The organism is Pantoea sp. EKM103V (assembly GCF_011800365.1).
In the GTDB taxonomy this organism is placed as follows: domain Bacteria; phylum Pseudomonadota; class Gammaproteobacteria; order Enterobacterales; family Enterobacteriaceae; genus Pantoea; species Pantoea anthophila.
Genome location: NZ_JAALFQ010000005.1, coordinates 1 through 57,671, shown reverse-complemented (window position 1 = coordinate 57,671; position 57,671 = coordinate 1). Strand labels below are relative to the sequence as shown.

Genomic DNA, 57,671 nt, shown 5'->3' with positions numbered 1-57,671 from the left:
GCTTCAGCAGTTCCAGTGAACTCTCTGAGAGCGCTGCCGCCACCCCGCTGAGGTGCAGATGGCGAGCCGAGCCAAAGTAGTCCGCGTCAAAATCGTCAACCGACAGATGGCTGGCCGCCGAGCCTTTACGGAAATACTCGACCAGCGGGTCAGAGCCATCATCGACTTTGGATTTCAGCTGGAAACCGGTGGGATAACGGTTATCGACCGTGACCCGGGCGTGGTCAATACCCTCTTTTTTCAGCTGCTGGCAGATAAAGCGACCAAAAGCGTCATCGCCAACCCGGCTGACCCAGCCCACTTTCAGGCCAAGACGCGCCAGGCCGGTCGCGACATTGAGTTCTGCGCCTGCTGCGCGTTTAACAAAGGTCTCTGCGGCGGCGAGATCGCCGGTTTCACGGGCGACAAACATCGCCATCGCTTCGCCGATGGTGACCACATCAAGCGGACCGTTGTGATATTGGGTGTGATGACTCATTTTTACTCCTTACACATTGCGCAGCAGCGACACATAGTGGCGCGTCACCGCAATCAGATCGTCGCCTTCCAGCGGAAATTCAATACCGCGCGGCACCGAGCCGGGCAGCTGTTGCAGCAGGTCACGCCAGCCAGCGTCCGCCTCATCCAGCGCAATTGCCCGGAAACTCTCCTGATGCGGAACGGCGGCTTTGACGTGCACATAGCCGACCTGCGCGGCCAGCTGCTGCGCGGCCTGGAAGGCGTTTTCGCCGGTCCAGCACCAGTTCCCCATGTCGAAGGTCATCGTGATCGGTAGCCCGGCTTCCCTGATCGCCGTGAAAAACGCGACGGAGGGTGCGAGTTTGCCCTGTTCGGTCTGATCGTTTTCCACCGTCAGTTCACACGGCAGTGCTGCCAGATGCGCCTGCAGCGTTTCACGGTGAAGTGCACCGGTGAAATGTCCCAGCGCGACTTTCAGCCGCTGCGCATTTAACTGGCGTGCTTCTTCAACGTAGTGGGTTATGCGCGGATTGATTTCGCCGCCGTCACAAAACAGCGTATCGGGCACCGAATAGCTGGCCTGAAGCTGATGCTGTGCCACCGCCTGCGCCAGTGCGGGCAGATCGGCCAGCGCCGCGTCATCAAGCAGTTCGCGGCGGATTTCGACGCCATCAGCACCAGCCTGCTGAATGATCGGCAGCAGCGAAGTCTGGCCGCCGAGTGCGGCGATCTGCGCATGGCCATAAGCGGCGGTCACCACAATGATGTCAGGTTTCATGTTCTGCTCCATGGCAGGTTTTTGCGCGTAGCGGATACAAAAACCCTAAATGGAACCGGTTCCAAAGCAAAGCAGCAAACTGTGAAACTATGATCGTGCTCACGAAGCGAGCACGAAGAGAGGTCTGAGGCTTACAAACGCAGGATTGTACGCTAAGTGCATTTCAGTCAGATCCGCTGAATGAAAAAAGTGAAGATTTTTATCATGTTAAGAGGGATCCGGATAGCTATGAAGTCATCGTCACTGAAAAGCGTTAGCGGGATTAATGCAAAAACGGATCGGAAAAAACAAAAACCGTCATTTTATGATGCTGTTAAATTTAATTCCTTTATTTCCATCCTATTATTGCTCAGCGTCATTTATAGTCGGTAATAAGATAGCAAACGGAGGTTTTGCAGATGAAATGGATTTTAATAACACTATTACTTGCTTCAGGATTAACAACGGTTTCAGCCCAACCCGATCAGGACATAGAAAAGGAACTCTCCACTGCCACTCTATTTTCGATGGGCTTCAATGGATTTATTGCGAAGGAAATGCCGCAACAACTGATATATGGAAAAGCTTTAAAAGATAACAACTCTGTAAAGATATTTGAAAGTGTGATGGAATCTGCAACCGCCACACCTGAAGGTAAAGCCTGGGCGGCATGCGGTCTTTGGCAGAAAAAAGAGATAGACAAAATAAAAGTAAGAAAAGAATATAATAATCTGCCCGTAACGCTATTAACGGGCGACATCCTCAGGCAGGAATCCTTAGAAAAGGTTATCGAAAATATACGACTACACGGATGCAAATTAAGGAGATCGGAATGAGAAACATAGATAAGTCAGAAGCCGAACGCGTTGCTGGCTCCGTGAATATGAGTGATTCAGGCGAGCCAGAAAAAAACTTTATTATCTTCGGGGAAGCCCGGATGAATGGTTTGATAATATAAAAGTTTTCTCGACGCCAGGCCCAGGCCCTCTCAGCGTGTGTGCTGTTAATTTAACTCTCTCCGGCCTGCCTTTGTAAGCCAGTAAGAAGCCTGTCCTGAGCAGGCTTCTTTCGTCCCTTTCGACAATACCTTAACGACACACTCTCTGATTTGCCCGCTCAGCCCGAAGTAAGAACAAACCTGAACCTCAGGGAAGCGGCTGGCTGGAGCCGCGAACGATCAGCTCGCCGGAGAACACCTGTTCGGCAACCGGCAGGTCACTGCCATCAATACGGGCAATCAGTCGCTCCAGCGCGCTGAAGCCAATCTGCCAGGTCGGCTGTTTCAGCGTGGTAATCCCGACACCGGCCAGCGCCGCCCACTCCAGCTCATCGAAACCGAGCAGGCCGATATCGCGGCCCCACTGCAGGTTGAGTCGCTGCAGCGATCGCGCCACCTGCAGCGTCAGCGCCCCGTTGGCGACCATCACCGCACAGCGTTTGCCCGCATGCTGCTGATGAAATGCCAGCAGCGCCGCGTCGAGCGCATCGGGCTGATGCAGCACCACTTCCACATTCTGATGCTCAACCTGCGGATGCGCCGCCAGCAGATGGCGGAACGCCTGCAGACGCTCGCGGCGCGTATTGACACTGCCCAGCGGTTCACTGAGAAACATCAATACCTCATAGCCATTGTCGACCAGATGGCGCGTAGCGGTTTCGGCGGCTTCGGCGTTGTTCAGGCCCACCACATCGCAGGGAAAATCGGGGATTTTGCGGTCAATCAGCACCATCGGCAGCAGGGACTGCTGCAGATGATTCAGCACCTCTTCGCGCATCCCGACCGCATTAACCACGATGCCTTCAACCTGATAACTGCTCAGCAGCTGGAGGTAGTGCTGCTCCAGATCCACTTCGTTGTTGGTATTACACATCAGCAGCGTAAAGCCCTGCTCACGACAGGCGGCTTCAATGCCACTCATGACATCGACGGAATAGGGGTTAGTGATATCGGCGATAATCAGCCCAATCAGGCGCGTACGCCCGCGTTTCAGACCGCGTGCCATCTGGCTCGGACGATAGCTGAGGTCCGCTATCGCCTGTTCAATCCGCGCTTTCAGATCGGCGGAGAGCAGATGTAGTTCACCGTTCAGATAACGTGAAACGCTGGTTTTACCGGTCCGAGCCGCGTGAGCAACATCGCTGATGGTGGCGCGAGGCGGCCTGGTTTTCATGAGATATCCTGCAAAATTATAAATTCGGCAGAGACTAGCACAAGCGCAGCCCGGAGCAAAAAGCGCTACGCCGGTAATTGCAGCCAGGGCTGCCACAGGGTTTGTAACGTCTCCGGCGGCGCCCCCTCGATCAGCCGGACAATCATCTCCGCCACCTGCTCTCCAGCCTGATGTGGCGTTGCCTGACGAATCGCGACAATGGGATGATCGAGAATCGCATCCCCCGGTAATCCCTCCCAGCCTGCCAGCAGGATGGCATCCTCACCCCCTGCGCGTCCGGCCTGATGCAGCGCCACAGCCGCGCCTTCCGCCAGCGCACCACAGTCGGTGATGATCACCTCCGGTATCGGCCCCTCTGCCAGCCACTGCCGGGTCTGCTGATAGCCGGCACGGCGCGTCGGTGCCACTGCCGCCATCGCATAAGGCGCGAGATCACCCAGCGCCATCAGATAGCCCTGACGCCGGTCGCGCGCGCGGCTGCTGTTCTCCTCACTGCCAAGCCAGGCGATCCGCCGCCGTCCCTGTGCCAGCGACCACTCCACCGCCAGCTGCGAACCGGCAAGGTGGTCAACATCAAACCAGGCATAGGTGGCGGGCAGATCGCTGCGACCCAGCGTCAGAAAGCGAAAATCGGTCTGCAGCAGCGCATGAAGCCGACAGTCATCTGGCCGGGTGTGGCCGATAATCAGGGCATCAACAGCCCCGCTGCGCAACAGGCGGGTGAGCGCCGGAGGGTTCTGCTGCTTATCTGTCAGCAGCAGCAGGTTAATATCATAACCGCCCAAGTGATGCTCGAGTGCCAGTAACATATCGCTGAAATCGCTGCCACTCAGAGGCGAAGCTCCCGGCGGACAGACCAGGCCCACCGCGTTAGCGCGACCGGTTTTCAGCCGTCTGGCCGCCGCATTAGGCCGGTAGCCGCGCCGTTGCGCCTCCGCTTCGATGCGTTTACGCGTCTCCTGAGCGACATCCTGGTAACCATTGAGGGCGCGGCTGACGGTGGTGACAGAGAGACCTAAAACCGCCGCGATGGCTTTAAGAGACATAGGGGAATTTCCACTGATCAATTTTTGATCAGGCTACCATAAAGCCTCTGCTGGCTCTATCCACAGAACGCTTTCTGGTGCTTTTAACGTGAGACTTTCCAGAAAAAAGGGCGCCCCCGAGAGGGGGCGACCACGGCTAGCCCAGCGGGGTGAGTGTGATCTCAACACGACGGTTTTGCGCTTTGCCGGCTTCGGTGCTGTTGGTGGCAACCGGGTTATCCGGGCCTGCACCCTGCGTACGCAGGCGATCGCTGGCCACGCCCTGCACGATCAGCGCGCTGGCGACACTTTCAGCACGCTGCTGAGAGAGACGCATATTCAGCGCACGGGTGCCGGTGCTGTCGGTGTAACCCACGACGTTTACCGCCGTTTTTGGATACTCTTTCAGCACCATTGCAACACCGGTCAGGGTGTTTGCGCCTGCGGGTTTCAGATTGCTGCTGCTGGAGTCGAAGGTGACATTGTTGGGCATGTTCAGGACGATGTTATCGCCATTACGGGTCACGCTGACGCCAGTGCCGCGCATCTTGTCACGCAGTTTCGCTTCCTGCACGTCCATGTAGTAGCCCACGCCACCGCCCAGTGCCGCGCCGCTTGCGGCACCAATCAGGGCACCTTTACGGCGATCTTTCTTCGACGATGAAAGCACGCCGACACCGGCACCCACTAATGCGCCCAGGCCCGCGCCTACGCCTGACTTACCCGCCTGTGATTCACCGGTGTAAGGATTGGTGGTGCAGCCAGGCAGGGCCAGGCTGCCGCTCAGTAACAGGGTGATCGCGATTAATTTCTTCTGCATTTTTGTTCCCTTACAGTCGAGACACTGGGGAAAACCTTCCCCATAAGTGGCACGATTATGCCGCCTGTGGAACAGGGATGTATGAGGAAAAATCCTGATTTATGGAGAATCAGCGGGTAATGGCATCAGGATGGCAGAAACAGTTGCTCTGATGATCGTTTATCAGCCCGCAGGCCTGCATAAAGGAATAGCAGATTGTCGGGCCGATGAATTTAAAACCACGCTGCTTTAACGCCTTTGAGAGCGCAATGGCCTGCTCTGACGTGGTGGGGGCCAGGCTGTAGTCGGGGTAATGGTGAACGATTTGCACGTTATCGACAAATTGCCAGACGAACTGGCTGAAATCCTCACCTTTCGCCTCCATTTCCAGGTAAGCGCGGGCATTCGCGATAATGGCGGCGATTTTGCCGGGATGGCGGATAATGCCGCTGTTCAGCAGCAACCGGTCGATCGCTGGCGCGTCCATCTGCGCAATCGCCTGCGGATCAAACTGGTGAAACGCCGCGCGATAATGTTCCCGCTTTTTCAGCACGGTGATCCAGGAGAGTCCCGCCTGCTGTCCTTCCAGACAGAGCATCTCAAACAGCGCACGCTTGTCTCTCTGCGCCACCCCCCATTCCCTGTCGTGATAAGCCAGATAGAGGGGATCCTGTGTTACCCAACCACATCGTTGCATCGCTTTGTTCCTTTTAACGAGAATATTTTAGCGGTCCGCTTGATCTTAAAATTAATCGGTTGATAGTTAAACGATCAGCGGTTAAATAACAGAGACAGCGCGAATTTTAATTACGACGCCGGATAATAACTTCAGCCCTGCCTGGAGAAGAGATGTCGCCGAAAAGCGGTTGGAAAGGTCTGAGAACCTGCTGTGCTGCATGGCTGTTAATCTTAATGGCACCGGCTTTTGCCCGGAGCGGCCTCTCTGCGCCGCCGCACGCCGACTTTCTGCCGGACTACGACACGATACTGGCAGAGAAGATCGCGCTGACGCCCCTCACCTTCAGTGACGAAAACCGCGCCCTGTTTGAAGCCGCCATTAACTCTCCCACCGCCTCACCCATCGCGCTGCACAGTGAAACCGGCAGCGCAGGCACCACCCCGCTGGGAAAACGCTACCGGGCTGGCGTGGAGATGCCTGTTGCGCCGTCGCTCACCACCGGGCCGGTGGCGCAGTATGCCGTCGATCCGCAACCCATAAACTGTCTGCAATGTGACTACAGCGATCAGCAGAGTCGCGAGCAGAGTGCCAGCGTCGGCTGGCGCATCGATTCGCAGCAGGGATGGATATCGCCCTGGGCGCAGCTCAGCTATCGCTATCTGCTGGCGGAGACGCCCCAGACTCCCCGCCGCGAGGCGACGAACGGCCCGGATCAGAGTGAGGGCATCGATCTGAGTATCGGGGCGCAGCTGCCGCTGAACGACAATCTGGCGGCTTTCGCCTCATTTTCACAAAACGAAGCGCTGAATAATCAGGAACAGCAACTTTACAGCTTCGGCTTCAGCGCCAGCTTCTGAGCGGGGCATAAAAAGAGAAAGGCGGTCGGGCGTTTAAAATATAATGAGCCTGCTAATCATTATACTGGTAACACTATGCGCAACGATCTCACTCTTATTGGCCGCGAAATCGCGGTTTTTCTGCTGGCAGCGCTGTTTCTTGCCCTCACCATCGTTCCTGTCTACATCGACGTCGCCTGGATGAACGACGCACTGCATGAGACCTCATTCACCGAAACCACTCAGGAAGTGATGCTGGCGACCATCGCCGCACTCTTTTTTATCGCGGCCCGACGCCGTCCCGATCAGCGCGGCGCGCTGACTCTGGTCGCCGGTTTTTACGCCTGTATGCTGATCCGTGAACTCGACTTCGTGTTTGATGCCATTCAGCATGGCAGCTGGGTCTGGTTTGCGCTGGCCGTCACCGCGGGCTCACTGGCCGTCGCGCTGCGCACGCCGAAAAAAAGCGTGCATGCGCTGGCTGCCCTGGTGCAGCACCGCAGCTGGCCGGTCATGGCCTCCGGCTTTTTAGTGGTGCTGGTCTTCTCCCGACTGTTTGGTGTGCATGTGCTGTGGCAACACCTGATGCTGGGGGATTACAACCGGGTGGTGAAAAACATGGCCGAAGAGGGGACTGAGCTGCTGGGATACAGTCTGTGCTGGCTCGCCTCGGTTCGCTATGTATGGCAGACCCGCCCCGCCGCTGCCGCCCTTACCGTGCGCGCACCGGAATCTGTACCGGCCCGCCATGCCACGTCGCCGGTGACCTCACACTGACCCGCACTCCTGCTTTTTAAGCGATCCCCTCCGTTAAAAAAGGTACAATAACCCCTTCTGCGCCGGCGACAGGTTCCCGGCGCAAGGTGTTCGTTAACCTCAGGTCTTTTCATGTCAGCTAAAATCTTAACTTCAACGCTCATTGGCCTGGATGCCTTCCGACAGGATCCGCTGACTGCCCTGCAGCAGGCGGAAAAGGGCACGCTGGCGGTGTTAGATAACTATGCGCCGGTGATGTATGCCATCACCCCGGCGCGTCTGGCCGAGCTGCTGGCGCTGGAAGCTGCCGCCCGGCAACCGAATGATGTGGCGCTGGATGACAGCCTGTATGACGATGCGCCCGCCGCGATCCACACACCGGCCGGGAAGTTCGCCATGTATCCGGGCTGGCAGCCGGATGCCGACTTTACGCGCCAGGCCGCGATCTGGGGCGTGGCGCTGGCTGAAGCCGTCACGCCGGGCGAGCTGGCGGCCTTTGTCGCCTACTGGCAGGCGGAAGGCCGGATGTTCCATCATGTCCAGTGGCAGCAGAAACTGGCGCGCAGCATCCAGATGAACCGCGCCGCAAATGGCGGGCAACCGAAGCGTGATATCACCCAGTTGCCCGATCCTGACCGTACCATTCCCGATGGTTTCCGAGGTGAATGATGAAAACGCCAAACGATCTCTTTAGCCGTCTGAAAAAAATGATGCCTGAAGGCACCCGCCCCAAATTTGCCAATGGCCAGGAGCTGCTGGCGTGGAATCAGGAGCAGGGTCGCCTGCGCTCAGAGGCGATAGTACGCGAGAACCGCGCCATGAAAATGCAGCGCGTGATGGGCCGTTCCGGTATTCGCGAACTGCATATCAACTGCTCGTTTGATAATTACCGGGTTGAGAATGAGGGCCAGCGTAAGGCGCTGGAGCTGGCACGGCAGTATGCCGCAGAATTTGACGGCAGCATCGCCAGCTTTGTCTTTTCAGGACGTCCCGGCACCGGTAAGAACCATCTGGCTGCGGCGATCGGCAATGACCTGATCTTGCGCGGCAAAAGCGTGCTGATCGTGACGGTCGCCGACCTGATGTCAAGCATGAAGGGCACCTTCAGCGGCAGCAGCGGCATTACCGAAGAGCGGCTGATTCAGGATCTGAGCAGTGTTGACCTGCTGGTGATCGATGAGATCGGTATGCAGAGCGAATCGCGCTATGAAAAAGTGATTATCAACCAGATCGTCGATCGCCGCTCCTCCTCCAAACGCCCGACCGGCATGTTATCGAACCTCGACCATGCCGGTATGAATGCCCTGCTGGGCGAGCGCGTGATGGATCGTATGCGGCTTGGCAACAGCCTGTGGGTGCGGTTTGACTGGGAAAGTTACCGCAGCCGGGTGCGCGGCGACGAATATTAATTCCTCCGCGCGCTGGCGCCTCTGTCCGCTGGTGCGGCTCTCCCCATGGCCGCACCGCTGCCCTCTCGTTCCCTCCCTCTTATCCGAAACGCGCACCGTTTCGCTTACCCGCCCGCCTGCTGCCGATTGTTATCCCTGATAACGAGGTTGTGTGAAACAGCACACAAAAGTGTCAGATCAACGTTTCTCACGGGCTGATACACTGAAATCTGTCTCCTCTGTTGGGTGGATCCGTGATGAAAACAAACGGCAAAGGCCCTGCACTCCTGCGACTGAACAATCAGAAACGGGTAATGGCCCGGTTACGTAAACTGCGCGTCACGTCGCGTCAGGATCTGGCGGAGGCACTGGAACTCAGTAAGAACACCGTCTCACTCATCATTGATGACCTGCTGGATCAGGGGCTGATTGAGGAGCTGGGACCGGTCAGCGTGGCGGCCGCCGGACGGCCTAAAATCGGCATCGCCCTGCGGCCGGAAAAGCTCAAGAGCGCGGGCATTATGGTGGAACGCAACGTCATCCACTGGCGGGTCTGCGACTACTTTTCGCAGGTGCTGGCGGAACAGACGCTGCGCACCGATACCAGTAACCCGACCCGCCTGCTGGCGGAGCTGGCGATGCTCTGCCGGGAACTGACAGAGCGCTATCCCGATCTGCTTGGCTTCGGCCTTGGCTTTCCCGGCATCGTCGATCCCCGCCGGGGCTGGATGCATCTCTCCCTGCCGCTTGAATGGCAGGATGTTGACCTGCTGAGCACGCTGCGCAGACACGTTCGCCTGCCCATCCGCATCATGAACAATGTCAAAGCGGCGGCGCTGCTGGCCGTCGAGCAGCACGGACTCTCCGTGGAGAGCGGGCATTTTTATCTGCGGATTGCCGAGGGCATCGGCGGCGCACTGATCCAGCATGGCGACGTCTTTACCGGGCACAGCTGGACCGCGGGTGAAGCGGGACATCTGATCGTTCAGCCCGGCGGACCACGCTGCAGCTGTGGCCGGCGCGGCTGTCTGGAGGCGCTGGTCAGCAAACCTGCCGTGAATCAGCTGCTGGCGCAGCATCAGCCTGGCCTGAGCTGGCAGAACCGCGACAGCGCGCCACGCGTGGTGGATACGGTGATGACCCAGGCGGGGGGCTATCTCGGTGCGGCGCTGAGTCAGATCATGCTGCTGCTGAATCCCGCCACCATCATCATTGATTGCCCGTGGAGCGCCAGCGAGCTTTTCTGCAAAGCGGTGCGCGACACGGCGCAGGGCAACGCCTTCGCCTTTACCGCCACGCACACCCAGCTGCACTTCCCCGCGACCCGGATTGATCCGGCGAACGGGCTGGCGCTGGCGGTGCTGGAGCAGAGTGAGCAGCGGGTGTGAGGCCGCAGAGACTCTCCCCTACAACACATTCTCCCCGTGATGCTGTCGGTACTCCTTCGGGGTGGTGTCGTAGCTTTTGCGGAAGACCGAATAGAAATATTGCAACGAGGGATAGCCGCACATCTGTGAGATCTCATTGATGTTAAGCGAGGAAGACGCGAGCAGTTCGCGCGCTTTTTCCAGCTTTTCGCGGTGGATCATTGCATGAATGGTGTCGCCGGTTTCATCCCGGAAGCGTTTTTCCAGATTGGAGCGTGACAGCCCGACCGCATCCAGCACCTGCTCCACCTTGATCCCCTTGCAGGCATTAAAGCGGATGTAGTGCATCGCCTGAATTACCGCCGGGTCACGCAGCGAGCGGAAGTCGGTCGAGCGGCGGGCGATCACTTTTACCGGCGGCACCAGAATGCGCTGAAGCGGCAGGGGCTGCTTATCCAGCAGCCGGTGCAGCAGCTTGGCCGCCTGATAGCCCATCTGCCGCGAGCCCTGCGCCACGGAAGAGAGCGCCACGCGCGACAGATAGCGGGTCAGCTCCTCATTATCAATCCCGATCACCGTAAGCTTCTCCGGCACCGGAATTTTCAGGTGTTCGCACGCCTGCAGCAGGTGCCGCGCCCGTGAGTCGGTGACGGCGATAATCCCGGTTTGCGGCGGCAGCGTCTGCAGCCAGTCGGCGAGCCGGTTCTGGGCGTGCTGCCAGTTGGCAGGCGCGGTTTCCATTCCCTGATAGACCACGCCCTGATAGCGCTCGCGCCCCACCAGCTGGCGAAACGCCTGTTCCCGCTCCTGCGCCCAGCGCTTGCCGCTGGAGGCCGGTAATCCATAAAAGGCAAAGCGGTTGATCCCCTTCTCTTTCAGGTGCAGAAAGGCTTTCTCTACCAGCGCGGCGTTGTCAGTGGCGATGTAGTGCACCGGCGGATAATCTTGCGGCCGGTGGTAGGAGCCTCCGACGCCCACTATCGGCACGGAGACATTCGACAGCAGGGTTTCGATGGAGCGATCGTCGTAATCGGCGATCACCCCATCTCCCAGCCATTCGCGGATGTTGTCGATGCGGCAGCGGAAATCTTCTTCGATGAAGATATCCCAGTCAGTCTGCGATGCCTGCAGATACTCCCCGACCCCCTCCACAACCTGGCGGTCATATACTTTGTTGGCGTTAAACAGCAGGGTAATGCGATAGCGTTTGTCATGCATGGTGGCGCGTTCCCTTAAATGCTCAGCGCATTGCATAGCACGGCTGACAGGGGCAAAAAAATTGTTTGCGCCACAATGTGATCGTCCGCGCGATTACACCCGACGCCGCGTGGCCGTATCCATCCACACCGCCAGCAGCAGAATCGCCCCTTTGACGATGTACTGCCAGAAGGTCGGCACATCCATCATGCTCATGCCGTTATCCAGCGATGCCATGATAAAGGCACCCATCACCGCCCCCGCCACGGAACCGACACCCCCGGCCAGGCTGGTGCCGCCGATGACACAGGCGGCGATCGCGTCGAGTTCCGCGATGTTACCCGCCGACGGCGAGCCTGCGCCCAGCCGCGAACTGAGGATCAGCCCGGCAATCGCCACCATCACGCCGTTGATGGCAAACACCGCCAGCTTGGTGCGCGCCACGTTAATGCCCGAGAGGCGCGCAGCATCGATATTGCCGCCGATGGCGTAGATACGACGGCCAAAGGCGGTGCGGGTAGCCATAAACATGCCCGCCAGCAACAGCATGACCAGCAGCAATACCGGCGTCGGCACGCCGCGATAGTCATTGAGTAACCAGATGGCCCCCAGCACCAGAATCGCGGTGATCGCCTGACGGCCCACCGTGCCGCTGGCCGCGCCCTGCGGCAGCCCGAGCTGCTGACGGCGCAGCCGCAGACGCCACTGCCACAGCATAAACAGCGCCAGACCGACAAAGCCAAAGCCGAAACCGACGCCATCCGGCAGATAGCTCTGACCAATCTGCGACATTCCCGGCGTAATTGGTGCCACCGTGGTGCCGTCGGTAATCCCGACCAGGATGCCGCGGAACGCCAGCATCCCCGCCAGCGTGACGATAAACGACGGCACTTTGCGGTAGGCCACCCACCAGCCATTCCAGGTGCCGAGCAGCAGCCCCATCACCAGCGTCACCACGATAGTCAGCGGCAGCGGCCAGCCAAGCCAGACGTCGAATATCGCCGCGGCCCCGCCGAGCAGGCCCATCATCGAACCCACCGACAGGTCGATCTCCGCCGAGATAATCACGAACACCATGCCGACGGCCAGGATGCCGGTGATGGCGGTCTGACGCAGCAGGTTAGAGACGTTACGCGCACTGAGCCATGCGCCATCGGTGGTCCAGGTAAAGAACAGCGCAATCACGACAATCGCGCCCAGCATTACCAGCACCTGCAGGTCAGGCAGCGTGAACCTGCCCGGTGACGGTTTGCCCGGCGTGCCGGAGAGGCGGCTTTGGGTACTTTCACTTTTAAGCATAATGTTCACTCCGCAGGGCAGCTTCCATCACCTGCTCCTGAGTCAGGTTATCGTTAACTAAATCGGCTTTGATCTGCCCTTCATGCATCACCAGCACCCGATCGCTCAGGCCCAGCACTTCCGGCAGCTCAGACGAAATCACAATGACGGCGATCCCCTGCTGAACCAGCGCATTGATCAGCAGATAGATCTCCTGACGCGCGCCCACATCGATGCCGCGCGTCGGCTCATCCAGAATCAGGATTTTCGGGTTCAGCAGCAGGCATTTCGCCAGAATGGCTTTCTGCTGATTGCCGCCGCTTAACCGGCCAATCGGCAGTTCTGACGAGGAGGTTTTGACCCGCAGCCGGCCGATCGCGTCGTTGATGGCCTGCTGCTCCTGCGCTTCATCCAGGGTCGAGAGCCGGTGACTGAACTGATCCAGCGCCGCCAGGGTAATATTTTTGCCCACCGCCATCAGCGGCACGATGCCATCCTTTTTGCGATCTTCCGGCACCATCGCGATGCCGTGCGCAATCGCGGCGCGGCAGTCGGTGATGCTGACCTGCTGACCATTGATCCAGATGTCGCCCTGCCAGCGGCCCGGCCAGACACCAAACAGACACTGCACCGTTTCGGTTCGGCCCGCGCCCACCAGCCCGGCGATGCCGAGGATTTCACCGCGTCGCAGCGTAAAAGAGACGTTGTTGACGCGGCGGATATGGCGGTTGACGGGATGCCAGGCGGTGAGGTTTTCCACCTTCAGCACCGGGTCGCCGATCTCATGCGGTGCATGAGGATAGAGCGCGGTCAGCTCGCGGCCGACCATCATGGTGATGATGTCATCTTCGCTCATGCCCGCCGCCGGACGGGTGGCAATGTGCTGACCGTCGCGGATGACGCAGATGGTGTCGGAGATCGCCTTCACCTCATTCAGCTTGTGCGAAATGTAGATACAGGCGATGCCGTGTTCACGCAGATTGCGGATGATACCGAGCAGCACCTCCGTCTCCTGCTCGGTCAGGGAGGAGGTCGGCTCATCCAGAATCAGCAGCCGGACCTGTTTGTTAAGGGCGCGGGCAATCTCCACCAGCTGCTGCTGGCCCAGACCTAACTCTCCCACGCGGGTGGCAGGAGAGACGTTAAGCCCGACCCGCGCCAGCAGCTGCTGGCAGCGCAGGGTCATGGTTTCATCATCCACCATGCCGAACCGGCTCAGTTCGGCACCGAGGAAGATGTTCTCCATCACCGTCAGTTGCCGCACCAGCGCCAGCTCCTGATGAATGATCACGATGCCTTTACGCTCGGTATCGCGAATCGTCTGTGCCTGAATTTCGTCGCCAGAGAAGTGGATCTGCCCCTCGAAATCGCCGTGCGGATAGAGTCCGCACAGGATTTTCATCAGGGTCGATTTGCCTGAACCATTCTCACCGCACAGCGACATCACTTCGCCCGCCTCCAGGTGCAGGCTGACATCATTCAGCGCTTTCACGGCACCGAAACGCTTGGTGATGTTTTTCATTTCCAGCAGCATCGACTGTTCTCCCTCACGCTTTGCGCGGTCAGAGTTCGCTCTGTTTGTGGAAACCGTCTTTCACCACGGTGCTTTCGATATTGTCTTTGTTAACCGGAATCGGCTTCAGCAGCCGCGACGGCACATCTTTCAGGCCGTTGTTCAGCGTGCTGTTGCTGGCGGGTGTTTTGCCATCGCCCAGCTCGACCGCGATTTTCGCCGCTTCGGTCGCCAGCTCGGTGATCGGCTTGTAAACGGTCATGGTCTGGGTGCCCGCTTTGATGCGCTTAATCGCCGCCAGATCGGCATCCTGGCCGGAGATGGCCACTTTCCCTGCCAGTCCCTGCGCGCTCAGCGCCTGAATCGCTCCCCCGGCGGTGGCATCGTTGGAGGCGACCACCGCATCGATATGGTTACCATTGGCGGTCAGGGCATTTTCCATAATCTTCAGCGCATTTTCCGGCAGCCAGGCATCGACCCACTGATCGCCAACAATTTTGATGCTGCCGTTATCGATATAGGGTTTTAACACTTTCATCTGTCCGGCGCGGAACAGGCGGGCATTATTATCCACCGGCGATCCGCCCATTAAAAAATAGTTGCCCTTAGGCACCTGTTTCACAATGCTTTCGGCCTGCAGCTCACCCACTTTTTCATTATCAAAAGAGATATAAAAATCGATATCGGCATTATTTATCATGCGATCATAGGCCAGCACTTTAATGCCTTCCCGCTTCGCTTCTGCGACGACGTTACTCAGCACCTGACCGTTGTAAGGAATAATGACCAGCACATCAACACCGCGATTGATCATATTTTCAATCTGCGACATCTGGGTTTCTTCATTGCCGTTCGCAGACTGAACAAACACCTGAGCGCCCTGCGACTCGGCCTGTTTTACAAAGATATCGCGATCTTTCTGCCAGCGCTCCAGGCGCAAATCATCAATTGCCATGCCGATCTTCACTTCTTTCGCCAGGCTGGTCTGGCTGAACAGCGCCAGCGCCGCACAGGCAGCAAACAGTGCATGTTTCATCTTCATTGTGATCATCCTGTAGGTTGAGGCTATTTTCGTTTCAGGCCGATAAACCAGGCGGATGAATTGTTGCCCTTATTTCTGAATGACAGCAATTACTGATTTTTATCCGGCTATTACGTTTTTTGGTTTATTTGTTTTTTTATGAGCGCGATCGGATTTTCATCCTTTTCGGAGAAACCATGCCGCGCGCGACGCTCCGCGTGGAATAGCCTTATTTTGCGAGCCAGCGCACAAATAATAATTATCTGAAACCCGGAGTGAAATATCGTAATTGAGCTGAGTCAGTCACCCATATCAAATATGGCTTCAACGCAGACCATTCGGGTACTGATGCTAAGGAGCAAACCATGCACGCTTATTTCGATCAGATCGATCGGGTTCGTTATGAAGGTCCCCAGTCGACGCATCCTCTCGCTTTCCGCCATTACAATCCTGATGAGGTGATCCTCGGCAAGACCATGGCGGAACATCTGCGCTTTGCCGCCTGCTACTGGCACACCTTCTGCTGGAACGGCGCGGATATGTTTGGTGTCGGCGCCTTTGATCGTCCCTGGCAGAAAAGCGGCGATGCATTGCAGCTGGCAAAGCAGAAGGCGGATGTGGCCTTTGAGTTCTTCCACAAGCTGAATGTGCCCTGGTACTGCTTCCACGACGTGGACGTCTCACCGGAAGGGGATTCGCTGCAAAGCTACAAAGAAAACTTTGCTGCCATGACCGATAAGCTGCTGGAGAAACAGCAGGAGACCGGCGTGAAACTGTTGTGGGGCACCGCTAACTGCTTTACCCATCCGCGCTATGGCGCAGGTGCGGCGACCAACCCCGATCCGGCGGTCTTTGCCTGGGCAGCGACACAGGTCTGCAGCGCCATGCAGGCGACGAAAACGCTGGGCGGCGAAAACTATGTGCTGTGGGGGGGACGTGAAGGGTATGAAACGCTGCTAAATACCGATCTGCGGCAGGAGCGCGAGCAGATTGGCCGCTTTATGCAGATGGTCGTCGAGCATAAACATAAAATCGGCTTCCAGGGCACGCTGCTGATCGAACCGAAACCGCAGGAGCCGACCAAACATCAGTATGACTACGATGTCGCCACGGTTTATGGCTTCCTGAAACAGTTCGGGCTGGAGAAAGAGATCAAGGTGAATGTGGAGGCGAACCACGCCACGCTGGCCGGTCACTCCTTCCATCACGAAATTGCCACCGCCATTGCGCTGGGCATTTTCGGTTCGGTGGATGCGAACCGTGGCGATCCGCAGTGTGGCTGGGACACCGATCAGTTCCCGGTCAGCGTGGAAGAGAACGCGCTGGTGATGTACGAAATCCTTAAAGCGGGCGGCTTTACCACCGGCGGTTTAAACTTTGATGCCAAAGTGCGTCGTCAGAGCACCGACAAATATGACCTTTTCTACGGTCATATCGGGGCAATGGATACGATGGCGCTGGCGCTGAAGGTGGCGGCGCGCATGATCAGTGATGGCGAGCTGGATAAGCGTGTGGCGCAGCGCTACAGCGGCTGGAATGGTGAGTTCGGCCAGCAAATTCTGAAAGGCGAGTTTTCCCTCGACGCGCTGGCGGCGCATGCTCAGCAGCAGCAGCTCAATCCGCAGCATCAGAGCGGGCGTCAGGAGCAGCTGGAAAATCTGGTGAATCACTATCTGTTTGATTTCTGAATCTTCAGGAGCGGAGCATGTATATCGGGATCGATTTAGGCACCTCTGGCGTCAAAGTGGTGCTGATGGATGCACAGGGCAACGTGGTGGCGACAGAAACCTCGCCGCTGCAGGTTTCGCGTCCACACCCCCTGTGGAGCGAGCAGGATCCCGAAAGCTGGTGGCAGGCGCTGGATCAGGCGATGCAGGCGCTGAGCGCACAGCAGGATCTGGATGCCGTGCAGGCCATCGGGCTGAGCGGACAGATGCATGGAGCGACGCTGCTCGACAGCGCAAACCAGGTCTTACGCCCGGCCATGCTCTGGAATGATGGACGCAGTGAGGCGCAGTGCCGTGAGCTGGAGCAGAAGGTGCCGGATTCGCGGGCGATCACCGGAAATCTGATGATGCCCGGCTTCACGGCCCCCAAACTGCTGTGGGTGCAGCAGCATGAACCGGCCATCTTCCGTCAGATCGCGCACGTGCTGCTGCCCAAGGATTACCTGCGCTGGCGGATGAGTGGCGACTTCGCCACGGATATGTCAGATGCCGCAGGCACGATGTGGCTGGATGTGGCGCAGCGTGACTGGAGCGATGTGATGCTGCACGCCTGCGATCTCAGTCGCGACCAGATGCCGCAACTCTATGAGGGCAATGCCCTGACCGGCACCTTACATGCTGACCTGGCGACACGCTGGAAGATGAACGCGGTGCCGCTGGCCGCTGGCGGGGGCGACAATGCCGCCGGCGCCACAGGCGTCGGCATGACCGAACCCGGCCAGGGGATGCTGTCGCTGGGCACTTCCGGCGTCTATTTTGTGGTAAGCGACGGCTATCTCAGCAATCCGCAGCAGGCCGTTCACAGCTTCTGTCACGCGCTGCCGCAGCGCTGGCATCTGATGTCGGTGATGCTGAGTGCGGCCTCCTGTCTGGACTGGGCCGCGGCGCTGACCGGCTGCCGGGATGTGCCTGAGCTGCTGGATGAAGCCGCGCGGGCGCGTGATGAGGTGCCGCCACTCTGGTTTCTGCCCTATCTTTCCGGTGAACGCACGCCGCACAACAATCCCAACGCCCTCGGCGCCTTCTTTGGTTTTACCCACCAGCATGGTCGTCCCGAGCTGGCGCGGTCGGTGCTGGAGGGGGTCGGCTTTGCGCTGGCGCAGGGCATGGATGTGCTGCATGAGTGTGGTGTTCAGCCAGAGAGCATTATGCTGATCGGCGGCGGAGCGCGCAGTGCGCTGTGGCGTCAGATGCTGGCGGATATCAGCGGCCAGACGCTGGATTACTGTCATGGCGGCGAGGTTGGCCCGGCACTGGGCGCGGCCAGGCTGGCACAGCAGGCGCTGGATGCCAGCGTCACCGTCCCGACACCGGTGCGGGTGCAGCGGCATCAGCCGGATCCCGGCAGAATGGCGGAGTACCGCTCACGCCGGGAAACCTTTGCAACCCTCTATCGGCAGCTCCTGCCGCTGATGAACTGATCGTGCCAGCCCGGCGCACGCTGAGCAGTATCAGAAAGCCCTGATGGCCGGGAGAGCGATCCCCCGGTCACCGTCTGTCAGCCAATCGCGCCCAGCGTATCTTCCTGACCCTGCTTCTTCGGCAGCAGGAACAGCGTCGCCACAATATCCAGCAGATAAATCAGCGCCAGCAGGGTAATCGCCGCCGTGAACGAAAACTGACTGGCCAGCAGCCCTATCACCACCGGCCCAAAGCCGCCCACGCCACGACCCAGGTTGAACAGGACATTCTGCGCGGTGGCCCGCACCTGCGGCGGGAAGGTATCGGAAATCAGTGCACCGTAGCCGCCAATCATGCCGTTAACGAACATTCCCATGATCGCGCCGGTCACCAGCATAATGGTGGGATCGCGCAGCTGGGCGTAGACCACCACCATCACCACGGCACCAAACTGGTAGAGCAGGAAAATTTTCCAGCGCGCAAAGCGGTCGGCCAGCACGCCAAACAGCCAGATGCCAAAGGTCATCCCGACGACGGTGACCGCCGTCCAGAGACCCGATTTGGTCAGGCTGAAGTCAAAGCTGGAGGAGAGGTAGCTTGGCATCCAGATCATCAGCCCGTAGTAGCCAAAGTTCTGCACGGAACAGAGAATAAAAATGCCGAGGCTGGCTTTGGCGGTGGTGCGATCGCGCACCAGCAGCTTCAGGCGCGCCGGGAAAGAGAGCGACGGCACCTGCTTGACCTGACGCTGATACGCTTCCGGCTCGCCCATGCCGCGGCGGATAGCAAACGAGACCAGCGCCGGCAGCAGCCCGACCAGGAACATGCCGCGCCAGCCGATAAGCGTCAGCAGCGGCGGCGTGATAAAGGCCGCCATCAGCACGCCGAGCTGCCAGCCAATGCCGACCCACGCTGACGCGCGATTGCGCTTCTCCACCGGCCAGGCTTCGGCAATCAGCGCCATGCCGATACCAAACTCGCCGCCCAGTCCGACGCCCGCCAGCGTGCGCCAGGCGAGCAGATCCCAGTAGCCCTGCGCCACCGCGCACAGACCGGTGAAGACAGAAAAGACCAGAATCGTGACGGTGAGCATACGGATGCGGCCAAAACGGTCGCTGAGATGACCAAACACGATGCCACCGATTACCGCGCCAATCAGCGTCCAGGTCACCAGCGATCCCGCCTGTGAGGGGTTGAGCGCCAGCGAAACGGAGATAGCCGGCAGCATAAAGCCGAGTATCAGCAGGTCGAATCCATCCATGGCATAACCACTGACCGCAGCCAGCATCGCTTTGCCGGGCGTGACGCCTGGCTTAGATTGGGGAGAAGGGGACATCTTTGCGCACCTCAGAGAGAAAAGTGCCGCAATTATAAAGAGTGTTCAGGGTGTGACCAATTGAAAAGGCTTATCCCTGCGCCGGGCAGGCGCAGGGCAAGCGGGATCAGGAAGGGCGGTTGCTGCCGTCATCACCCGACAGCAGTTCGTCGAGACGGTCACCGCCAACGTGGCGGAAATCCTGACCTTTAACGAAATAGAAGATGATTTCGCAGATGTTCTGGCAGCGATCGCCGATGCGCTCAATCGCACGGGCGCAGAACAGCGCCGTCAGCACGCTGGGAATGGTGCGGGGATCTTCCATCATGTAGGTCATCAGCTGACGCACAATGCCCTCATACTCTTTATCCACCTTTTTATCTTCACGGTAGATAGTGATCGCCTCATTGAGATCCATGCGGGCAAAGGCGTCCAGCACATCATGCAGCATCTGTACGGTATGGCGGCCCAGCGACTCCAGGCTGACCAGCAGCGGCAGATGCTGCTGACCAAACTTCTCCAGCGCCGTGCGGCTGATCTTCTCTGCCACGTCGCCAATGCGCTCCAGCTCAGAGATGGTTTTGATGATCGCCATCACCAGCCGCAGATCGATTGCGGTTGGCTGACGTTTGGCGATGATGCGCACGCAGGCTTCATCAATCTCCACCTCCATCATGTTGACCTTCTGGTCACCGTCGATCACCCGCTGCGCCAGCTCGCCGTCCAGGTTGTGCATCGCGGTAATCGCGTCGGTCAGCTGCTGCTCGACCATCCCGCCCATGATCATCACCTGAGTGCGGATATGCTCCAGCTCGGCATTGAACTGACCGGAGATGTGTTTGTTCAGATTCAGATTATCCATGTCGATCTCCTGTCAGATCAGCCGTAGCGGCCGGTAATGTAGTCTTCAGTCTGCTTCTGCGCCGGTTTGGTAAACAGCGTGTCGGTGTCGCTGAACTCAATCAGCTCGCCCAGATACATAAAGGCCGTATGGTCAGAGCAACGTGCCGCCTGCTGCATGTTGTGCGTCACGATCACCACGGTGTAGTCCTGCTTCAGCTCGGTGATCAGCTCCTCGATACGCCCCGTCGAGATCGGGTCCAGCGCCGAGCAGGGCTCATCAAGCAGTAACACTTCCGGGCGAATCGCGATGCCGCGCGCAATGCAGAGACGCTGCTGCTGACCGCCGGAGAGACTGTAACCGCTCTGATGCAGCTTGTCTTTGGTTTCATTCCACAGCGCCGCTTTGGTCAGCGCCCACTGCACGCGCTCATCCATATCGGCACGTGACAGCTTTTCAAACAGGCGCACGCCAAAGGCGATGTTGTCATAGATCGACATCGGGAAGGGGGTCGGCTTCTGAAAGACCATGCCGACGCGGGCGCGCAGCAGCGCAATATCCTGCTGGGCCGTCAGAATATTTTCGCCATCCAGCAGAATGTCCCCTTCGGCCCGCTGCTCAGGATAGAGGGAGTACATTTTGTTAAAGGTACGCAGCAGGGTCGATTTACCGCAGCCCGATGGCCCGATAAATGCCGTCACCTGATTCTTAGCGATATCCAGGTTGATGTTCTTCAGCGCATGAAACTTACCGTAATAGAAGTTCAGATTACGGACCTGAATTTTATCGGCTGATGCCGTCGCGATACTCATCATTCATCTCTCTTATACGGCGCCGCAGCGGGCCGCGCCGGAAGTTAACCGTGTTTGCCTTTGGCGAAAATCACCCGCGCGACAATGTTCAGCAGCAGCACGCACAGGGTAATAATCAGCACGCCCGCCCAGGCCAGGCTCTGCCATTCGGCGAACGGGCTCATGGCGAACTTAAAGATGGTGACCGGCAGGTTGGCCAGCGGCTGCATCATGTCCGTGCTCCAGAACTGATTCGAGAGCGCGGTAAACAGCAGCGGTGCCGTTTCCCCGGCGATGCGGGCGATGGCCAGCAGCACGCCGGTGATGATGCCGGAGACGGACGCCTTCAGGGTGATGGCCGAGATCATTTTCCACTTCGGCGTGCCCAGGGCGTAAGCCGCTTCACGCATGCTGTCTGGCACCAGACGCAGCATGTTTTCGGTGGTACGGATTACAATCGGCACCTGCAGCAGCGCCAGCGCTATCACCCCGGCCCAGCCGGAGAAGTGCTGCATCTGCGACACCACAAGGGTGTAGACGAACAGGCCGACCACAATCGACGGTGCCGACAGCAGAATGTCGTTAATAAAGCGGATCATCTCTGACAGGGCGGACTTGCGTCCATATTCCGCCAGATAGATACCGGCCAGAATCCCCAGCGGCGTGCCAAAGAAGGTTGACCAGAAAATCAGTAATCCACTTCCGGCCAGGGCATTCGCCAGCCCGCCGCCCGCAGTGTTCGGTGGCGGGGTCGATTCGGTAAACAGGGACCAGGAGAGGCCATCCACGCCGCGGGAAACCGTGGTGAAGAGGATCCACACCAGCCAGAACAGGCCAAACGCCATTGTCAGCAGCGACAGCGTCAGCGCGATCTTATTTTTGGTGCTGCGCCAGGACTGCATTTTACGGCGTGAAGCGTCCAGTTCGGCACGCGCCTGAATTTCAATCGTGGTCATGAGCGCGCTCCTTCACTTTTCGCCAGGCGCATAATCATCAGCTTGGAAATCGCCAGAACGATAAAGGTAATCACAAACAGGATCAGCCCCAGCTCCATCAGCGCGGCAACATGCACACCCGACTCCGCTTCCGCAAACTCGTTGGCCAGCGCCGAGGTAATGCTGTTACCCGGCATAAACAGCGACGGGCTGTCGAGCTGGTAGGTGTTGCCGATAATAAAGGTGACCGCCATGGTCTCACCCAGTGCACGACCCAGTCCCAGCATGATGCCGCCAATCACGCCGTTTTTGGTAAACGGCAGGACGATGCGCCAGATCACTTCCCAGGTGGTGCAGCCGATGCCGTAGGCGGACTCTTTCATCATGACCGGCGTCTGCTCAAAGACGTCGCGCATCACGGAGGCGATGTAAGGGATGATCATGATGGCCAGAATCACCCCCGCCGCGAGAATACCGATACCGAAAGCGGGGCCGGAGAAGAGCGCGCCGACAATCGGAATGCCTGACATGACGTCGTTGACCGGCGTCTGAAAATATTCGGCAAACAGCGGGGCGAAAACAAACAGGCCCCACATGCCATAAACGATGCTCGGAATCGCCGCCAGCAGCTCAATAGCGGTGCCCAGCGGACGACGCAGCCAGCCGGGTGCGAGTTCAGTCAGGAACAGCGCGATACCAAAACTGACCGGCACGGCGATAATCAGCGCGATAAGGGAGGTCACCAGCGTGCCGTAGATCGGCACCAGAGCACCAAATTCTTCATTGGGCGCATCCCAGGTTTTGGTCCACAAAAAGGCGAAACCAAACTTCTGGATGCTGGGCCACGAGGAGATGATCAGGGAGACGATAATGCCGCCCATCAGTAACAGGACAATCAGCGCAGCCAGCCGGACCAGTGCACCGAAAATTTTGTCACCCTGTTTGCCTGGGGCTTTGAAAGCCGGCTTCGTTGCAGCCATAGAAGTCTCAGTCTTCAGAGGTTATCGGGGCGGCATGACGCCGCCCGCTGGGTCTGACCGGACTACCGTCCGGTCAGGGTCGTTCAATTACTGATAAAGCGCTTTACCAGAACTGTCTTTGATGTTGGCTTTCCATGCGGCACGGATCTGTTCGGTTACGCTCGCAGGCAGCGCCGCATAATCCAGCGCGTTAGCCGTTTTGCCGCCGCTTTTGTAAGCCCAGTCGAAGAACTTCAGCACTTCAGCGCCTTTGGCCGCATTCGCCTGATCTTTGTAGATCAGAATGAAGGTGGTGGAGGAGATAGGCCAGGCATCTGCACCCTTCTGGAAGGTCAGGTCCTGGGCAAACGATTTGCTCCAGTCAGCGCCTTTCGCAGCATTGCTGAAGCTGGTTTCGTCTGGCGCGACCGCTTTGCCATCGGCATCCATCAGTTTGGTGTAGGTCAGGTTATTCTGTTTGGCGTAGGCATATTCCACGTAGCCGATTGAACCCGGCAGACGCTGAACAAAGGCGGCGACACCGTCGTTGCCTTTCCCGCCCAGACCGACTGGCCAGTTTACGGTGTTCCCTTTACCGATTTTGCTGTTCCACTCCGGGTTCACCTTCGCCAGATAGCTGGTGAAGACGAACGAGGTGCCTGAACCATCGGCGCGGCGCACCACGTTGATGTTGGTCTCTGGCAGTTTTACGCCCGGGTTAAGCCTGGCAATCGCCGGGTCGTTCCATTTTTTGATGGTGCCGAGGTAGATATCACCGACGGTTTTGCCATCCAGCGTCAGCTGGCCTGACTTGATGCCTGGCAGGTTAACCGCCAGTACCACGCCACCGATGACGGTCGGGAACTGGAACAGGCCATTTTTCTGCAGATCTTCCTCTTTCATAGGCGCATCGGACGCACCGAAATCCACGGTTTTGGCGATGATCTGTTTGACACCACCGGATGAACCGATGCCCTGGTAGTTAATTTTGCTACCGGTGGCTTGCTGATATTCTGCTGCCCACTTGGCATAAACCGGTGCCGGGAATGTCCCGCCAGCGCCCGTGAGATCGGTGGCCGCAAAAGCAGATACCGCGCTGACGGCGAAGGTGGTGGCAAGAATTCGGGCTACGGTGCTACGCATCAGTGTCATGTTCCCTCCAGGGGAGAAAAGTCAGGCTCGGGGCCGTTTTAGTAAGAGTCAGTGATTGCTGCAGGAGGGAAAATAGGACAGTTTGATGACAGTGAAATGTACGAAATATGACAGTTATATGACAGTGCGCAAAAATGAAGTGGGCCCACTCTGGGGCCCACCTGATTATTCCACGGTAACCGATTTGGCCAGGTTACGGGGCTGGTCGACGTCGGTGCCTTTGATCAGGGCGACGTGATAGGAGAGTAACTGCAACGGCACGGTGTAGAAGATAGGCGCAATCACCTCTTCGACATGCGGCAGCGGGATAATCTTCATCCCATCACTGTCGCTGAAGCCGGCATCCTGGTCGGCAAAGACATAGAGCAGGCCGCCACGGGCGCGCACCTCTTCGATGTTGGATTTGAGCTTCTCCAGCAGTTCGTTATTGGGTGCCACCACGATGACCGGCATATCGGCATCAATCAGCGCCAGCGGGCCATGTTTCAGTTCGCCAGCGGCGTAAGCTTCCGCATGGATGTAGGAGATCTCTTTGAGCTTCAGCGCCCCTTCCATAGCGATCGGATACTGATCGCCACGTCCCAGGAACAGCGCGTGATGCTTGTCAGAGAAGCCTTCGGCCAGATTCTCAATCAGCTTATCCTGCGCCAGCATCTGCTCAATACGGCTGGGCAGCGCCTGCAGCGCGTGCACGATCTCATGCTCGGTATCGGCGGACATCCCTTTCAGACGGCCCAGTTTCGCCACCAGCATCAGCAGGACGGCGAGCTGCGTGGTGAACGCCTTGGTCGACGCAACGCCGATTTCAGTGCCCGCTTTGGTCATCAGCGCCAGGTCCGACTCGCGCACCAGCGACGAACCGGCCACGTTGCAGACCGCCAGCGATCCCAGGTAGCCCAGCTCTTTCGAGAGGCGCAGCGCCGCCAGGGTATCGGCGGTCTCGCCCGACTGCGACAGGGTGATCAGCAGGCTGTTTTTGCGCACCGCTGACTTGCGGTAGCGGAACTCCGAGGCGATCTCAACATCACAGGGGATGTTAGCCAGCGACTCAAACCAGTAGCGTGACACCATGCCAGAGTTATAGGAGGTGCCGCAGGCGATAATCTGGATATGCTCGACCTGGCTCAGCAGCGCCTCGGCACCCGCACCCAGCTCGCTGAGATCCACCTGCCCCTGGCTGAAGCGACCGCTCAGGGTACTTTTCAGCGCCATCGGCTGTTCATAGATCTCTTTCTGCATGTAGTGACGGTAAATGCCTTTGTCACCGGCATCATATTGCAGGTTCGACTCAATTTCGGCGCGCGTCACGCTGTTGCCTTCACGATCGATTACCGTCACGTCGCGGCGGCTGATCTCGGCGATATCGCCCTCTTCCAGATAGATGAAGCGACGGGTGACCGGCAGTAACGCCAGCTGATCGGAGGCGATAAAGTTTTCACCCACGCCGCGACCGATGACCAGCGGGCTGCCGGAACGGGCCGCCACTAGCCGTGAAGGATCGCGGCTGTCCATGATGACCATGCCATAGGCACCGCGCAGCTGCGGGATCACGCGCAGCACCACGTCACGCAGCGATCCACCCTGCTTCTGCTCCCAGTGAACCAGATGCGCCACCACTTCCGTGTCGGTTTCAGAAACAAAAACGTAGCCGCGTTCGATCAGCTCCGCGCGCAGCGGCTCATGGTTTTCGATAATGCCGTTGTGCACGATGATGATATGTTCTGAGACGTGCGGATGCGCATTCGCTTCCGACGGCTCGCCATGGGTTGCCCAGCGCGTGTGCGCGATGCCGGTGCCCCCAATCAGCGGCTGCTGTTCAGCAGCTTCCGCCAGTTTCTGCACCTTCCCTAAACGCCGCAGGCGCGTAACGTGCCCCTGACGATCGACCACGGCCAGACCGGCCGAATCATATCCGCGATATTCAAGACGACGCAGACCTTCCAGCAGAATCTCTGCGATATCGCGCTGTGCTACTGCACCAACAATTCCACACATAATGATGTTTTCCTGACTACATGGCTTTTCGCCACTTTCGTTGTCATGCGACCTGATATCCGGCTTTGCCGGTTCCCCGAGCCTTGTAGAGAGTGGGGATTATAGTTTTGGCACTGCACTGTTCCGGCCCGCATAAAGCGGGCCGTTAAAAATTTATTTTTTCTTCACCGGACGCTGCCAGTCCGCTTTGTGATTCTGCTCTTTGCGGTTGTAGACCAGCCCGGCGTGCGTCACATCCTTCATGATGGTGGTGCCTGCCGCGATAGTGGTGCCTGCTGCCACGCTGACCGGGGCCACCAGCTGGGTATCGGAGCCCACAAAGACATCATCGCCAATCACGGTCTTCGATTTGTTCGCGCCGTCATAGTTACAGGTGATGGTGCCTGCACCGATATTTACGTTGTCGCCGATCTCCGCATCGCCGAGATAGGAGAGGTGACCCGCTTTCGATCCTCTGCCCAGACGCGCTTTTTTCATTTCCACGAAGTTACCCACATGGGCGGCGTGCGCCAGATCGCTGCCGGGACGCAGACGGGCAAACGGCCCGACGGTAACGGCGGTCGCGAGGGTGGCATCCTCGATCACGCTATAGGGGCTGATTTCGCAATCGTCGCCGATTACGCTGTTTCTGATGATGCAGCCCGCACCGATTTTCACGCGTGCGCCCAGCGTCACCTGGCCTTCAATAATGACGTTGGTGTCGATCTCCACATCCCGCCCATGCGTCAGCGTTCCGCGCAGGTCAAAACGGGCCGGATCGCGCAGCATCACGCCCGCCAGCAGCAGTTTTTCCGCCTGTTCCGCCTGATAAGTGCGTTCTAAGGTCGCCAGCTGCAGCCGGTTGTTCACCCCGTCGGTTTCACTGATACGCGCCGGATGAACGGCATTGATCGTCCGCCCTTCCTGATGCGCCAGCGCAATAATGTCGGTGATGTAATATTCGCCCTGCGCATTATTGTTGGTGAGCTGCGCCAGCCAGCGTTTTAAATCGCCGCCGTTGGCAATCAGGATACCGGTGTTGATTTCGGTAATGGCAAGCTGTGCCGGGCTGGCATCTTTCTGTTCGATGATGCCGGTGATGGTGCCGTTCTCACGCACAATGCGCCCGTATCCGGTGGGGTCGTCCAGCACCACGGTGAGTAACCCGATACCGCCCTGCGGTCTGGCTTCGCGCAGCCGCTTCAGGGTCTCCAGGGAGATCAGCGGCACGTCACCATACAGCATCATGATCTCTTCATCATCGGCAAACGCAGGCGCAGCCTGCTGCATCGCGTGGCCGGTGCCAAGCTGTTCAGCCTGCAACACCCAGTTGAGTGCATTATCAGTGAGGGTTGCTTTCAGGCGGTCGCCGCCGTGACCATAAACCAGATGGATGTGCTGTGCGCCCAGCCCTTTGGCGGCGTCAATGACATGCTGAACCATCGGTTTGCCTGCCAGCGTATGCAGAACTTTCGGCAGATCGGAATACATACGGGTGCCCTTGCCAGCAGCAAGGATCACCACACTCATCGCACTGTTAGACATAACTATCCTGGGTGAATTTTTACGGGTGAAAGTAAAACGGTTTAGGGGGGAGATTACTACATTTTTCTCAGGCCGAAATTAGGCGAAGAGGCCGATTTGCCACAGCAGACAAAAAAAATGCCAGCCCGAGGGCTGGCATTTCGTGACGCATAAAGCTGGATTACATCGCTTTTTTGGTCAGTTCGATCACGCGCAGTTTAGCAATGGCTTTCGCCAGCTCGGCAGAGGCCTGAGCATAGTCCACGTCGCCGTGGCTGCTGTTCATGTGCTCTTCTGCTTTGCGTTTTGCTTCCAGAGCACGCGCTTCATCCAGATCGGTACCGCGAATCGCGGTATCGGCCAGAACGGTGCTGCTGCCCGGTTGCACTTCCAGCACGCCGCCAGAGAGGTAGATATACTCCTCTTCGCCGTGCTGTTTCACGATACGGATCATTCCAGGCTTAATGGCAGTCAGCAGCGGCGCATGGCCAGGGAAAATCCCCAGTTCACCTTCGCTACCTGACACCTGAATTTTCTGTACCAGACCAGAGAACAACTGCTCCTCTGCGCTGACCACATCCAGGTGATAAGTCATAGCCATAATCTTCCTCCCGGGAAACCGTTATTACAGTTTCTTCGCTTTTTCCACGGCTTCTTCGATGGCACCAACCATGTAGAAGGCCTGCTCTGGCAGGTGGTCAAACTCACCTTCCATGATGCCTTTAAAGCCACGGATAGTGTCTTTCAGGGAAACGTATTTACCCGGTGAACCGGTGAATACTTCCGCAACGAAGAACGGCTGAGACAGGAAGCGCTGAATCTTACGCGCACGTGCCACCAGCAGTTTGTCTTCTTCAGACAGCTCATCCATACCGAGGATGGCGATGATGTCTTTCAGCTCCTGATAACGCTGCAGCAGTGACTGAACGCCACGTGCAACATCATAGTGCTCCTGACCCACAACCAGCGGATCCAGCTGACGGCTGGTAGAATCCAGCGGGTCAACGGCCGGGTAGATACCCAGAGAGGCGATCTGACGGCTCAGCGTAACGGTTGAGTCCAGGTGCGCGAAGGTGGTCGCTGGTGACGGGTCAGTCAGGTCATCCGCAGGAACGTAAACGGCCTGTACGGAGGTGATTGAACCGGTCTTGGTGGAGGTAATACGCTCCTGCAACACACCCATCTCTTCTGCCAGCGTTGGCTGGTAACCTACCGCAGATGGCATACGACCCAGCAGTGCAGAAACTTCTGTACCGGCCAGGGTATAACGGTAGATGTTATCGATGAACAGCAGAACGTCGCGGCCTTCATCACGGAATTTTTCCGCCATGGTCAGACCGGTCAGTGCGACGCGCAGACGGTTACCCGGCGGCTCGTTCATCTGGCCATAGACCAGCGCAACTTTATCGATAACGTTAGAGTCGGTCATTTCGTGGTAGAAGTCGTTACCCTCACGAGTACGCTCACCCACACCAGCAAACACAGAGTAACCTGAGTGCTCAGCCGCGATGTTACGGATCAGTTCCATCATGTTGACGGTTTTACCCACACCCGCACCACCGAACAGACCGACTTTACCGCCTTTCGCAAACGGACACATCAGGTCGATAACCTTGATGCCGGTTTCCAGCAGTTCCTGCGAGTTAGACTGATCTTCATAAGAAGGTGCCGCGCGGTGAATAGAGGCGATCTCTACTGCGCTGCCATCTTCTTCTTTCAGCTCGCCTTTCATATCGATTGGCTCGCCGAGAACGTTCATGATACGGCCCAGGGTCGCTTTACCGACTGGAACCTGAATCGGTTTCTGCAGGTCGTTGACGTTCAGACCACGCTTCAGGCCGTCAGACGTACCCATTGCGATGGTACGCACAACGCCGCCGCCCAGCTGCTGCTGAACTTCCAGCACCAGACGTGCATCACCATTCATCACCTCGAGGGCGCTGTACACTTGCGGTACCGCGTCCTGAGGGAATTCGACGTCAACAACGGCGCCGATAATCTGGACAATCTTTCCAGTTGCCATCTTGAATCCTCTACCTAATTCCAAACCTGGTTAAACCGCGGAGGCCCCCGAGACGATCTCGGTAAGTTCCTGGGTGATGCTGGCCTGACGAGCTTTGTTGTACACCAACTGCAGCTCTTTGATCAGATTTCCGCCGTTATCGGTTGCGGCTTTCATCGCCACCATACGTGCGGCCTGCTCACTGGCCAGATTTTCCACCACACCCTGATAAACCTGCGATTCGACATAACGACGCAGCAGGGTATCCAGCAGCGCTTTCGGATCGGGTTCGTACAGGTAATCCCAGGTCTTCGCCTTCATCTCTTCTTCACCTTCCGCTGGCGCTAACGGCAGCAGTTGGGTGATGGTCGGAGTCTGAGACATGGTGTTATTGAACTTGTTACTGACGATCATCAGCTTGTCGATGCGGCCTTCATCATAAGCCTGCAACATCACTTTTACCGGGCCAATCAGGTCAGACAGGGCAGGTTTATCGCCCATGCCGCTGACTTGCGCCACGATGTTGCCACCCACAGCACTGAAGAATGACGCCCCTTTTGAACCGATAATCGACAGATCGCTCTGCACGCCTTTATCGGACCAGGACTTCATATCCGCCAGTAATTTTTTGAACAGGTTAATGTTCAAACCACCACAAAGCCCGCGGTCTGTTGAAACGACCAGGTAGCCGACGCGCTTGACGTCGCGCTGTTCCAGGTAAGGGTGCTTGTATTCCAGATTACCCAACGCAAGGTGACCAATCACTTTGCGCATGGTGTCTGCATACGGACGGCTGGCCGCCATGCGTTCCTGCGTTTTACGCATCTTGGAGGCGGCGACCATTTCCATCGCTTTGGTGATTTTCTGCGTGTTTTTCACGCTTCCAATCTTGCTTCGTATCTCTTTTGCGCCGGCCATTAGCTTCTCCTCAAAGCCTTGCGGCCTGCCTTTTCAGACAAGCCGCCAGACATTACCAGGACTGGGTTGCTTTAAACGTATCGATCAGGCCTTTCAGCTTCGCTTCGATATCGTTGTTAAAGTTGCCCGACTGGTTGATTTCAGCCATCAGCTCAGCGTGGTCGCGATCGGCGAAGGCCAGCAGTGCAGCTTCAAAGCTACCAATTTTTGCCAGTTCAACGTCGTTCAGGTAGCCACGCTCGGCAGCGAACAGAACCAGACCCTGCTGCGCGACAGACATCGGCGCATACTGTTTCTGCTTCAGCAGCTCGGTCACTTTCTGACCGTGGCTCAGCTGTTTACGGGTTGCATCATCCAGATCAGAAGCGAACTGCGAGAACGCCGCCAGTTCACGATACTGTGCCAGCGCGGTACGGATACCACCGGACAGTTTCTTGATGATCTTGGTCTGTGCAGCACCACCAACACGGGATACCGAAATACCTGGGTTAACCGCCGGACGAATACCGGAGTTGAACAGGTTCGATTCCAGGAAGATCTGACCGTCAGTAATCGAGATTACGTTGGTCGGAACGAACGCAGAAACGTCGCCCGCCTGAGTTTCGATGATCGGCAGTGCCGTCAGTGAACCAGTTTTACCTGTCACCGCGCCATTAGTGAAACGCTCAACATATTCAGCGCTTACGCGTGATGCACGTTCCAGCAGACGAGAGTGGAGATAGAACACGTCGCCAGGGAATGCTTCACGACCTGGTGGACGACGCAGCAGCAGAGAGATCTGACGGTATGCGATAGCCTGCTTGGAGAGGTCATCATAAACGATCAGCGCATCTTCACCGCGGTCACGGAAGTATTCGCCCATCGCACAACCTGCGTACGGAGAGAGATACTGCAGTGCAGCAGATTCAGACGCAGACGCCACAACAACGATGGTGTTCTGCAGTGCGCCATGCTCTTCCAGCTTACGAACCACGTTAGAGATGGTTGAGGCTTTCTGACCAATCGCAACGTAGACACACTTGATGCCTGAGTCGCGCTGGTTGATGATCGCATCGATCGCCATCGCGGTTTTACCGGTCTGACGGTCACCGATGATCAGCTCACGCTGGCCACGGCCGATTGGAATCATCGCATCGACCGACTTATAACCGGTCTGAACCGGCTGGTCGACTGACTGACGATCGATAACGCCAGGAGCAATCACTTCAACCGGTGAGAAACCGTCGTTGTCGATTGCGCCTTTACCGTCGATAGGAGCACCCAGGGTGTTCACGACGCGGCCCAGCAGGCCACGGCCTACCGGTACTTCAAGAATACGGCCAGTACACTTAACCTTCATGCCTTCGGCGAGGTCAGCGTAAGGACCCATCACCACAGCACCAACCGAGTCACGCTCGAGGTTCAGGGCGATAGCGTAACGGTTACCCGGCAGGGCAATCATCTCACCCTGCATGACATCGGCCAGGCCGTGTACGCGGATGATACCGTCACTTACAGAAACAATCGTACCTTCGTTGTGAGCTTCGCTCACGACATTGAACTGAGCAATGCGCTGCTTGATCAGTTCGCTGATTTCGGTGGAATTCAGTTGCATATGCTCCAGTCCCCTTAAGACTGCAAGACGTCAGCCAGACGGTCAAGACGGCCGCGTACGCTGCCATCAATAACCAGATCACCCGCACGGATGATCACGCCTGCCATCACAGACTTATCAATTTTGCAATTCAGCTTAACTTTGCGTGACAGACGTTTTTCCATCGCGGCGCTGATTTTATTCAGCTGGTCGTCACTCAGCGTACTGGCGGAGATAACATCAACTTCAGCGGTGGCTTCATGAGCGTCACGCAGTTCGATGTATTGGGCCAGTACAGCCGGAAGCGCTGTCAAACGTCCGTTTTCCGCCATCACCTTAATCAGGTTCTGCGCGGGTTCATCCAGTTGATCACCACAGACTGCGTTAAACGACGCTGCCAGCGCTTCCGGTGCTAACGCACCAGAGAGAAGATCAGCCATCTGTTCATTGCGAGCCACTTCTGCGGCGAACGCCAGCATCTGTTGCCAGCGTTCAATACTTTGATGCTCAACAGCAAAGTCAAAAGCTGCTTTGGCGTAGGGGCGAGCTACAGTAATCAGATCAGACATCAGCCCCTCCCTCCTTACAGTTCAGCGACCAGTTTATCAACGATGTCGCTGTTAGCAGCTTCATCCACGGAGCGTTCGATGATCTTCTCGGCGCCAGCCATAGCCAGCAACGCGACTTGCTTACGCAGTTCTTCACGTGCACGTTTACGTTCGGCGTCAATTTCCGCCTGCGCTTGTGCCACGATACGATTACGTTCGTTTTCAGCTTCGGTTTTGGCTTCGTCCAGAATCTGCGTGCGACGCTTGTTCGCCTGCTCGATAATGACCTGAGCGTCTTCTTTGGCTTTTTTCAGCTGGTCGGTCGCATTAGCCTGCGCGAGATCCAAATCTTTCTTCGCACGTTCAGCAGAAGCAAGGCCTTCAGCAATTTCTTTCTGGCGCTTTTCGATGGCAGCCATAATCGGCGGCCATACGTACTTCATGCAGAACGCGACAAACAGGATGAACGCGATAGCCTGGCCGAGGATTGTTGCATTAATGTTCACAGCACAATGCCTCTAGATTGAGTATTTAACTTTTCTGCCGTTATCAGCGATAAGCGGCAGAATCCGTTCACCCCTGCACATTGTGCGCTGAGTGAACACAGGGCTTTAGGCGACAGCAAACATCACGTACAGACCCAGACCAACAGCGATCATCGGGATTGCATCCACCAGACCCATTACAACAAAGAACTGCGTACGCAGCAGAGGAATCAGGTCAGGCTGACGAGCAGCGCCTTCCAGGAATTTTCCTCCGAGGATGCCGATACCGATCGCAGCACCGATTGCCGCCAGGCCCATCATCACAGCGGCAGCCATGTACAGCAGATCCATATTCAGGTTTTCCATGACAGTCTCCAGTTTGTTTCAGTTAAATGCTCCCTTCATCTTCCGGGCTTCAGCGGCGTGCGCTGCCACCCGGAATCAGGAGGGAAAGTAGTGTTGAGAAAAAAATCAATGCTCTTCAGATGCCATCGACAGATAGACGATCGTGAGGACCATGAAAATGAAAGCCTGTAGCGAAATGATCAGGATGTGGAAAATGGCCCACGGCACATTCAGCACCCACTGTGACCACCACGGCAACAGACCGGCAATAAGGATAAAGATCAGTTCACCCGCATACATGTTACCGAACAGTCGTAAACCCAGTGACACAGGCTTAGACAGCAGGCTCACACCTTCCAGAATCAGGTTGATCGGGATGAAGATCGGGTGGTTAAAAGGCTGCAGCGTCAGCTCTTTCGTGAAGCCGCCAATGCCTTTCATTTTGACGCTGTAGAACAGAATCAAAATAAATACGCCCAACGCCATAGAGAGCGTGATGTTCACGTCTGCAGACGGTACGACGCGCAGCGCCGGTAACCCCAATACGTGCTCGCCGATATAAGGCAGCAGGTCGATTGGCAGCAGATCCATGAAGTTCATCAGGAAGACCCAGACAAAGATTGTCAGAGCCAGCGGGGCGATAAGTTTACTCTTACCGTGATACATGTCGCGCACGTTACTATCAACGAAGCCGACAACCAGTTCGATAGCCGCCTGCATTTTCCCTGGCACACCGCTGGTGACAGACTTCGCCACGCTACGGAACAACACCAGGAAGATAACTCCCAGCACCAGAGAGAAAAACATGGAATCGATATTTAATACCCAGAACGTCGCGGGAGCGTCGTGCGGATTCACTAACTCGAAGGTACGCAGGTCCAACTGAAGATGAGTCAGGTGGTGACCAATGTACTCTTGCGGAGTAGAGATTTCTCCTGCAGCCATGATGCCTCTTACCCTTTGTTGTTAATTACCGCCGGTGCCAGCATGTGTACCACCAGCACCGATAACCAGGTTATTCCGACCGGCCAGAAGACCGCGCCGAATAGACCCAACGCCACAATGAGCAAAATGATGGTCGCAAACACTTTGGCTATTTCACCTAAAGCGAAGCTCCACGCGACTCGCCCCGAAGCGGGGGATTGCCCCTGCAGGCGCCAGGCTAAAAACAAAAACAATACGTTTGGCAGCCAGGCTGCCGCTCCGCCAGCAAGAGCAGAGACACCCCACGTGACATCTTTAACAGCAAAGAGTGCGCCGATGATGACTATCGTCACCAGCTGAATCATCAGCACCGTTCGGGCGAATTTCACACTGTAAAGAGACACTGACATGACGCTGATACTCTCCTGCCCCATCAGGGGTATGTCGCGTGTCGTATAAGACTGCCTTTGCGCAGTTGAGTCAAGCAGCAAAAGCCGTGCAAATTATACGGGCCGCACCTGCGATTTCAATCGGTAAGTAGCGAAAAGGTGAACAATTATTTAAATTTCTTTCCGGAGGGCTATTTTTCCAAAGATTACCCTGCCGGAATTCATCTGAATCGGACTGAAAATTCACTGGCGTCTTGCTTTTAAAGCGTGCTTTAGATCACATAATAAGCACCTGCGCAAGAATGAGTTTTATCAGGGTGCTATTTCAGCGCCCGGCCTGCATCGGTTAAGGCTAGTTGAATCAGCCACTTAAAATTAGATCGCTGTAGCGGAAAGCGTAATTTCCCGGAAAACAGGCTATTGACATCGAACTGTGCCTGAGAATCGTGAAACTGATATTACGCACGGCAGGTTATTACCGCGATATATTTTCTGACGTGACTATTTTTATTCCGCTACCCGGCTATACAAGTGATATTTCTGATAACCAAATGTGAATTAAAGGTTAAATGTAACAGAGCTTTTCGGATAATTTCCATCGGCCTTTTTAACCTTCTTACCGCGCGCGTTTAATCAAAAACTTTTATCACACCGATCTCGTCTGCGTTTTTTTTAATCAGCCGCCTGAGAGGGCCTGAGGCTGAAACGCGCTAAGACCCTGCTGACGATAAGGTTACTGGTGACGCAGAATGACCAGGTGGCGGTCACCGTCCAGCTGAGGCACCTGCAGTCTGATGACGGAATCTACCCCAAAGCCCGCCGGTAAAGCGGCAATTTCATCATCTGGTCGTACCCCTTTCAGCGCAAAGAAGCGCCCTTCCCTTCCCGGCAGATGATGACACCAGGTCACCATATCGGTCAGGGAGGCAAAAGCACGGCTGATCACCCCGTCGAACGGGGGTTCCGCCGGGAAGGTCTCTACCCGGCTCTGGACCGGAGTGATGTTAGTAAGTCCTAACTCATGCTGAACCTGACGCAGGAACCGGACCCGCTTGCCCAGACTGTCGAGCAGCGTAAAGTGCGCATCCGGCATGACGATAGCCAGCGGAATGCCTGGCAGACCCGGTCCGGTGCCAACATCAATAAAACGTGCGCCCTGAAGGTGCGGCGCCACCACGATACTGTCGAGGATATGACGCACCAGCATCTGCTGCGGATCGCGGACGGAGGTCAGGTTGTAGGCTTTGTTCCACTTATCCAGCAGGCCGACATAGGCAACCAGCTGCTGTTTTTGTTGATCGGAGAGGGAAATACCGGCTGCATTGAGCAGCGACGTGAGTGTGTTAATCACAGCATAAGTCCATTCAGCGGGGGCGAGTCTCCTCGCCCCGTTTAAGATCAGGCGCTTTTGCGCAGCAGACCCTGTTTTTTCAGGTAAATAAGCAGAATCGAGATGGCCGCCGGGGTAATACCGGAAATGCGCGTCGCCTGCCCGATCGACGTCGGCTTGTGATCGTTCAGCTTGGCGATCACCTCATTGGAGAGTCCATTCACCTGGCGATAGTCGAGCTCAACCGGCAGCAGCGTGTTCTCATTACGCAACTGACGATCAATCTCTTCCTGCTGACGCGCGATGTAGCCTTCATACTTCACCTGAATCTCAACCTGCTCAGCGGCCTGCTCATCGGCCAGTGCCGGGCCGAAGGCCTCCAGCGCCATCAGCTTCAGATAGGTCATCTCTGGACGACGCAGCAGATCTTCACCACTCGCTTCTTTGGTCAGCGGCGCGCTGAGCACCGTGTTGACGTCGGAAACGTGTTCGGATTTCGGATGAACCCAGATATCGCGCAGACGCTGACGCTCCTGCTCAATCGCTTCCAGCTTCTGGTTGAAGCGCGCCCAGCGTGCATCATCGACCAGACCCAGTTCACGGCCGGTTTCGGTCAGACGCAGATCGGCATTGTCTTCGCGCAGCATCAGACGGTATTCGGCACGGGAGGTAAACATGCGGTACGGCTCTTTGGTGCCGAGCGTACAGAGGTCATCAACCAGCACGCCCAGATAAGCCTGATCGCGACGCGGTGCCCAGCCTTCTTTGTCAGCAGACTGACGGGCGGCGTTCAGACCGGCCAGCATCCCCTGCGCAGCGGCTTCTTCATAACCGGTTGTGCCGTTGATCTGTCCGGCAAAGAAGAGGCCGTCGATAAACTTACTCTCCAGCGTCGGTTTGAGATCGCGCGGATCGAAGAAGTCATACTCGATGGCATAACCCGGACGCACGATCTTCGCATTCTCCATCCCCTTCATTGAGCGGACGATCTGCATCTGCACGTCAAACGGCAGGCTGGTAGAGATACCGTTCGGGTAGATCTCATTACTGGTCAGCCCTTCCGGCTCCAGGAAGATCTGATGCGAGTTACGATCGGCAAAGCGCATGACTTTGTCTTCGATCGACGGGCAGTAGCGCGGGCCGATCCCTTCGATGATCCCGGCGTACATCGGGCTGCGATCCAGGTTTTCGCGGATCACGTTGTGGGTTTTCTCGTTGGTATGGGTGATCCAGCACGGCACCTGTTGCGGATGCTGAGCGGCACTGCCCATAAACGAGAAGACCGGCATCGGGTTATCCCCATGCTGCGGGCTCAGCACTGAAAAATCGATGGTGCGAGCGTCAATGCGCGGCGGCGTGCCGGTTTTGAGGCGGTTTACCCGCAGCGGCAGCGCGCGAAGTCGTTTTGCCAGCGGAATGGACGGGGGATCACCTGCGCGACCGCCACTGTAGTTGTCCAGACCGATATGAATTTTGCCGTCCAGGAAGGTTCCGACGGTCAGTACCACGGTTTTCGCGCGGAACTTCAGTCCCATCTGAGTCACGGCACCCACCACACGATCGTTTTCAACGATGAGATCGTCGACCGCCTGCTGGAAGATCATCAGATTAGGCTGGTTCTCCAGGGCAGTGCGCACCGCCTGGCGATAGAGCACGCGATCGGCCTGAGCACGGGTGGCCCGCACCGCCGGCCCTTTGCTGGCGTTTAGTATCCTAAACTGGATACCGGCCTGGTCGATCGCATGGGCCATCAGACCCCCCAGGGCATCCACTTCCTTCACCAAATGTCCTTTGCCAATGCCACCGATCGCCGGGTTGCAGGACATTTGTCCAAGCGTATCAATGTTATGGGTGAGTAACAGGGTTTGCTGACCCATTCGGGCTGCCGCCATTGCGGCTTCGGTGCCCGCATGACCACCACCAATTACGATGACGTCAAAAGGATCCTGATAAAACATGAAGTGGTACCTCGGTTGATGAACGTGCAGGATCGTCGTCCTGGGGCGTGGATTCTACTCAAATTCCGTCTGGGGTGAAAGCCGCGGGATCGTCCGGTTTTAAAAGAAAGGATCTTAGATCTGTATATGATCTTTCTGTTAGATCTCTTATTAGGATCCCGGCCTCCTGTGGATATGTGCCAGAAGCATTGCATAAACAACAGGATGGGCAGGATCACTAGCTGTGAGTGATCGGTGATCCTGATCCGTATAAGCTGGGATCAAAACCTTAGGTTATACACAGCTCAAAAAACATGCATCGGTTGTTCTTTGGATAACTACCGGTTATACGCAGTAAAAGAGGGTAGTTATCCACAAAATAAACGAGCGGAAAAGGATAAAATCAGCATCTTCCACTGGGGATCGTCACTATTTCGCGATCCCCGTCCACTATTCAGATCGCGTTTTTCCACGTTTCCAGCCAGGCCTCTGCCGGATCTTCGGGGATCTCATGCTCCAGCACGTCAATCTCCAGACGATCGCCTATCCGCTGCGCCCCCTGTGCGGTCAGCAGCGCATCAATCTGGCGGATCGCGCCGCAAAAGAGATCGTACTCATGGTTGCCGAGTCCGACAGCGCCAAAGCGAACCTGAGAAAGATCAGGCTGGCTGTCGCGGATAGCTTCAGCGAGTGGCAGCAGATTGTCAGGGATATCGCCGGCACCATGCGTTGAGCAAACCACCAGCCAGATACCGGTCTGCGGCACCTCATCCAGCTCCGGGCCATGCAGCAGCTGCGTGGAGAAGCCTGCTTCCTGTAATTTTTCTTCCAGATGTTCAGCCACATACTCGGCGCTTCCCAGAGTACTGCCACTGATTAAGGTAATATCGGCCATCTTGCTCTCCCGGACAGTAAGGCGAGCATTGTACGCTGTGATCAAGCGGTGATCCACCTGTGGACAACAGGGTTAATGGATCGGGAAAGGCGAACGCAGCCGTTGTCAGCCGCCACATTCGTCAGGGATAAGATTATGCACAGGGGAAGGAACGATCAGGGCTTGATGGTACGCATGATCGGGTTTTGCAGCGAGATCAGGGTTTCGGTTGACTGAATTTCATCAATGGTCTGGATCTTGTTGATCAGCACCTGCTGCAGGGCATCGATTGACCGGCACATCACCTTAATAAAGATGCTGTAGTGACCGGTGGTGTACCAGGCTTCAACCACCTCATCCAGCGCATCCAGTTTGCTCAGCGCCGCCGGATAGTCACGCGCGCTCTTCAGGATAATGCCGATAAAGCAGCAGACATCAAACCCCAGCTGGCGCGGATCGATATCCACCCGCGTGCCCAAGATAATACCCGCCTGCTTCATCTTCTCTACGCGCACATGAATGGTGCCGGGACTGACATTAAACTGCTTTGCCAGCTCGGCGTAAGCGGTGCGCGCATTCTCCAGCAGGGCATTCAGAATGCCGCGATCCAGGTTGTCGAGCTGCAGATGTTCGGCCATGGCCATCCTCGTTGTGGGTCTGCTTAAGTGAACAAGGGTGAATGTGCAGCAAAATAGTGGTTCAGGCAACTCCCGGCAGCGACGGGCGCCGCTGCCGGGTTGCTTAGCGTTTGCGCCAGACGGTGACCTGCGCCAGCGTATGCTGGAACTTGCGGGCCGTTTCGCGGATCACGAACGGCACATCCTGCGGTTCATCGATCAGCTCGAAGTCGGCAGCCAGCAGCCGTTGCAGCGCCTGCAGGGTCGTCAGGGCCTCTCCGTTTTCCCGCACGCCGCCCAGCCAGTTCTCTTTCGGCGTGAAATCTTCCAGCCAGGTGTAAGGCGATGAGAGCAGCAGAATGCCGCCCGGACGCAGCATCGGCGTCACATCCTGCAGGAAGCGCGCGGGCTGACGCAGACGATCGATCAGATTGGAGGCAAGCACCAGATCGTAACCGGCCGGTTGCGGCTTCAGGTTGCAGGCGTCCCCCTGCACAAAGCGGATTCGCTGCGCCAGATCGCTCTCCAGATCGAAATCTTTCAGGCGAACCTGACGATACTCGACCAGATCGCCCTCCTGAGGCAGGAGATAGCGGAAATCTTCACCGCTGGTCAGCTGCAGCGCCACATCGATGAAGCGCGCCGAGTAGTCCATGCCGGTGACGCGTTCAAAGTGGCGGGCCAGTTCGAAACTGGCGCGTCCGGTCGCGCAGCCGATATCCAGGGCGTCGCCCCGGGCGCGGGTGTAATTCAGCGCCAGCTTCACCAGGCTTTCGGCATAGTTTTCCACGCCGAAATAGCGCGGGCCATACTGGAAGTCGAGATACTGCGACACCATGGCGTCAGATTCATACGGATTCAGCGCCATGCTCTCCCTGTGCCCGGACACCACATAGCGGAAACCGGCATGCTGGAAGAAGTGGCGGCGAAACGCATAGCGTGCCGATTTCAGGGCTTCATTGCCGGTGGATATCCAGCTGCCCCCTTTGATCAGCGAGTGCTTGCCATCAAACGTCGGCGTCGAGAAATCGTCGTAAAGCGGATGGACCCGGAAGCCTTCGAAGCCGTTAATTGGCGTGGTGGTCCACTGCCAGACGTTGCCGACGATATCGAAGAAGTCGCCCTGGGCGAACAGATCGACCGGTGACGAGGAGGCCCAGTAAGCCAGGTTAATGTTGCCCGGTGCCTGCTCCCAGTGTGGCTGGTCGCCGGCAACCTGTTCGCGCAGCTGAGTCCACTCCGCTTCGCAGGGAAGCTGAATCGCCAGCCCCGTCTGATCTGCTTTCCAGCGGCAGAAGGCGGCGGCTTCCAGCTGATTGACCTCGGCAGGCCAGTCCCAGGGCATCGCCACCTCTTCACACATCAGACGCAGTTTCAGCTGATCGGGCATCTCAGGTGTGCCAACCCAGAAGGTGGGCATCTCTGCTTTGGCAAACTGACACCAGCCCCAGCCTTCATCATCCCACCAGCGACGATCCTGATATCCTCCCGCCTCGACGAAGGCCAGAAATTCTGCGTTGCTGACCAGCATTTTGCTCGCCTGGAACGGCTGCAGCGTAATCTGCTGGCGGCCATACTCATTATCCCAGCCGTAGGTGTCGTCAGTTTTACCCAGCGTGACCGTGCCGCCGGGCATCGGCAGCAGGGCGTTGGCCGGAACAGCCTGACGCTGGTGGCGCGCCAGCGGACAGATGGGCCATGCGGACTGCGGCTTAACCCACTCAATCGGAAGCTGGCGGATCAACACGCTGGAGGTTTCCAGATGGATGCGCTCATGCTCGATGCCCATCAGGATCACCCAGGCCGGACTTTCCCAGTCGATCGGCAGAGTCAGCGGCATGGTCTGGATGAGATCGCTGACCAGGGCTTTCACACGTCCCCGGTATTCACGCACTTCATCGACGGTGGGCCAGTCGTAGTGACTGTCGTTGAGATCGTCCCAGCTCATCTCATCCACCCCAATCGCCATCATCGCTTCGATGCGATCGTTCAGACGCGCGTCGATGAGACGTCCGGCCATCAGCTTATTAATGTAGAAGGTCGCCGTATGACCGAAATAGAAAATCAGGGGGTGGCGCAGCGGAATGGCTTTGGTGAACCAGGCCTGCGGATCCGCCAGACAGGTAAACAGACTCTCATACTGCTCCCAGGTCTGATGGAAATAGGCCAGCAAATCGGCACGTTTTTGTTCGCTATTCTGGCCGGAGAGCAATAACGTCCGCGTAGGTGCAGGCAGATCGCAGTGGGGTTGAGCAAGCGTCACAGGAAGCTCCAGATTGCTGAGTAAGTGAAACGGTAAACTATAGCAAAGAAGCTTTTCTGCCAGATGACTTAACGGCGCCAGTGGCGCAGAAGGCGGCTTTTCATGCCGGTATCGAAACGCCAGATATGGTCGAAGATGCGCAGAATACCGGGTTTCCCGTGGGCCGACATGGCCACCGCGTGAAAACGTTGCTGATTGTGTCGCTGGCGCTGTTTTATCGCCCCGATCACCTCTTCCGGCAGACGCTGGGCGATGAAATCGGAGACGATGACCGCATCCGCTTCCTGCCACAGTGCGCCCTCCATCCGGTTCACCACCGAGGAGAGGCAGGCGGCCAGATCGGTGCCGCCACGAAAGCGCTGGCTGAGAAAGCGAATCGCCTGTTCCAGCCCATCTTCCCCGGTCAGCTCGTAGCCGATGACTTCATGGGCAAACAGCATGATGTAGCAGCGACGCCGGTCGGCCAGCGCGACTTTCAGCAGCGCCAGACAAAACGCTTTTGCGCAGCGCTCGTTGAAGCCCCCCATGGAGCCGGAGGTATCCACGCAGACGATGAACGGCCCGCGGGGCTGCTCCTCATGCTGCTGATGGCTGGCCGGCCGCATCGTCACTTTTTCGTGCCAGGCCTCGCCCTGCAGACGGTAGGTCAGCAGCCGTTTCTCAACCAGGCGCCGGTAAAACTCCAGCTCCAGTTCGCTGATGCTCAGCGCGGCTAACTCCGGCGGCAGCAGACGCAGCACGTCATCGCTCTGATGAATGCCGCTCACCTCTTCCGGCACGGACGCGGGCTCCTGCACCAGATGGTGAAAGGCCTCCATCGGGGCATCCTGTGACGGCACCGATTTAGCCTCCCGACTGCGGCCCAGCTGCTGTGCCAGCTTCAGCAGCTCCGGTTGCTGCGCGAGAAACTCACCATATTGCAGCATCAGCTGATAGTCGCCGGGCTGCAGTGACGCTTTGCTCATGTCCCATAACCGGCCTGCCGCCGCTTCATCATCGTCCCCCAGGATCGGGGCCAGCTGACCGCTCAGCGCCATGCGCTGCTGCAGCTCCGCCAGCAGGCGTTCGCGCTGCTGCTCCAGCAGCTGCTGATTCAGGGTCAGGGTCTGTAAGGTCAGACTCAGCCGCCAGCGCTGCAGAAAAAGCTGGTGCTGCGCGCTGCTGAGATGGTGGATATCGGTGTGCTGCAACAGCCGGTTCGCTTCATCCAGGAAGGGCGAAGGCAGGCTTTGCAGCGCCTGAAGCGTCGCATCCAGCTGGTGGATGAATTCACGATCGCTGAGGAGCTGAACCCGCTGAAAGAGCTGAAACTCCTCTGCCAGCGTGGCCGGAACCGGGGTGGCTTTGAGTTCCGCGTTGATCTCGGCCCGCCAGCGCGGCACATCGCGCAGCAGCGCTTTTTTCAGCCCGGGAAACTTTTCAAAAAACAGCGCAAGCTGTGGGGAGGCCAGCAGGGCGACGATCAGCTCTTCAATCAGTTCGGTCTCACCCACCGAGAGCAGGGTGCTGAGCGTCTCCACGGAGATCATTTACGCGCCTGTTTCAGCTGCTCTGCCACATCCTGCAGGCTGGTTTCGACCCGCGCCAGCCAGTCGTCGCTGATAAACAGGCAGCGCTGATGCTGACTGAAGAGATGCCGCTGGGTGCGCAGTTCACTCTCCAGTGCATCCAGCGCCTCCGTAATCTCACCGGGCAGCGGCTCGCTGTTGCTGACGCCGGGCAAGGTCAGCCGCGACGACTGCAGGCTGACATCGCGGATCGCCAGGCAGTGCTGCGCATCCACCTGAAGATCCAGGCTCTGAGCAAAGCCGATGCCGTTGAGCTTGCCGCGTACCTCGCCCCCTTTCTGCAGCCACTGGTTCAGCGCATCACGCGCGATGACCAGGTGAGTAACCTGCATATCGTGCAGCATCAGCGGCTTTTGCAGCATCAGTGTCAGCTGCTCGTCGGTGAGGCTTTCGGGCATATCGTAGTGCGGCTTGCGGCTGAACATACCGCTGTGCTTCTCCAGCGTGATGGCCTGCGCCACGCTCTGCTGTTGCTGCAGCGCCAGACGACGGGCTTTGATCTGATGCAGTTTCAGCAGCATCGGCTGCTGCTGCCAGGCGTGTTGTGTCATCAGCTGGTCGATTTCGCGTTCCAGTAGCTGCATGGACGCCACGTCGTGCCAGAGGCAATCTTTCAGCAGGATCAGGTCTATCGGCGCAATCGCGCTGCGTCCGCTGTAAAAGGCGCTGGCCTGTAACAGGTGAATGGCTTTTTTCCAGCGACGATCGGAAATGTAGGGGGCGGCAGGCTGGCTCTCCAGCTGCTGACGCAGCTGATAGATCAGCTCGAAAACGGCATCCGGCAGCCCCACCTGGCTGATGCTGAGCTGCCACTGCGCATACTCCTCATCACTGATGCGCAGAGATTCCGCCACCGGATTGGCGTGTTCATCCTGCTGGTGAGTCAGCATGCTGCGGAAGTTCTGCTTCTCATGCACGTTATCCAGCCACAGGCGGATCAGCATCCGGTCATAGAGCGCCTCGAGACCGCTGTCCGCTTCCGGGAGTTCATTGGAGGCGGTGACCAGCAGACGCATCGGGATGGTCTCTTCGCTGTCACCATTGCGGAAGCGGCGTTCGTTGATGGCGGTCAGCAGGGTATTCAGAATCGCCGGGCCGGCTTTCCAGATCTCATCCAGAAAAACAATCTCTGCGTCGGGCAGATACCCTTTAGTGAGGCGCTGATAGCGCCCTTCATCCTTCAGCGCCTGAATGGAGAGCGGGCCAAACACCTCTTCCGGCGTCGAGAAACGGGTCATCAGATATTCAAAGGCGCGGGCGTGCTGAAAGGCATATTTGAGGCGGCGTGCTATCAGGCTCTTGGCGATGCCGGGCGGGCCCAGCAGGAACACGCTTTCACCGCTCAGCGCCGCCAGCAGGCAAAGGCGAATGGCATGATGCCGCTCATACAATCCTTTTTCTAACGCATTGCTCAGGCGAGAAATTCTTTCTGCCAAAAGATGGGGTTGAGCCATAATCACTTCAATGTCCTTACGATCGACGGGCCGCCGCGCTTAAGCAAGCGCCTTACTCTATAGATCATCATGCGTGAAAGCGTTGATAGCTGTCAGCTTTTTTGTATCAGAAGGTTTGCCTGCTATCACGCGGTATCCACTGACATTTTACCGCCTGAAGCGCCCCCGTTATCCGGCGAGCAAGGCGAAGCGGGTATAGGAATTTTCACCAATACGTGCATACTGTGCGCTTTTTGATGGCCTGAGCGAGGGGTGTTTGCGCCTCTCAGACTCCAACAAAAGATAACTCTATGAGCTCAGATAATAAGCAGTCCCTTCCCGGATTAACGCTGGCCGCGATTGGTGTTGTTTACGGGGATATCGGCACCAGTCCGCTCTATACCCTGCGTGAATGTCTCTCCGGACAGTTTGGTTTCGGCGTCGAACGGGAAGCAGTGTTTGGCTTTCTGTCGCTGATTTTCTGGCTGCTGGTGCTGGTGGTCTCACTCAAATATATCAGTTATGTGATGCGCGCCGACAACGCCGGAGAGGGCGGTATTCTGACCCTGATGTCGCTGGCGGGCCGCCACACCGGTGCGCGCGCCACGGCGGTGCTGGTGATCATGGGACTGATTGGCGGCAGCTTCTTCTATGGCGAGGTGGTGATCACTCCAGCCATTTCGGTGATGTCCGCGATTGAGGGCCTGGAGATTGCCGCGCCGTCACTGGATCCTTTTATTGTGCCGATGTCGATTGCGGTGCTGACGCTGCTGTTTGTGATTCAGAAACATGGCACCGGTATGGTGGGCAAACTGTTCGCGCCCGTAATGCTGATCTGGTTCCTGGTGCTGGCGGTCCTGGGGGCCTGCGGCATCATGAAAAACCCGGAAGTGCTGCACGCCCTCAATCCTGCCTATGCCATTGAGTTCTTCCTGCACTACAAGTCGGTCTCGTTCTTCGCGCTGGGTGCCGTCGTGCTGGCGATTACCGGCGTGGAGGCACTCTATGCGGATATGGGCCACTTCGGCAAAGTGCCGATCCGGCTGGCCTGGTTCTCGGTGGTGCTGCCGTCGCTGGTGCTGAACTACTTTGGTCAGGGCGCGCTACTGCTCAGCGATCCGAAAGCGATTAAAAACCCCTTCTTTCTGCTGGCCCCGGACTGGGCGCTGATCCCGATGCTGATTCTGGCGACGCTGGCCACCGTGATCGCCTCACAGGCGGTTATCTCTGGCGTCTTCTCGCTGACGCGTCAGGCGGTGCGACTGGGCTATCTGCCAGGGATGCGTATCATCCACACCTCTGAGCGCGAATCGGGTCAGATCTATATTCCGGCCATCAACTGGGTGCTCTATTTCGCCGTGCTGATTGTGATTATCAGTTTTGAGCATTCGAGTAACCTGGCGGCGGCCTACGGTATCGCCGTGACCGGCACCATGGTCCTGACCTCGATCCTCGTCTGCACCGTGGCCATTAAAAACTGGCACTGGCAAAAGCTGGCCGTCGGCCTCATCCTGGTGCTGCTGCTCTTTATCGACGTGCCGCTGTTTACCGCCAACCTGGTGAAAATCTTCTCCGGTGGCTGGCTGCCACTCTGCCTCGGTCTGGTGATGTTTATCATTATGACGACGTGGAAAAGCGAGCGTTTCCGCCTGCTGCGTCGCATGCATGAGCACGGTAACTCCCTGGAGGCGATGATCGCCTCGCTGGAGAAATCGCCGCCGGTTCGCGTGCCGGGCACCGCGGTCTATATGTCGCGTGCGCTGAATGTGATTCCGTTCGCCATGCTGCATAACCTCAAGCACAACAAGGTATTGCATGAGCGCGTGGTGCTGCTGACGCTGAGAACGGAAGATGCGCCCTACGTTCACAACGTGCGGCGTGTGACGATTGAGCAGCTCTCACCGACCTTCTGGCGGGTGGTCGCCAGTTACGGCTGGCGTGAAACGCCTAACGTTGAGGAGATTTTCCATCGCTGCGGACTGGAAGGACTGAACTGCCGCATGATGGAGACGTCGTTCTTTATGTCGCACGAGTCGCTGATCATCGGCAAACGCCCCTGGTATCTGCGCCTGCGCGGCAAACTCTTCCTGGCGCTGCAGCGCAACGCACTGCGCGCACCAGACCAGTTCGAGATCCCGCCAAACCGGGTTATCGAGCTGGGCACCCAGGTCGAGATTTGACGGGTCGCGCCCGCCTTACGGGGTGGGCGCGGACCAGCGCAGCGTAACGCACAGGCCGCTGCCGGGACGCTGGCTGAAGCTCACCTGCATCCCGTGCAGCTGGGCAATATTACGCACAATCGAGAGTCCCAGTCCGCTGCCACTCTTCTCCTGACCGGGCGGTCGCCAGAAACGTTCACCAAGACGCTGGCGGTCGGCTTCACTCAATCCCTCGCCGTTATCCTCCACCGCCAGGCTGTTCGCCTGTAACCGCACATCAACTTCACTGCCTGCTGGCGTATAACGAATGGCGTTATCCAGCAGATTACGCACCAGCAGTGACAGCAGCAGCGCATGCCCCTGAATCTGCGGATCGGCGTCGGCATGCAGCCGCAGCGTCACGCCCGCTTTATCTGCCAGCGGCAGCTGGGCGGCCAGTGTCTCCTGAACCGTGCGCTTCAGCGCCACCGGCCCAAAGGCACTGCGCGCATCGTCGGCTTCCACCCGCGAGAGCGTCAGCAGCTGATCCACCAGCCGCGTGGCGCGCAGGATCCCCGCATCCAGCTGCTGCAGCGCATGGGTGCGCATCACCTCATCATCCGCCGTCAGCTGAATGACCTCGCTTTGCACCTGCAGTGCAGCCAGCGGACTGCGCAGCTCGTGCGCCGCGTCGGCGGTAAAGCGCCGTTCGCGCTGCATCATGGCGCTGATGCGGCGGAAGAGGCCATTCAGCGCCATCATCAGCGGCTGGACCTCTTTCGGCACCCGCCCGGCCTGCATCGGCGTATCATCATCGGGCGCGCGCTGCGCCAGCTGCTTCGCCAGCCTCTTCAGCGGGCGCAGTTCAGACCAGACCAGCCCCATCAGCAGCAGCAACATAAACGGCAGCGCGATCAACCAGGGCAACACGCTCGCTTTCATCACGTCCTGCGTCATGTCATCCCGGTATTCCAGCTCCTGGCCGACCACCACGCGAAACTGCTTGTCGGGAGTGGTGAGCCAGACAAACCGCCAGCGATCATCATCATTCGTGAGCTGACCTTCATGGAATCCCTGAGACGCTGCGTCGAACGGCAGATAGCGGCCATTATCCCCATCGTTCATCACCTGCCTGCCGTCATGCGTGAAGACGGCAAACGCCAGGGCGTCGTCATCCTGTTCGCCGCGATGGTGGCGCAGGATCGCTTTGGTTTTTGGCAGCGTGGTGTTCTCCAGCGCCGAAAAATCCAGTGTCAGCAGACGCTTTGCCAGCAGCATCTGCTGGGTATCGAAGAGTTCATCCAGGGTTTCACGCGTCTGATGCCAGGCACTGAGGCTGGCACTGACCCAGCAGAGAGCGACCAGCAGTACAAAACCGATGCCAAGCCGCAGAAACAGGCTCATTGATCGCATTCGGCGGCTCCCAGGGTATAGCCGACGCCGTGCAGCGTGCGGATGAACTGGCTGCCCAGCTTTTTACGCAGATGATGGATATGCACCTCCACCGCATTGCTGGAGACATCGGCATCCCAGCTGTAGAGCTTCTCCTCCAGCTGGCTGCGCGTCAGCACCCGGCCAGGATTTCGCATAAACAGCTCCAGCAGCGCCAGCTCCCGGCTTTTCAGCGCAATGGTTTCGCCCTCGCGCATCACGCTGTGACCGCCGGGGATCAGCACCACATTGCCGTGACGAAGTTCAGGCTGAAGCTGGCCGTGCCGGCGGCGAATCAACGCCTGCAGGCGCGCGGCCACCTCGGTCAGGGCAAAAGGTTTACACAGATAGTCATCGGCGCCCTGCTGCAGCCCTTCGACCCGCTGATCGAGCGCATCGCGCGCGGTCAGGATTAACACCGGAACATCTTTGCCCTGCTGCCGCCACTGTCGCAGAATATCGAGCCCGTCGCGTTCGGGCAGAGAGAGATCCAGAATCACCGCATCCCAGGGGGCCGCGTCCAGCGCGTTAAAGCCCGCCTCACCGGAGGTAAACCAGTCAACGCTGAAGCCCAGCCTGCTCAGCCCTGCCTTAATACCGTCACCAATTAAGCGATCGTCTTCAATCAGTAAAATACGCATGATGTCTCCCTGTTCCGATAGCGTTTTATACGAAGCCACCTCCTGGTTGTACAGCTGATTCCGGCAAATATCGTCTATTTTTAATGCTTAAGAAGCTGTTAAGAACTCTGTGGTCAACTGGGCCTGTTCAACCCGGACCGACCACTAAAAAAGGGGTACACCATGAAAAAGCACGCTGCTATTCTGACCGTCGTTATGCTGGCTTCCGCGCCGGTTTTTGCTGCACAGCAGGGCGGATTTGTTGATCCCAGTGCACCCGCCGCACAGACGAAGGCTGCCGCTGGCCAGGGCGGTTTTCGTGCCGACCAGACCAGTGTGGTGACGGTGAAGCAGGCGGAAGAGATGAAAGATGACAGCTGGATCACCGTGCGCGGCAAGCTGGAGAAACAGATCGGCGATGAAGATTATCTGTTCCGCGACCAGACCGGCACGATGAAAGTTGAAATCGACCACAAGCACTGGAACGGCCAGACCATCTCACCGAAAGACAATGTTGAGCTGACGGGTGAGCTGGATAAAGATTTCAACAGCATTGAGATGGACGTCAAACAGGTTAAGAAACTGCCTTAATCTTTTTTTCAGGCCCGCGCCTCTCCCGGCGCGGGACGCTTTCCTCCTCTGTCCATCTCCTCTCTGTCTGGTGCTGAACCCTTGCTGCCCGTTTTTTCCGGCGTTAAGTTTGCCAGCCGCCTGAGACTGCCTTCACGATCCTTTTTTCAGCCCCTCTCCTGCCCTAATTCAAATTCTCGCCCGCGTAAGCGAAACGTTTCGATAGCGATCACAGATTTCTTCTTTGCCGGTTGAGTTGAAGGCGGCATTTCATACACTCCTGTCAGCGAAACGTTTCGCTGTGGAGTGAAAAGATGAAAAAAGGTCGCCTGTTAAACGCTGAACTCTCTCATGTGATTGCCCGCCTGGGACACACGGATACGCTGACGATTGCGGATGCTGGCCTGCCGATTCCGGCCGGTCCGCAGCGTATTGATCTGGCGCTCACGCCGGGTACGCCCGATTTTATGCAGGTGGTGAATGCGGTTGCCCTGGAGATGCAGGTAGAAAGCGCCCTGATTGCGGAGGAGATTCAGCAGCACAATCCGCCTCTTCACCGTGCGCTGATTGCCGCACTCGAAGCCCTGCAGCAGCAGGGGAACGTCATCACCATCCGCTACCTCTCGCATGAACAGTTCAAACAACACACGCAGCGTAGCCAGGCGGTCATTCGCAGCGGGGAGTGCTCTCCGTTTGCCAATGTCATCCTCAGCGCCGGTGTGACCTTCTGAGGCCGCTATGCAACCTTTACTGCAACTCGACGGCATTGAAAAATCCTTTCCGGGGGTGAAAGCCCTTAAGGGTGCCTCGCTGAATGTCCGCGCAGGTCGCGTGATGGCGCTGGTCGGAGAGAACGGCGCAGGCAAGTCCACCATGATGAAAGTTCTGACCGGGATCTACCAGTATGATGCCGGTACGCTGCGCTGGCTCGGCAAAGAGACCCGCTTCAGTGGGCCGAAAGCGTCGCAGGAAGCGGGCATTGGCATCATCCATCAGGAACTGAACCTGATCCCGCAGTTAACCGTGGCGGAGAACATTTTTCTTGGTCGCGAATATGTCAGCCGGTTTGGCCGCATTCAGTGGCAACGCATGTATGCCGAAGCCGACGCGCTGCTCAAACGCCTCAATCTGCGCTTCAGCAGCCACAAGCTGGTGGGCGAGCTGTCGATTGGCGATCAGCAAATGGTCGAAATCGCCAAAGTGCTGAGCTTTGAATCGCAGGTGATCATCATGGATGAGCCGACCGACGCGCTGACTGACACCGAAACGCTGTCGCTGTTCCGGGTGATCAATGAGCTGAAAGCGCAGGGCTGCGGCATCGTCTACATCTCGCATCGCATGAAAGAGATCTTTGAGATCTGCGATGACGTCACGGTGTTCCGCGACGGGCAGTTTATTGCGGAGCGTCCGGTCAGCGCGCTGACCGAAGAGAGCCTGATCGAGATGATGGTCGGGCGCAAACTGGAAGATCAATATCCCCGTCTGGATCAGGCGCCCGGCGACGTGCGACTGAAAGTGGAAAACGTCAGCGGACCGGGCGTGGATAAGGTCAGCTTCAGCCTGCGCAAAGGCGAAATTCTGGGTATCTCCGGCCTGATGGGCGCGGGCCGTACCGAACTGATGAAGGTGCTTTACGGCGCGCTGCCGCGCCACGAAGGCAAGCTGTGGCTCAGCGGCCGCGAAGTGGTAACGCGTTCGCCCCAGGATGGGCTGGCTAACGGCATCGTCTATATCTCCGAGGATCGTAAGCGCGACGGCCTGGTGCTGGGCATGTCGGTAAAAGAGAACATGTCGCTGACGGCGTTACGTTATTTCAGTCGCGGCAGCGGGTCACTGAAGCACGCGGCAGAGCAGCTGGCGGTCGGCGATTTTATCCGGCTGTTCAATGTGAAAACGCCCTCAATGGAGCAGCCGATTGGCCTGCTTTCCGGGGGTAACCAGCAGAAAGTGGCGATTGCCCGCGGACTGATGACCCGGCCCAACGTACTGATTCTGGACGAACCGACCCGCGGTGTGGATGTCGGCGCGAAGAAAGAGATTTATCAACTGATTAACCAGTTCAAGGCCGAAGGGCTGAGCATCATCCTCGTTTCCTCGGAAATGCCGGAAGTGCTGGGCATGAGCGACCGGATTCTGGTGATGCATGAAGGCCGTATCAGCGGCGAATTTTCCCGGGAAGACGCCACTCAGGAACGTCTGATGGCCGCCGCCGTAGGCAAGCAACACAGCGAGGATTTAGTGGTATGACAACCCAAACGTTACCTGCCAGCCGCCGCTGGTTTAGCAAAAGCTGGTTACTGGAGCAGAAGTCGCTGATTGCGCTGATGGTGCTGATCGCCGTGGTCGCCAGTCAGAGTCCGAACTTCTTTACCGTCGCGAACCTGTTCAACATCCTGCAGCAGACCTCGGTGAATGCCATTATGGCGGTCGGGATGACGCTGGTGATCCTGACTTCCGGTATCGACCTCTCTGTGGGATCGCTGCTGGCACTGACCGGTGCGGTAGGCGCGTCGCTGGTGGGTATGGAGGTCAATGCCCTGGTGGCGGTGGCGGCCTCGCTGGCGCTGGGGGCGGCAATCGGTGCCCTGACCGGCACCATCGTGGCGCGCGGCAGGGTACAGGCGTTTATTGCCACGCTGGTCATGATGCTGCTGTTACGCGGCGTTACCATGGTCTATACCGACGGCAGCCCGATTAACACCGGATTCAGCGCCAATGCCGATTTGCTGGGCTGGTTTGGTATTGGTCGCCCGCTGGGTGTGCCTGCACCGGTCTGGCTGATGGCGCTGGTCTTTATCGCCGCCTGGTACATGCTGCAGCATACCCGCCTGGGCCGTTATATCTATGCGCTGGGCGGTAACGAAGCGGCTACCCGTCTCTCCGGCATCAATGTAAATCGCGTCAAAATCATCGTCTATTCACTGAGTGGCATGCTGGCGGCGCTGGCGGGCACGATTGAAGTGGCCCGTCTCTCTTCGGCACAGCCTACTGCGGGCACCGGCTATGAGCTGGATGCGATTGCCGCGGTGGTACTGGGTGGCACCAGTCTGGCGGGCGGTAAAGGGCGTATTTTCGGCACGCTGATCGGTGCGCTGATCCTCGGCTTCCTGAATAACGGCCTGAACCTGATGGGCGTCTCTTCTTACTACCAGATGATCGTTAAAGCGGTAGTCATCCTGCTGGCGGTGCTGGTGGATAATAAAAGCAGTAAATAACTCTGACCTTACACAGGATAATAAGATGAAAAAGTTAACCGCACTGGCCATCATCCTTGGCGCAACCCTCAGTACCAGCGCCATGGCAAAAGAGACCATCGCCCTGGTGGTTTCGACCCTGAATAACCCCTTCTTCGTTTCGCTGAAAGAGGGGGCGCAGAAAGAAGCTGATAAGCTGGGCTACAACCTGGTGGTGCTGGATTCACAAAACAATCCGGCGAAAGAGCTGGCAAACGTGCAGGATCTGACGGTGCGCGGCACTAAACTGCTGCTGATCAACCCTACCGACTCGGATGCTGTAGGCAATGCCGTGAAGATGGCTAATCAGGCGAACATCCCGGTCATCACACTGGATCGCGTCGCGTCACAGGGCAAAGTTGTCAGCCATGTCGCCTCCGATAACCGGTTCGGCGGTAAAATGGCCGGTGACTTCATCGCCAAAAAAGTCGGTGAAAACGCGAAAATTATTGAGCTGCAGGGCATTGCCGGGACCTCCGCGGCCCGTGAACGTGGCGAAGGTTTCAAACAGGCTGCCGATGCGCATAAGTTCCAGATCCTCGCCAGCCAGCCCGCTGACTTTGACCGCACCAAAGGGCTGAACGTTATGCAGAACCTGCTGCAGGCCCACCCGGATGTGCAGGCCGTCTTCGCGCAGAACGATGAAATGGCTCTGGGTGCTCTGCGCGCGCTGCAGACCGCCGGTAAAACCGGTGTGATCGTGGTCGGTTTTGACGGCACGGCGGATGGCGTGAAAGCGGTAGAAAGTGGCAAACTGTCCGCGACCGTGGCACAGATGCCGGACAAAATTGGCATGATCGGCGTGGATACCGCTGATAAAGTGCTGAAGGGTGAAAAAGTGCAGGCGATCAATCCGGTCGACCTGAAGCTGGTCACTCAATAACTCAAAGAAAAGCAGGGCACCGCGCCACCCTTCCGGTGGCGCACTTATTCCGGACTCCCCTAATGAGCAAAAACGCAAAACTGGCCGTTCTTGGCAGCATTAACGCTGACCACATCCTTAATCTGGCGCACTTTCCTCGTCCCGGTGAAACGGTGATCGGGCAGAATTATCAGATTGCGTTTGGCGGTAAAGGTGCGAATCAGGCGGTTGCCGCCGGTCGCGCAGGCGCCGATATCGCCTTTATCGCCTGTGTGGGCGCGGACGACATGGGTGAACGGATTCGTCAGCAACTGGCGCAGGACAATATTGATACCACCCCGGTTGAAGTGGTTGCGGGTGAGTCCACCGGCGTGGCGATGATTTTCGTTAACGGTGACGGCGAAAACAGTATCGGTATCTACGCCGGTGCCAACGCGGCGTTAACGCCTGCCTGCGTGGCGCGTCATCAGCCGGTCATCGCTGCAGCCGATGCGCTTCTTATGCAGCTGGAGTCACCGCTGGAGAGCGTACTGGCCGCGGCTACGTTTGCCCGACAGCATCAGACCCAGGTGATTCTCAATCCGGCCCCGGCCACCCCGCTCTCTGACGACCTGCTGGCGCTGGTTGACATTATTACGCCGAATGAGACCGAAGCGGAGAGCCTGACCGGCATCGCCGTCAACAGCGATGAAGATGCTGCCCGCGCCGCGGCAGTGTTACATGCAAAGGGCATCAGCACGGTGTTGATTACGCTGGGGCGCCGCGGCGTCTGGCTGAGCGAGCAGGGTGAGGGCCAGCGCATTGCAGGCTTCAGCGTGAAGGCGATCGATACTATCGCGGCGGGCGATACCTTTAATGGTGCGTTTATTACCGCACGACTGGAGCAGAAGCCAATCTGTGAGGCCGTACGATTTGCCCACGCCGCTGCCGCGATTGCCGTGACCCGCTCGGGTGCACAGCCCTCCGTGCCGTGGCGCGCGGAGATCGATGAATTTTTGCAGCAGCAGGGCTAAGCGCTTGAGTACCATGAAAGATGTCGCTCGCCTGGCGGGCGTCTCTACCTCCACCGTCTCGCACGTCATCAACAACAATCGCTTTGTCAGTGAAGGCGTGCGGGAAAAAGTCGAGCAGGCGATACGTCATCTGAATTACGCCCCCTCGGCACTGGCGCGCAGTCTGAAGATCAACCAGACCCACACGATAGGCATGCTGCTGACCACCAGTAGTAACCCGTTCTATGCGGAGGTGGTGCGGGGCGTCGAAGAGAGCTGCTATCAGCGTGGCTACAGCCTGATCCTCTGTAACACCGCCGGGGATGAGGAGCGGATGAACCGCAGCCTTGAGACGCTGATGCAAAAGCGCGTCGATGGCTTACTGATTATGTGCACCGAAAGTCACCTCCCTTCCGCAGACATTCTGAATCGCTATCCCTCTATCCCGGCCGTCATGATGGACTGGGCGCCATTTGAAGGGCGTGGTGACATTATTCAGGATAACGCCCTGCTGGGAGGCGAACTGGCAACTCAGCATCTTATCGACAGCGGCTATACCCGCATCGCCTGCATCGCCGGCCCGCAGGATAAGACCCCGGCCCGCATGCGTCTGCAGGGGTATCGCAACGCCATGACAAAAAGCGGCCTTGAGATTCTGCCGGGCTACGTGGTGAGCGGTGACTTTGAATTTCAGGGCGGTTACAACGGGATGGTAGAGCTGCTGGCACTGGACACGCCACCGGATGCGGTGTTCACCAGCAACGACGCCATGGCGGTCGGCGTTTACCATGCGCTCTATCAGGCGGGACTGCAGGTTCCACAGCAGATGGCGGTCATGGGCTATGACGATATCGAACTGGCGCGTTATCTTTCTCCGCCACTGAGTACCGTTCATCAGCCAAAAGATGCCCTGGGCGAACTGGCGATAGACACCTTAATCCATCGTCTCAGCGATCCCGACGCCAGCCAGCAGACGCTGGTGCTGACGCCGGAACTTGTGGTGCGTGGGTCGGCTTAAGCCTTTTTCTTCCTGTCGCGATTGGTGATCAGGTTACGTCCATCCCCGTTTTTCAGCAGCATAAAGGTCAGCCCGGAGAAGACGGTTATCACGCCCATGGTCAGAAACGTGGCGTGAAACTGTGAAATGGTGCTGGTTTCAAACTCCTGATAGAAGCGCAGTACCGCGGCGCTGACGGCCACACCAAAACTGATCGCTAACTGTTGCGTCACGGCCAGCACGCTGTTGCCGCCGCTGGCGTTGTCATCATCCAGATCGGCCAGCGTGATCGTGTTCATGGCAGTGAACTGTGTCGACATGGCCATGCCGAGAATAAACAGCGGCAGTAACAGCACAATAATGCTCTCAGCAGGCGACTGCAGGGAGAAGCTGGCGATCAGAATGCCAATGATGGCGGTAATGCCGACCAGCAGGCGGCGGTATCCCAGCCAGCGCAGCAGCTGGGTCACCGTGGATTTCGCCAGGATAGAGCCAATCGCGGTGGGAGCCATCATGCAGCCTGCGATAATCGCTGAATAGCCAAAACCGACCTGCAACATCAGTGGCATTAAAAAGGGCACGCAGCCCGTGCCGAGACGTGACGCGATGTTACCACCGATGCCGACTGAGAAGGTGCGGGTTTTAAACATCGGCAGGCTGATCAGCGGTGAAGGGTGACGCCGGGCATGCACTATATAGAGAAGCAACAGCACAATCCCGCCCAGTAATATCCCGCCAGCCAGCCAGGCTGAGACAATCCGCTCGCCAAACAGCTCAATACCGATTGAGATCATCACCAGTCCGGCCCCGAATAATAGAAAGCCTGCAAAGTCGAAGCGGCGTTTGGGGGTGGTGAAGTCCGGCATATATTTGCGTGCAAAGACAATACCGAGAATGCCTATCGGGATGTTGATCAGGAAAATCCAGTGCCAGGTGGCGTAGGTGACCAGAACGCCGCCCAGCATCGGTCCCAGTATCGGACCTACTAATCCTGGCATGGTGACAAAGTTGAGCACCGGCAGCAGCTCACTGCGCGGATAGGCACGCAACAGCGCCAGCCGGGCAACCGGCATCATCATGGCGCCGCCGACGCCCTGCACGATGCGTGACATAACCAGCACCGACAGCGTAGGCGAAAGCGCACAGGCCAGTGAGCCAAGGGTAAACAGTGACACGGCAACGATAAACACCTTACGCGTGCCGAAACGATCGGCAAGCCAGCCGCTGACCGGAATCAACATAGCAACAGTCAGGGTGTAGCTGATAACGGCGGATTGCATGGCCAGGGGAGAACGATCGAGGCTGGAGGCGATGGCGGGCAGTGCAGTATTCAGTATGGTGGCGTCGAGTGACTGCATGAAAAAGGCCATGGCAGCTATCCATGGCAAACCGGCCATGCTGCGCGCGGATCTTATCATTGAGTGTCCTTCTGGGGTTATCCTGCGACAAGAAGCAAAATAATAGCACCCGCAATCCGCCACGGCAGGTCTCTTTACAACGTTTAATGGCGGTTTTTGTGCGTTATTCAGGCATGAAACGTCTGTTTTTAACCCGTTCGTTTAAAAAAGATGCGCTCAGCAAATTAATTCAAAGAAACACTTGTCAGCCCGCGGAAACTCCCTATAATGCGCCTCCATCGACACGGCACACCGGCAACGGGAAACGGGTTGAAGGTTCAGGAGACTGAGCCGCCGGAGAAAAACTTCTGAAAAAGAGGTTGACTCTGAAGGAGGAAAGCGTAATATACGCCACCTCGC

The 57,671-nt window shown here is 57.5% G+C and carries 54 protein-coding genes (1 of these 54 running past the window's edge); 17 read left to right on the top strand and 37 right to left on the bottom strand.

What is annotated here, in order from left to right; translation table 11 throughout:
• Positions 1-478 carry the beginning of a sugar kinase gene (locus HFD97_RS12580; RefSeq protein ID WP_046100903.1) on the bottom strand. It extends 485 nt beyond the left edge of the window, so the window shows 478 of its 963 coding nt (coding positions 1-478); its start codon is at positions 476-478; the stop codon falls past the left edge of the window.
• A gap of 9 nt (positions 479-487) precedes the next feature.
• Positions 488-1,237, bottom strand: a complete 750-nt coding sequence (locus tag HFD97_RS12575; protein WP_150029953.1) for a sugar phosphate isomerase/epimerase — start codon at positions 1,235-1,237, stop codon at positions 488-490.
• A gap of 398 nt (positions 1,238-1,635) precedes the next feature.
• Here HFD97_RS12575 and mchS3 point away from each other — a divergent pair, with 398 nt between their 5' ends.
• Positions 1,636-2,052, top strand: a complete 417-nt coding sequence (gene mchS3, locus HFD97_RS12570) for an MchS3 family protein (RefSeq protein WP_150029954.1) — start codon at positions 1,636-1,638, stop codon at positions 2,050-2,052.
• Complete coding sequence (locus HFD97_RS22380; protein WP_255461651.1) at positions 2,049-2,174, top strand: hypothetical protein; 126 nt, start codon at positions 2,049-2,051, stop codon at positions 2,172-2,174. The genes mchS3 and HFD97_RS22380 overlap by 4 nt, the downstream gene beginning before the upstream one ends.
• A 187-nt stretch (positions 2,175-2,361) precedes the next feature.
• On the opposite strand, the gene HFD97_RS12565 is transcribed toward HFD97_RS22380, so the two are convergent.
• The 4 genes from HFD97_RS12565 to HFD97_RS12550 all read right to left on the bottom strand — a co-directional run bounded on the left by HFD97_RS12565 (position 2,362) and on the right by HFD97_RS12550 (position 5,908).
• Complete coding sequence (locus tag HFD97_RS12565; protein WP_058957185.1) at positions 2,362-3,387, bottom strand: LacI family DNA-binding transcriptional regulator; 1,026 nt, start codon at positions 3,385-3,387, stop codon at positions 2,362-2,364.
• Positions 3,388-3,452: 65 nt separating this feature from the next.
• Positions 3,453-4,433, bottom strand: coding sequence for a LacI family DNA-binding transcriptional regulator (locus HFD97_RS12560; protein WP_150029955.1), 981 nt, complete (start codon positions 4,431-4,433; stop codon positions 3,453-3,455).
• A gap of 136 nt (positions 4,434-4,569) precedes the next feature.
• Entirely contained in the window at positions 4,570-5,232 is a 663-nt protein-coding gene (locus HFD97_RS12555; protein WP_009088249.1) for an OmpA family lipoprotein, read from the bottom strand.
• A 109-nt stretch (positions 5,233-5,341) separates the two neighbouring features.
• The gene (locus tag HFD97_RS12550; protein WP_167432062.1) at positions 5,342-5,908 is read right to left on the bottom strand and encodes a DNA-3-methyladenine glycosylase I; all 567 of its coding nucleotides are present in this window, start codon (positions 5,906-5,908) and stop codon (positions 5,342-5,344) included.
• Between the two features lie 152 nt (positions 5,909-6,060).
• On the opposite strand from HFD97_RS12550, the gene HFD97_RS12545 reads away from it, so the two are divergent.
• The 5 genes from HFD97_RS12545 (at position 6,061) to HFD97_RS12525 (ending at position 10,258) form a co-directional block, all read left to right on the top strand.
• Positions 6,061-6,747, top strand: a complete 687-nt coding sequence (locus HFD97_RS12545; protein WP_140029601.1) for an autotransporter — start codon at positions 6,061-6,063, stop codon at positions 6,745-6,747.
• A 75-nt stretch (positions 6,748-6,822) separates the two neighbouring features.
• Positions 6,823-7,503, top strand: coding sequence for a hypothetical protein (locus HFD97_RS12540; protein WP_167432063.1), 681 nt, complete (start codon positions 6,823-6,825; stop codon positions 7,501-7,503).
• Positions 7,504-7,614: 111 nt separating this feature from the next.
• On the top strand, positions 7,615-8,151 hold the full coding sequence (gene dnaT, locus HFD97_RS12535) for a primosomal protein DnaT (protein ID WP_009088241.1): 537 nt from the start codon (positions 7,615-7,617) through the stop codon (positions 8,149-8,151).
• Positions 8,151-8,891, top strand: a complete 741-nt coding sequence (gene dnaC, locus HFD97_RS12530) for a DNA replication protein DnaC (RefSeq protein WP_009088239.1) — start codon at positions 8,151-8,153, stop codon at positions 8,889-8,891. The genes dnaT and dnaC overlap by 1 nt, the downstream gene beginning before the upstream one ends.
• 236 nt (positions 8,892-9,127) lie before the next feature.
• Complete coding sequence (locus tag HFD97_RS12525; RefSeq protein WP_009088238.1) at positions 9,128-10,258, top strand: ROK family transcriptional regulator; 1,131 nt, start codon at positions 9,128-9,130, stop codon at positions 10,256-10,258.
• 18 nt (positions 10,259-10,276) lie between these two features.
• Here the strand turns inward: HFD97_RS12525 and xylR are convergent, their stop codons facing one another.
• The 4 genes from xylR to xylF form a co-directional block, all read right to left on the bottom strand.
• The gene (gene xylR / locus HFD97_RS12520; RefSeq protein ID WP_009088236.1) at positions 10,277-11,455 is read right to left on the bottom strand and encodes a D-xylose utilization transcriptional activator XylR; all 1,179 of its coding nucleotides are present in this window, start codon (positions 11,453-11,455) and stop codon (positions 10,277-10,279) included.
• Positions 11,456-11,548: 93 nt separating this feature from the next.
• Positions 11,549-12,733, bottom strand: a complete 1,185-nt coding sequence (gene xylH / locus HFD97_RS12515) for a xylose ABC transporter permease XylH (RefSeq protein ID WP_009088234.1) — start codon at positions 12,731-12,733, stop codon at positions 11,549-11,551.
• A complete protein-coding gene (locus tag HFD97_RS12510; protein WP_046100894.1) occupies positions 12,726-14,246 on the bottom strand; it encodes a xylose ABC transporter ATP-binding protein in 1,521 nt (506 codons plus the stop codon). The genes xylH and HFD97_RS12510 overlap by 8 nt, the downstream gene beginning before the upstream one ends.
• Before the next feature lie 28 nt (positions 14,247-14,274).
• Positions 14,275-15,267: a D-xylose ABC transporter substrate-binding protein gene (xylF, locus tag HFD97_RS12505; protein ID WP_009088231.1), complete on the bottom strand. Its 993-nt coding sequence runs from the start codon at positions 15,265-15,267 to the stop codon at positions 14,275-14,277.
• Between the two features lie 344 nt (positions 15,268-15,611).
• On the opposite strand from xylF, the gene xylA reads away from it, so the two are divergent.
• Positions 15,612-16,934 (top strand): xylose isomerase, encoded by a 1,323-nt coding sequence (gene xylA, locus HFD97_RS12500; RefSeq protein ID WP_009088230.1) that lies wholly within the window; start codon positions 15,612-15,614, stop codon positions 16,932-16,934.
• Between the two features lie 17 nt (positions 16,935-16,951).
• Positions 16,952-18,394 carry a xylulokinase gene (gene xylB, locus HFD97_RS12495; protein ID WP_167432064.1) on the top strand — a complete coding sequence of 481 codons (1,443 nt, stop codon included), beginning with the start codon at positions 16,952-16,954 and terminating at the stop codon, positions 18,392-18,394.
• Positions 18,395-18,471: 77 nt separating this feature from the next.
• Here xylB and HFD97_RS12490 read toward each other — a convergent pair whose 3' ends face one another.
• The 24 genes from HFD97_RS12490 to ravA all read right to left on the bottom strand — a co-directional run bounded on the left by HFD97_RS12490 (position 18,472) and on the right by ravA (position 45,092).
• On the bottom strand, positions 18,472-19,710 hold the full coding sequence (locus tag HFD97_RS12490) for an MFS transporter (RefSeq protein WP_167432065.1): 1,239 nt from the start codon (positions 19,708-19,710) through the stop codon (positions 18,472-18,474).
• Between the two features lie 106 nt (positions 19,711-19,816).
• Positions 19,817-20,551 carry a phosphate signaling complex protein PhoU gene (phoU, locus tag HFD97_RS12485; RefSeq protein ID WP_009088225.1) on the bottom strand — a complete coding sequence of 245 codons (735 nt, stop codon included), beginning with the start codon at positions 20,549-20,551 and terminating at the stop codon, positions 19,817-19,819.
• Between the two features lie 17 nt (positions 20,552-20,568).
• On the bottom strand, positions 20,569-21,342 hold the full coding sequence (pstB, locus tag HFD97_RS12480; RefSeq protein ID WP_009088223.1) for a phosphate ABC transporter ATP-binding protein PstB: 774 nt from the start codon (positions 21,340-21,342) through the stop codon (positions 20,569-20,571).
• A gap of 44 nt (positions 21,343-21,386) precedes the next feature.
• Positions 21,387-22,277, bottom strand: a complete 891-nt coding sequence (gene pstA, locus HFD97_RS12475) for a phosphate ABC transporter permease PstA (RefSeq protein WP_167432066.1) — start codon at positions 22,275-22,277, stop codon at positions 21,387-21,389.
• Positions 22,274-23,236, bottom strand: a complete 963-nt coding sequence (pstC, locus tag HFD97_RS12470; protein WP_009088219.1) for a phosphate ABC transporter permease PstC — start codon at positions 23,234-23,236, stop codon at positions 22,274-22,276. The genes pstA and pstC overlap by 4 nt, the downstream gene beginning before the upstream one ends.
• An 87-nt stretch (positions 23,237-23,323) precedes the next feature.
• Entirely contained in the window at positions 23,324-24,367 is a 1,044-nt protein-coding gene (gene pstS, locus HFD97_RS12465) for a phosphate ABC transporter substrate-binding protein PstS (RefSeq protein WP_009088217.1), read from the bottom strand.
• Between the two features lie 165 nt (positions 24,368-24,532).
• Positions 24,533-26,362, bottom strand: coding sequence for a glutamine--fructose-6-phosphate transaminase (isomerizing) (glmS, locus tag HFD97_RS12460; protein ID WP_009088215.1), 1,830 nt, complete (start codon positions 26,360-26,362; stop codon positions 24,533-24,535).
• Between the two features lie 153 nt (positions 26,363-26,515).
• Positions 26,516-27,886: a bifunctional UDP-N-acetylglucosamine diphosphorylase/glucosamine-1-phosphate N-acetyltransferase GlmU gene (glmU, locus tag HFD97_RS12455; protein WP_167432067.1), complete on the bottom strand. Its 1,371-nt coding sequence runs from the start codon at positions 27,884-27,886 to the stop codon at positions 26,516-26,518.
• A gap of 160 nt (positions 27,887-28,046) precedes the next feature.
• Positions 28,047-28,466 carry a F0F1 ATP synthase subunit epsilon gene (locus tag HFD97_RS12450; protein ID WP_008926374.1) on the bottom strand — a complete coding sequence of 140 codons (420 nt, stop codon included), beginning with the start codon at positions 28,464-28,466 and terminating at the stop codon, positions 28,047-28,049.
• A 24-nt stretch (positions 28,467-28,490) separates the two neighbouring features.
• Positions 28,491-29,888: a F0F1 ATP synthase subunit beta gene (atpD, locus tag HFD97_RS12445; RefSeq protein ID WP_009088209.1), complete on the bottom strand. Its 1,398-nt coding sequence runs from the start codon at positions 29,886-29,888 to the stop codon at positions 28,491-28,493.
• Positions 29,889-29,918: 30 nt separating this feature from the next.
• On the bottom strand, positions 29,919-30,785 hold the full coding sequence (atpG, locus tag HFD97_RS12440) for a F0F1 ATP synthase subunit gamma (RefSeq protein ID WP_003849534.1): 867 nt from the start codon (positions 30,783-30,785) through the stop codon (positions 29,919-29,921).
• 52 nt (positions 30,786-30,837) lie between these two features.
• The gene (gene atpA, locus HFD97_RS12435) at positions 30,838-32,379 is read right to left on the bottom strand and encodes a F0F1 ATP synthase subunit alpha (RefSeq protein ID WP_009088205.1); all 1,542 of its coding nucleotides are present in this window, start codon (positions 32,377-32,379) and stop codon (positions 30,838-30,840) included.
• A 14-nt stretch (positions 32,380-32,393) separates the two neighbouring features.
• Positions 32,394-32,927: a F0F1 ATP synthase subunit delta gene (gene atpH / locus HFD97_RS12430; RefSeq protein ID WP_009088203.1), complete on the bottom strand. Its 534-nt coding sequence runs from the start codon at positions 32,925-32,927 to the stop codon at positions 32,394-32,396.
• 14 nt (positions 32,928-32,941) lie between these two features.
• Positions 32,942-33,412 carry a F0F1 ATP synthase subunit B gene (atpF, locus tag HFD97_RS12425; protein ID WP_009088200.1) on the bottom strand — a complete coding sequence of 157 codons (471 nt, stop codon included), beginning with the start codon at positions 33,410-33,412 and terminating at the stop codon, positions 32,942-32,944.
• Between the two features lie 105 nt (positions 33,413-33,517).
• Positions 33,518-33,757: a F0F1 ATP synthase subunit C gene (gene atpE, locus HFD97_RS12420; protein WP_003849523.1), complete on the bottom strand. Its 240-nt coding sequence runs from the start codon at positions 33,755-33,757 to the stop codon at positions 33,518-33,520.
• 105 nt (positions 33,758-33,862) lie between these two features.
• On the bottom strand, positions 33,863-34,681 hold the full coding sequence (atpB, locus tag HFD97_RS12415) for a F0F1 ATP synthase subunit A (RefSeq protein ID WP_009088198.1): 819 nt from the start codon (positions 34,679-34,681) through the stop codon (positions 33,863-33,865).
• 8 nt (positions 34,682-34,689) lie between these two features.
• Entirely contained in the window at positions 34,690-35,070 is a 381-nt protein-coding gene (atpI, locus tag HFD97_RS12410; RefSeq protein ID WP_009088196.1) for a F0F1 ATP synthase subunit I, read from the bottom strand.
• A gap of 712 nt (positions 35,071-35,782) precedes the next feature.
• Complete coding sequence (rsmG, locus tag HFD97_RS12405) at positions 35,783-36,400, bottom strand: 16S rRNA (guanine(527)-N(7))-methyltransferase RsmG (protein WP_009088195.1); 618 nt, start codon at positions 36,398-36,400, stop codon at positions 35,783-35,785.
• 47 nt (positions 36,401-36,447) lie between these two features.
• Positions 36,448-38,337: a tRNA uridine-5-carboxymethylaminomethyl(34) synthesis enzyme MnmG gene (gene mnmG / locus HFD97_RS12400; protein ID WP_009088193.1), complete on the bottom strand. Its 1,890-nt coding sequence runs from the start codon at positions 38,335-38,337 to the stop codon at positions 36,448-36,450.
• Positions 38,338-38,770: 433 nt separating this feature from the next.
• Positions 38,771-39,211, bottom strand: coding sequence for an FMN-binding protein MioC (gene mioC / locus HFD97_RS12395; protein ID WP_058957195.1), 441 nt, complete (start codon positions 39,209-39,211; stop codon positions 38,771-38,773).
• 155 nt (positions 39,212-39,366) lie between these two features.
• On the bottom strand, positions 39,367-39,828 hold the full coding sequence (asnC, locus tag HFD97_RS12390) for a transcriptional regulator AsnC (RefSeq protein WP_009088190.1): 462 nt from the start codon (positions 39,826-39,828) through the stop codon (positions 39,367-39,369).
• Between the two features lie 103 nt (positions 39,829-39,931).
• Positions 39,932-42,070 (bottom strand): 5-histidylcysteine sulfoxide synthase, encoded by a 2,139-nt coding sequence (ovoA, locus tag HFD97_RS12385; RefSeq protein WP_167432068.1) that lies wholly within the window; start codon positions 42,068-42,070, stop codon positions 39,932-39,934.
• Between the two features lie 68 nt (positions 42,071-42,138).
• Positions 42,139-43,599: an ATPase RavA stimulator ViaA gene (gene viaA / locus HFD97_RS12380; protein WP_167432069.1), complete on the bottom strand. Its 1,461-nt coding sequence runs from the start codon at positions 43,597-43,599 to the stop codon at positions 42,139-42,141.
• A complete protein-coding gene (gene ravA, locus HFD97_RS12375; protein ID WP_009088185.1) occupies positions 43,596-45,092 on the bottom strand; it encodes an ATPase RavA in 1,497 nt (498 codons plus the stop codon). Before ravA ends, viaA begins: the two co-directional genes overlap by 4 nt.
• Positions 45,093-45,382: 290 nt before the next feature.
• Here ravA and kup point away from each other — a divergent pair, with 290 nt between their 5' ends.
• Positions 45,383-47,251, top strand: coding sequence for a low affinity potassium transporter Kup (kup, locus tag HFD97_RS12370; RefSeq protein ID WP_009088184.1), 1,869 nt, complete (start codon positions 45,383-45,385; stop codon positions 47,249-47,251).
• Between the two features lie 15 nt (positions 47,252-47,266).
• Here kup and qseC read toward each other — a convergent pair whose 3' ends face one another.
• Both qseC and qseB read right to left on the bottom strand, forming a co-directional pair.
• Positions 47,267-48,622 carry a quorum sensing histidine kinase QseC gene (qseC, locus tag HFD97_RS12365; RefSeq protein ID WP_185155356.1) on the bottom strand — a complete coding sequence of 452 codons (1,356 nt, stop codon included), beginning with the start codon at positions 48,620-48,622 and terminating at the stop codon, positions 47,267-47,269.
• Positions 48,610-49,281: a quorum sensing response regulator transcription factor QseB gene (qseB, locus tag HFD97_RS12360; RefSeq protein WP_009088182.1), complete on the bottom strand. Its 672-nt coding sequence runs from the start codon at positions 49,279-49,281 to the stop codon at positions 48,610-48,612. Before qseB ends, qseC begins: the two co-directional genes overlap by 13 nt.
• Positions 49,282-49,443: 162 nt before the next feature.
• On the opposite strand from qseB, the gene HFD97_RS12355 reads away from it, so the two are divergent.
• The 7 genes from HFD97_RS12355 (at position 49,444) to rbsR (ending at position 55,935) form a co-directional block, all read left to right on the top strand.
• Positions 49,444-49,851 (top strand): YgiW/YdeI family stress tolerance OB fold protein, encoded by a 408-nt coding sequence (locus HFD97_RS12355; RefSeq protein WP_009088181.1) that lies wholly within the window; start codon positions 49,444-49,446, stop codon positions 49,849-49,851.
• 293 nt (positions 49,852-50,144) lie between these two features.
• Positions 50,145-50,561, top strand: a complete 417-nt coding sequence (gene rbsD / locus HFD97_RS12350; protein ID WP_167432071.1) for a D-ribose pyranase — start codon at positions 50,145-50,147, stop codon at positions 50,559-50,561.
• A 7-nt stretch (positions 50,562-50,568) separates the two neighbouring features.
• Positions 50,569-52,077 (top strand): ribose ABC transporter ATP-binding protein RbsA, encoded by a 1,509-nt coding sequence (gene rbsA / locus HFD97_RS12345; RefSeq protein ID WP_058957198.1) that lies wholly within the window; start codon positions 50,569-50,571, stop codon positions 52,075-52,077.
• Positions 52,074-53,045 (top strand): ribose ABC transporter permease, encoded by a 972-nt coding sequence (rbsC, locus tag HFD97_RS12340; RefSeq protein WP_009088178.1) that lies wholly within the window; start codon positions 52,074-52,076, stop codon positions 53,043-53,045. The genes rbsA and rbsC overlap by 4 nt, the downstream gene beginning before the upstream one ends.
• Before the next feature lie 25 nt (positions 53,046-53,070).
• Complete coding sequence (rbsB, locus tag HFD97_RS12335) at positions 53,071-53,946, top strand: ribose ABC transporter substrate-binding protein RbsB (protein WP_009088177.1); 876 nt, start codon at positions 53,071-53,073, stop codon at positions 53,944-53,946.
• Positions 53,947-54,008: 62 nt separating this feature from the next.
• Entirely contained in the window at positions 54,009-54,938 is a 930-nt protein-coding gene (gene rbsK, locus HFD97_RS12330) for a ribokinase (protein WP_167432072.1), read from the top strand.
• 4 nt (positions 54,939-54,942) lie between these two features.
• Entirely contained in the window at positions 54,943-55,935 is a 993-nt protein-coding gene (gene rbsR / locus HFD97_RS12325) for a ribose operon transcriptional repressor RbsR (RefSeq protein WP_009088175.1), read from the top strand.
• On the opposite strand, the gene mdtD is transcribed toward rbsR, so the two are convergent.
• A complete protein-coding gene (mdtD, locus tag HFD97_RS12320) occupies positions 55,932-57,332 on the bottom strand; it encodes a multidrug transporter subunit MdtD (RefSeq protein ID WP_009088174.1) in 1,401 nt (466 codons plus the stop codon). The two genes, rbsR and mdtD, sit on opposite strands and share 4 nt — an antisense overlap.
• Between the last annotated feature and the right edge of the window lie 339 nt (positions 57,333-57,671).

Excerpts from the sequence above, each read along its gene's own strand:
- HFD97_RS12575 (WP_150029953.1), bottom strand. The coding sequence starts at position 1,237 with ATGAAACCTGACATCATTGTGGTGACCGCCGCTTATGGCCATGCGCAG.
- mchS3 (WP_150029954.1), top strand. The coding sequence starts at position 1,636 with ATGAAATGGATTTTAATAACACTATTACTTGCTTCAGGATTAACAACG.
- HFD97_RS22380 (WP_255461651.1), top strand. The coding sequence starts at position 2,049 with ATGAGAAACATAGATAAGTCAGAAGCCGAACGCGTTGCTGGCTCCGTG.
- HFD97_RS12565 (WP_058957185.1), bottom strand. The coding sequence starts at position 3,387 with ATGAAAACCAGGCCGCCTCGCGCCACCATCAGCGATGTTGCTCACGCG.
- HFD97_RS12560 (WP_150029955.1), bottom strand. The coding sequence starts at position 4,433 with ATGTCTCTTAAAGCCATCGCGGCGGTTTTAGGTCTCTCTGTCACCACC.
- HFD97_RS12555 (WP_009088249.1), bottom strand. The coding sequence starts at position 5,232 with ATGCAGAAGAAATTAATCGCGATCACCCTGTTACTGAGCGGCAGCCTG.
- HFD97_RS12550 (WP_167432062.1), bottom strand. The coding sequence starts at position 5,908 with ATGCAACGATGTGGTTGGGTAACACAGGATCCCCTCTATCTGGCTTAT.
- HFD97_RS12545 (WP_140029601.1), top strand. The coding sequence starts at position 6,061 with ATGTCGCCGAAAAGCGGTTGGAAAGGTCTGAGAACCTGCTGTGCTGCA.
- HFD97_RS12540 (WP_167432063.1), top strand. The coding sequence starts at position 6,823 with ATGCGCAACGATCTCACTCTTATTGGCCGCGAAATCGCGGTTTTTCTG.
- dnaT (WP_009088241.1), top strand. The coding sequence starts at position 7,615 with ATGTCAGCTAAAATCTTAACTTCAACGCTCATTGGCCTGGATGCCTTC.
- dnaC (WP_009088239.1), top strand. The coding sequence starts at position 8,151 with ATGAAAACGCCAAACGATCTCTTTAGCCGTCTGAAAAAAATGATGCCT.
- HFD97_RS12525 (WP_009088238.1), top strand. The coding sequence starts at position 9,128 with ATGAAAACAAACGGCAAAGGCCCTGCACTCCTGCGACTGAACAATCAG.
- xylR (WP_009088236.1), bottom strand. The coding sequence starts at position 11,455 with ATGCATGACAAACGCTATCGCATTACCCTGCTGTTTAACGCCAACAAA.
- xylH (WP_009088234.1), bottom strand. The coding sequence starts at position 12,733 with ATGCTTAAAAGTGAAAGTACCCAAAGCCGCCTCTCCGGCACGCCGGGC.
- HFD97_RS12510 (WP_046100894.1), bottom strand. The coding sequence starts at position 14,246 with ATGCTGCTGGAAATGAAAAACATCACCAAGCGTTTCGGTGCCGTGAAA.
- xylF (WP_009088231.1), bottom strand. The coding sequence starts at position 15,267 with ATGAAGATGAAACATGCACTGTTTGCTGCCTGTGCGGCGCTGGCGCTG.
- xylA (WP_009088230.1), top strand. The coding sequence starts at position 15,612 with ATGCACGCTTATTTCGATCAGATCGATCGGGTTCGTTATGAAGGTCCC.
- xylB (WP_167432064.1), top strand. The coding sequence starts at position 16,952 with ATGTATATCGGGATCGATTTAGGCACCTCTGGCGTCAAAGTGGTGCTG.
- HFD97_RS12490 (WP_167432065.1), bottom strand. The coding sequence starts at position 19,710 with ATGTCCCCTTCTCCCCAATCTAAGCCAGGCGTCACGCCCGGCAAAGCG.
- phoU (WP_009088225.1), bottom strand. The coding sequence starts at position 20,551 with ATGGATAATCTGAATCTGAACAAACACATCTCCGGTCAGTTCAATGCC.
- pstB (WP_009088223.1), bottom strand. The coding sequence starts at position 21,342 with ATGAGTATCGCGACGGCATCAGCCGATAAAATTCAGGTCCGTAATCTG.
- pstA (WP_167432066.1), bottom strand. The coding sequence starts at position 22,277 with ATGACCACGATTGAAATTCAGGCGCGTGCCGAACTGGACGCTTCACGC.
- pstC (WP_009088219.1), bottom strand. The coding sequence starts at position 23,236 with ATGGCTGCAACGAAGCCGGCTTTCAAAGCCCCAGGCAAACAGGGTGAC.
- pstS (WP_009088217.1), bottom strand. The coding sequence starts at position 24,367 with ATGACACTGATGCGTAGCACCGTAGCCCGAATTCTTGCCACCACCTTC.
- glmS (WP_009088215.1), bottom strand. The coding sequence starts at position 26,362 with ATGTGTGGAATTGTTGGTGCAGTAGCACAGCGCGATATCGCAGAGATT.
- glmU (WP_167432067.1), bottom strand. The coding sequence starts at position 27,886 with ATGTCTAACAGTGCGATGAGTGTGGTGATCCTTGCTGCTGGCAAGGGC.
- HFD97_RS12450 (WP_008926374.1), bottom strand. The coding sequence starts at position 28,466 with ATGGCTATGACTTATCACCTGGATGTGGTCAGCGCAGAGGAGCAGTTG.
- atpD (WP_009088209.1), bottom strand. The coding sequence starts at position 29,888 with ATGGCAACTGGAAAGATTGTCCAGATTATCGGCGCCGTTGTTGACGTC.
- atpG (WP_003849534.1), bottom strand. The coding sequence starts at position 30,785 with ATGGCCGGCGCAAAAGAGATACGAAGCAAGATTGGAAGCGTGAAAAAC.
- atpA (WP_009088205.1), bottom strand. The coding sequence starts at position 32,379 with ATGCAACTGAATTCCACCGAAATCAGCGAACTGATCAAGCAGCGCATT.
- atpH (WP_009088203.1), bottom strand. The coding sequence starts at position 32,927 with ATGTCTGATCTGATTACTGTAGCTCGCCCCTACGCCAAAGCAGCTTTT.
- atpE (WP_003849523.1), bottom strand. The coding sequence starts at position 33,757 with ATGGAAAACCTGAATATGGATCTGCTGTACATGGCTGCCGCTGTGATG.
- atpB (WP_009088198.1), bottom strand. The coding sequence starts at position 34,681 with ATGGCTGCAGGAGAAATCTCTACTCCGCAAGAGTACATTGGTCACCAC.
- atpI (WP_009088196.1), bottom strand. The coding sequence starts at position 35,070 with ATGTCAGTGTCTCTTTACAGTGTGAAATTCGCCCGAACGGTGCTGATG.
- mnmG (WP_009088193.1), bottom strand. The coding sequence starts at position 38,337 with ATGTTTTATCAGGATCCTTTTGACGTCATCGTAATTGGTGGTGGTCAT.
- mioC (WP_058957195.1), bottom strand. The coding sequence starts at position 39,211 with ATGGCCGATATTACCTTAATCAGTGGCAGTACTCTGGGAAGCGCCGAG.
- asnC (WP_009088190.1), bottom strand. The coding sequence starts at position 39,828 with ATGGCCGAACATCTGCAGCTCGACAACCTGGATCGCGGCATTCTGAAT.
- viaA (WP_167432069.1), bottom strand. The coding sequence starts at position 43,599 with ATGATCTCCGTGGAGACGCTCAGCACCCTGCTCTCGGTGGGTGAGACC.
- ravA (WP_009088185.1), bottom strand. The coding sequence starts at position 45,092 with ATGGCTCAACCCCATCTTTTGGCAGAAAGAATTTCTCGCCTGAGCAAT.
- kup (WP_009088184.1), top strand. The coding sequence starts at position 45,383 with ATGAGCTCAGATAATAAGCAGTCCCTTCCCGGATTAACGCTGGCCGCG.
- qseC (WP_185155356.1), bottom strand. The coding sequence starts at position 48,622 with ATGCGATCAATGAGCCTGTTTCTGCGGCTTGGCATCGGTTTTGTACTG.
- qseB (WP_009088182.1), bottom strand. The coding sequence starts at position 49,281 with ATGCGTATTTTACTGATTGAAGACGATCGCTTAATTGGTGACGGTATT.
- HFD97_RS12355 (WP_009088181.1), top strand. The coding sequence starts at position 49,444 with ATGAAAAAGCACGCTGCTATTCTGACCGTCGTTATGCTGGCTTCCGCG.
- rbsD (WP_167432071.1), top strand. The coding sequence starts at position 50,145 with ATGAAAAAAGGTCGCCTGTTAAACGCTGAACTCTCTCATGTGATTGCC.
- rbsA (WP_058957198.1), top strand. The coding sequence starts at position 50,569 with ATGCAACCTTTACTGCAACTCGACGGCATTGAAAAATCCTTTCCGGGG.
- rbsC (WP_009088178.1), top strand. The coding sequence starts at position 52,074 with ATGACAACCCAAACGTTACCTGCCAGCCGCCGCTGGTTTAGCAAAAGC.
- rbsB (WP_009088177.1), top strand. The coding sequence starts at position 53,071 with ATGAAAAAGTTAACCGCACTGGCCATCATCCTTGGCGCAACCCTCAGT.
- rbsK (WP_167432072.1), top strand. The coding sequence starts at position 54,009 with ATGAGCAAAAACGCAAAACTGGCCGTTCTTGGCAGCATTAACGCTGAC.
- mdtD (WP_009088174.1), bottom strand. The coding sequence starts at position 57,332 with ATGATAAGATCCGCGCGCAGCATGGCCGGTTTGCCATGGATAGCTGCC.